This is a genomic window from Paenibacillus sp. cl141a (assembly GCF_900109305.1).
Classification (GTDB): Bacteria; Bacillota; Bacilli; order Paenibacillales; family Paenibacillaceae; genus Paenibacillus_AQ; species Paenibacillus_AQ lautus_A.
In genome coordinates, this window is sequence record NZ_FNZO01000001.1 from 979,484 (window position 1) to 1,037,154 (window position 57,671).

The following is a 57,671-nucleotide window of genomic DNA, read 5'->3' on the forward strand; positions in this document are numbered from 1 at the left end:
CACCCGTGCTGCTCTTCCATTCTAAGAGCCAGACTTCTTAATGACAGGGTTCCAAATGCCTCAGGCGATTCGTAACCATACTTTAAAGCGATGTCGCTGACCTTAGTGCCGCTCTGCTGCAGTTCAAATGCAGCGAGGGTCAGCCGCCTGCGTCTAATATACTCTGAAAGCGACACATTCGTTATGAACGGAAACATACGTTGAAAACGGTATGTTGAGCAGCAGGCAAATTTGGGGGATGGTAGCCCATGAAACCTTGCAATCCATGCACCGAAATATCATGTTCGAGATGATATGAATAAATCCTTTTTGTGGATTATGAATTCAACGATTATCTGCCTGGTTACAGTTTTTTCAGAGGATTACATTTTGCCAAACGAACGGAAGAGTGAGTATACTATAAGAATGGATTGATGCAGCAAACCAGTTATGGTTAATAAAGGTGGTCTCATATGGCTAAATCCGACCGGTATACGTATCAAAATAAAATGAAGCACATGGTCACCGACCTGCGCCAACAAATTAAACGCGGCACTTACGCTCAAGGCGAATATCTACCATCGGAGATGACCCTGATCGAGCTGTATGGACTGAGCAAAAATTCAGTCCGGCAAGCGCTGGATCAGCTGGTTCAGGAAGAATTGATCGTGAAAGTGCCCCGGGTAGGGACCCAAGTGGTTGCAGCTTCCCGGCAAACCCGGAAGATTCGTTTCGGTTTGTATCCTTCCCTATATGCGGAGGCCGAAATGGAATATGTGGTCGCCTTGTTTCAGGAGCGGCATCCTGAGGTAGCTGTGGAGATTGTGGATCTTCCCTACGAACATCCGGAAAGCATCGCCAATCTGATGAGGCTTGGCATTGTGGATGTGCTATCCGTCAACATCCAGGATATGATGCATTTTCAGGAGAACGGCAGTACCGGTCTGTTTCAGCGTCAGGAGCCGCGCGCGTCTACTTATACTTTTTTGCACGGCCCGTTCATGGATGCCGAAGGGCGGCTGGCGGCGCAGCCGTTCATTCATTCTCCCGTGCTCTTGGCCTACAATAAAGAGCATCTGCGGGAAAAGCGCCAGTTCGAGCCGGACAGCAGTTGGGGCTGGGACGATCTCCAGCGAATGCTGCGTGAGCTGAGAAGCCCCGGGCGCTACAGCGTGGCCCTGCAATTGTACTCGTTGAACCGCTGGCCGATATTCCTCATGCAGCGAAGGGGCAATGCTGATATTGATGCTTCGTGGAGCCGTGCGGTCGAGGGGCTGTCTTGGCTTCGCGGACTGATTCACGAGGACGGCATGTTCCCGCTGGCCTTGGCCCAAGGCGCTTTTGAAGCAGAGAAGCTGTTCCGCGAGCAAAAGGTCTCAGTCATTCTGACGACCTATTATCTGCTCAACCAGCTGAAGGGAGCGACCTTTGAGTATGACGTGGCGCCTCTGCCGCATTTTGATCATGGGACAACCCTGCTATTGGGCACCGGAATCGGGGTCAGCGCGTGCTCCAAGGAACGGGAGTTGGCCCAGAGCTTTGCCGATTTCCTAGTCTCTGACGAAGTGCAGGAATACATTCGCAGGCATACTTACAGCATTCCGGCCAACCGTTACATCACCGAGAACGTAGATCCGGAGATGGAAGGACGGCCGTCCCGCCTCAATCTGCACCGAGAAATTGCCCCGCTGTATAAGACCTGCAGAGATGTAGGGCTTAGCCTGGACGCGATGCTGCTGTTCCGGGAACGGCTGAAGCAATATTTCTCCTACCTTGTAGACGAAGGGGAACTGATATCCGTGCTGAGCAGGAAAACGGCAGGAACCTAAATGGCTACGAAAAGCTGCGACCGATGAGGTCGCGGCTTTTTTTTGAGTTATCGTTTTCTCTTTGAATAACCAGATAAGAACCAGTTGACAGAAATGGAGGTGTATGCTAAATTCTTTGCGAACATATGAACTACATAAATACCAGAGAAGCATGAACAACACTTCATAACGGAGGAGGGATGCCGCGATCTTTGCCAGGTAAACGCTCGAGTTGCCCTTATAGGTCGGTCCATTTGATTGATTTCGGCAGTACATTCCATACCAGAAATGAGGATGAATTGATGAACGTTACCCACAGCAAATCTCTAGCGAAGAAGGGACTCCGTCATCTATGTCTCGCCATTTGCGTCACATTGCTGACTGTGGTTTTCTTCCCGGCAAACGCCTCGGCGGAAATCGGCAAAACCTACAGCGACCCTATCGATTTGGGCTCCCCGATGCAAAGCGTTGCCATATATGACGGGGCCTTTGGCATACAGGACGGACGGGAGGTTATTTATACGACGGTGTCCGGCAAGCCGGCTATTTTTCATGTCATTGATTTGAAAACCAAAGAAGTGCTGAGCACGCATCCGTTAACGGGTTCCGAAAGCTCGTGGACCCATTTGACGACCCCGGACGGCACGGTGTATATCGGAGGCAATGGCACGCTGTACGCCTACTCTCCGGTCACGAAACAGCTGAAAAATCTGGGCGGCATCGGTGAGCAGGTTGTTTATGGCCTGTCTCACGATGAACAGGGCCGTGTCTACTTCGGTTCTTACCCGAATGCGAAAGCGGGCCGCTACGATCCAGCTACAGGGGAAATGAAGGACTATGGCATCGTAGGCACGGGTCAAAGCTACAGCCGTTCCACGGCATATCATGGCGGATATCTGTATGTCGGCATCGGAATTGAAGGCAGCATTGTAAAAGTGAACGTGGCGACTGGGGAGAAGGAAACCATCCAGCTTCCGTCCTATAACGGAGCGGTAGACCTCGGCATGGTGAACCAGCTGGACGTTGCGGGCAAATATTTGGTTGCCGGCATCGGCAAAGGGAACAGCGGGCTTCTGTTCTATGACCTGGAGCTGCAGCAATGGAGCGATACCTACCATCTGAACAATAAAGGCATCCGCCTCTCTTACGGGCCGGAGGGCAGCAATAAAATCTATTTCGTCCAGAATAACCATTTGATGGAAGTGGATTTGAATACCCTTGCTGCTGTTGACACCGGCGTCGTGTACGGAACGTACCTGCGCAATACGGCCTGGGTGGAGGTGCCGAACGATCCGGATCTACCGGGTGTTTCGCTTGCAACCGTTCAATTCGGAGGCAGCGTCGCTTACATGAATCTGACGACCAAGCAGGTCAAAGCCGTACCTTATCCGGTGAAAGGCAATCCGATTCCTGTTCAAACTATGGAGAACGGTCCGGATGGACGGCTGTTTATCAGCGGTTACCCTGGCGGTACTGGGTCCGCATATTCAATCGACACCGGAACCTTCGAAACCTTCCCGATGGGACAGTCGGAGGGCATGGTCGCCATGAACGGCAAGATGTATATGGGCGTATATCCGGGTGCGGATATTTTCGAATACAATGCGGAAAATCCGACCCAGCGCAAGAGCCTGTTCAAAATTACCGGTCAGGACCGTCCGTTCATCATGAGAGCAGTGGAAGGTAAACTGTTCATCGGCACCATTCCGGATTACGGCAAGCTGGGCGGCTCCCTGACGATCTATGATCCGGCGAACGGCAGCCAGTACACCGAATACAAAAACGTCATCAACAATCAATCGATTGTCGGCATTGCGGTAAAAGACGGCAAGGTATATGGCTCAACCACCGTTGCCGGCGGGCTGGGCATCACGCCTTCCGAACCGGCTGCCAAAATGTTTGTCTGGGATATCGCGACGGGCAAGGTGGAGAAGGAATGGGTTCCTTCTATTGAAGGTGCTTCTCCTACACCGCATATTATTAGCGGAACCAGCTTCGGTCCGGACGGACTGCTGTGGGCGGCTTACGACGGGACGCTCTTTGCCGTAGATCCGGATACCCAGGAAATCGTAAAAAGCAAAACGATTTACGAAGGCGTGGAGAAATACGGCAACTGGCGTCCGGTGTATATTCGCTGGAGCGAGGACGGCCTCATGTATCTGACGCTTGCCGGTCACGTCACCGTGGTTGACCCGAAAACGATGGAGTTTCAGACGCTGGCGGAATCCCAGCATGTGAATCTCGGACACGACGGCGATATTTATTACACGAACGATACGCAATTGATGAAGATTGAAGTGTCGGATGCTGCAGCATCGGATACGATTGGGTCACTGATGGACGATATTCAGTCCTGGAAGCAACAAGGCGATATCAGCCATTCCCTGAGCCAGCAGATCGGCAATGCGCTGAAACAAGCGGAGCTGAAGCAGAAGCAAGGGAAGCAGGAACAGGCCGTGAAACACCTGAATGATGCGCTCAAGCACCTGAATAAAGCTAAAATCGACGGGATAACCGAAGAGAAGCGTTCGGAAGTGAAGCAGCGCATTCAAGCGTTCATTGATGAATGGTCCTGATTGAATCAAGGATATGGTGGTAGATTGAAATTACCCCAACCGTAACGGAATTTTTCATGATAAAAAGTCGCCAATCTGGCGACTTTTTTGTTCCTGCGATGCTAGTGCTTACCCTTGGACGAAAAGAAGAGAGACGAACCCATCAACACAGCCGTCTTAGGTGATGGCTTATTGTTAAGCGAAGCCAATGAAGGCGATTTGTGTGTTAATATATTTACGTGTTTAGCTGAGGAGCATTCGGTCGGTGAACGTTCGATACCAGAACCTTAATAACCAGCTTAACGGCGAGAAGGAGAAGGGTACATATGGATAAGCAGACGTATGCACGGTATCTGCTCAACCTGATGGATGAAGAAGCAGATTCCGATGACGCAATGATTGAAGAAGCAGCGTTATATGGATATTTTCAAATGTATATGCCTAGCGGAAAAGGGGTGGAGGCCACCATTGAGCCGCTTGAGGATGGACATGCCTACTTGCGGCGGATCTCCCGGATTTACGAGATGCTGGACCCGGAGGATTTTACCGGAGGAACAGTGCCGGCCTATTTTAACGGCAAAGGGGATGAGGTATCCGAGGATGTATTGAGAGGCTGTGGCGAGCAGTTTATTCGGGAGTTAAAGCAGCTGCTGGATACTTTTGCGAAATGGGAACGTGCAGCGGAAGCGGTCGCCTACCTGGATGGAATCGAAAAAATCGAGTTTCTTCCTCCAGGGAAAATAGACAGTGTTCGCGAATCCTATGATCCCGATGTCTATGAGGCGCTGTCCGAAGTGATTTTGGAGCACAAAAACGAAGAGGAGCCTATAGAGATTCTGGATGAGGCTTATTATTCGATTGCCTGCGATTACTGGATCTCCTACTATTTGCAGTGGCACCGTTACGGGCTAAAAGGCGACCCGTTCGCACCGTATTTCGAGCTGCACAGGTTAGGGTATTCGGCTGTTTTCTCAGGCGAGAAGCTGTATATCGGCACATAGCATAGAAGGAGGAGAGAAGTCTTGATGACAGCGGCCGAGATGTTTTCGATGATCAGCGCAGGCAGCTTTTTTGAAAATGTCTTTGATAAAGAAGTGGATTGGAATGCCGAATTAGATGTGCGGGATACGCATGAATTTGACTCGGCATGGAATTCATGTTACGAGAAATTGCATGAACTTTGTCCCTCTGAAAGTCAGACAACCCGAGATATTCGGGAATATGCATTCAAGCAAACGTTCAGGATCACACGGAATGCTGAACTGGCGGGTTATGTATCCGATGACTGGGGCCTGATTTCCACGGCGCTGGAGAACAACATTCAGATTGAATTTATCCATAACCTATGGGACTCCTATCTCAAAGGGAATTTTCCAACATGATCCTAAAAATGAAAATGCAATGTTCATTAGCCGGGCTAGCAGACACTTGAAATAGGAAGTGGATGCCCGATTAAGAGGCTGGGCACAACTCTGGCAATCATGGTGTAGAGTCGGTTGCCAGCCTTTTCTTTTTTGAACGAAGGATGAGGTAAAGGATCACGAAGCGTTATCAATTGCCGTCGTTGTTTTACCTGAATTTTATGGGTAGAGGGCTGGAATGATTACTGGTAGACAAACGAATAACGATATAATATAGTACTTATTATAAGAGTTATAAAAACTATTTGAGGTTTGAATTATGAACTCCATTACAAACAACACCATGTTGGTTAAACAAATGAATCAGGAGAAAGTTCGACAGGCGCTCATGGCGATGAGAACGGCTACGAAGGCCATGGTTGCGCAGGCTACCAGCTTAAGCATCGCCACTTGCAATCATATTCTTAACGAGTTGCTGGATGCCGGCGAAGTGTTGGAAGTGGCTATGGATGACTCGAAGGGCGGACGTCCTGCCAAAATGTACCAGTATAACATGCATCATTCATATATTGTTGCTGCCGTTATCAAAACCGAAGCGGGTTCCCGCTCTCTTACATATGCAATCGCCAATATGGCCGGGGAGATTGTAGACCAAGGGTATGAAGAACATAATCGAATAGATCTCGCTTTAATCGATCGGGTAATCGAGAGGCTTACCTTGCAATATCCGCAAATTCGAGCGGTTGGGATCGGCGTTCCCGGTGCAGTCGATCAGGGAGTCATCAATGTCAGTGATATTCCGGAGCTGATTAACGTTCCTTTGGAAGCGTTCATTCGCAATAAGCATAAGGTTGAGGTCATTCTAGAAAATGACATGAACTTGACCGTATATGGCTTCTATCATAAACAAGGGTATGATGAGAAACAGACGGTTGCCGTTGCAACTTTCATCGATGGCAGCTTACCCGGTGCAGGCATAATGGTCGATGGGCGTATTCATCGAGGTTTTACACGATTTGCGGGCGAAATTGCTTTTTTGCCGTTAGGCATATCCCAAGAGGCTCAATTCCAACAGCTGCACGATCGGAAAACTTTTCATGTACTGGCTACGCATTCAGTGGCAAGCCTGATCGCCATATTAAATCCAGAAACGATTGCTTTGACTGGGAGCCTGGTGCAGCCGGCTGATGTGAATATCATCCGGCAGGAGTGTCTGAAGTATATTCCGGAAATGCACATGCCTCAAATGATATTACTAGAACATCCGGATCAGGACTATATGTACGGATTAATTGCCAGGACCTTGGAAAGCCTTGCTTATTCGCTTGAGCTAGTGGAGAAGGGGAAATGATATATATCAATTGACAATTGACTTCCTTCTGTGGGGCGCGTCTTATTGGCATAGAGCTATGCCGCTTTAGACATGACGTTATGACACAACTAATTTGTCGGACAGACACTTGACTTCAGGATGAGAGAGGATTGGATTATCAGGATGAAAACAGAAAAACAAAAGATGCTGGACGGAGAACTATATATCGCTTCCGACCCTGAACTAATGCGGGACCGGGCATATGCAAGGCGAATGACACGGCAGTTTAACCAGACTACGGAGATGGAAGATCAACAACGAATTCAAATATTGAAAGAATTGCTGGGGTCAACAGGCGATCACATAGGAATGGAGCCCAACATCCGTTTTGACTATGGCTACAACATACACGTAGGCGAGAACTTCTTCGCCAATTTTGATTGTACCATCCTGGATGTGTGTGAAGTGCGAATCGGCGATAACTGCATGTTCGGCCCAGGCGTTCATGTGTATACGGCAACGCATCCGGTGGACCCGTTCGAGAGAATTAAAGGGCCGGAATATGGAAAGCCGGTAACCATCGGAAACAACGTATGGGTCGGAGGACGTTCAACCATCAATCCAGGGATCATGGTAGGCAATAATGTCGTGATTGCTTCCGGGGCAGTGGTTACCAAGGACATACCGGATAACGTGGTCGTCGGGGGCAATCCAGCCAGGGTGATTAAGGAATTCGAAATCCGAATGACGGAAGCGTGAACCGGAAAATGTCCATGAAGGGGATGTAGAATGGAAGCTAATCAGAGAATCCGTTTGGCAATTGAAGAATCGATCCAATTCCTTGAATCTTCTTCGCAATGGGAGACGGCTCACGGCGAGAACAGCCGCCATAAATGGGATGGCGCTTGGTGGCATATGGCCGCTCTATATGAAATGGGAGAGGTGAAACTGATCCCGGAATCGGTTATCGCCAGGGCTAACCATCTACTCGAAACCCAGGTTTGGCGGACCTTCGTCATTACAGCCGATGACGAGCCAATCAACGATGGTGACCGGTTGAAGATGGATTGCTGCCATTGTGAACTTGCCGTATTCTATATGATTCTGAAAGCGTACGGCTGTGATGTGGACACGGAGCTGCCCTGGATTCGCGAATGGCTCTTAAAGCATCAGCTGCCCGACGGCGGATTGAACTGCGAGTCGGAAGCTTACATTCATTCAAGAAAAAGCTCTATCATTTCAACGCTTCCCCCGCTGGAAGCGATCTTATGGCATACAGACCGTGAATTCACCTAACAGGAAGCCGCTTTCTTGGATGAAGGCGCCCGGTATTTGATCGAGCATCGTCTAGTGTGTTCGAAACAGCATGGCGGCGTTCTGGATATGGATTGGCTGAAGCCTTGCTTTCCGCGTTTTTTTGAGTATGATATCCTGCGCGGGATGTCCTTCTTGGCAGAATGGTCCCGGCGCAGAAACAAAGCGCTGCCGGTCGACCTGCTTGTGGAAGGTGTGGAACGATTGAAGATTTACATCGAAGCGGATGGCTTGCGGATCGGCAGACAGGTCCATGATCCACATGGCCCTTGGGGCGGGCAAACCTTCCCCTTGTTAGAAGCATTAGCCGGACTGGGTGAGGTCTCGCCTTATTTAACCGGACAATTGGATCGAGTAATCGAACGGTTGGGATCGGCATTTGCCTATGCATAACACAGGCTTCAGTATTGCCGCACTAGTCGAATAGCATTGCACCAGGAGCACGCAGCCTTCTTTCAAATCGGGAGGAACTCAGCATGGTGCCAAATAAGTCGCGGACATCGCGGCTTTTTTTTGTTATAAGCGTTGTTCTAATGTCGCCGATTTCTTCGACTAGGGTCTAGGTCCAATTCAGCCTCAGGAAGGATTTGGAGTAAACAAACCTGAGATACAATGAGATGTATGACATCCTACATTGAATCTTCAGCATTTACTTCAAACTTTTAGCAGAAAGGTGTCCCAAGACCATGAGAAAATTGAAGAAAACATTAAAAATTACCGGTGTAACACTAATAGCGCTACTCATAACAGCCCTAATATTTCCAACATGGACATCGTCCATCAAAGGCGAAAATAGTATTAGCATATTAGAACAAGTAGAGATCAATGGAAGCAAGCAAGAAATGATGATACGCGGCAAAGACAAGGACAATCCTGTGATTCTGTTCGTACACGGTGGACCTGGAGCCCCGGAAATCACATATGCCGATACCTATCAAGACTTACTGGAAACCCGATTCACGGTTGTTCATTACGACCAAAGGGCAAGCGGAAAATCCTATCATTTTTATGAGGATTACGCTGATCTTTCATCGGAAGTACTGGTAAATGACTTATTGGCTATAACGGATTATGTTTCGGAACGTCTTGGCAAAGAAAAGGTGATCCTCATGGGACATTCATATGGTACGTACATTGCTGCACAGGCGGCCCAAAAGGCACCCGAAAAATACGAGGCTTACGTGGGGATTGGTCAGATGGGGGATACCGTAACAAGCGAGATGGACAGCTTGACCTACTTAATCAGCCAAGCTCAACAGGCCGGCAACGCGGAAGACGTCGTATATCTGAAAGGACTAACCGACAAAATCAAAAAGGGCGAAATGTTCACTCCACGAAATTATGTCATTCAATACGGAGGAGCTTCAAGACTTATTGACAGTCCCGATGGCGATAGCCTGGGGATGCTATTAAGCAGCGAGTATAACTTATTGGACGTCATTCGATATAACGTCGGGATATCTTTTTCTCAAAAGGTTTTGTTGCAGGAAGTTATAGAACATCCGCTCCCAACGCTTGTAACGAAACTTGAAATACCGTGCTATTTTATTATGGGCGATTATGACTATATGACGTCCTCCCATGCCGCAAAAGAATTTTTCGATAAGCTTGAGGCTGATCAGAAGGAGTTTATCGCGTTTGATCAATCTGCCCATTATCCGCAATTTGAAGAGAAGGAAAAGTTTTTTGAATGGGTGTCCGAGACATTTCATTAGCATGCATTCCAGAAGTACTGGTATTGGGCAATTCACTTATATAGGCAATGGCAATATAATGTAGTATTTCTTTTAAAGCAAAGGAGAGCTACTATGTACAAACTCACTTTAACTGCGGCTAAGAAGTTATTGGAAACTGCTGAACACCAAGCACGACAAATGGGTCTTCATTCTGATGTAGCGATCGTCGATGAGGGAGGGAACCTCATTGCTTTTCATCGGATGGATAACGCGAGAATAGCAGGCATCGATATTGCCATAGGCAAGGCTTGGACCAGCGTAGCGATGCAAATGCCGACGGCGAATTTAGCGCAATCTGCGCTTCCGGGCGGAGCTACATTTGGCATTAACACAACGAATCAGGGGAGAGTCGTCATACTTGGCGGGGGGATTCCGCTCGTTCACGAAGGCAGGGTTGTCGGCGGCATTGGTGTAAGCGGAGGAACTAGCGCACAAGACATCGATGTAGCCAATGCCGCTGTGCAGGCTTTCGAAAATATGAGATATCAAGAAAATCAATATTTAAGTGCACGGATCGGTACAATCCAGCAGTCATATACTTATTAATGGGTTCCGTGCATCGACGGTAAGGGCATACTGCTTCCGTGCAAGAAGGAGTCTATCTTCATCCAAGCTATGAGTATTGACTTACATCACGATTACCGGAACGGAAAATGTCGAAGAGCTAACATATGTCTACTAAAAAAACCACGATGATCGTGGTTTTTTCGTTTTTATAATAACACGAATAAACTTATAAATACTTATTGTTTATTTGTAAATGCTTATTGTTTATTTGTAAATGCTTATATATACTTATAAATATAATGTAAATGCTTAAGAAGTGGAGGGGTGAGATGTGTTCCAAGAAGAACGACTCGTAAAAATCCTGGATTATTTAAAACAACATAAAACGATGAGTGTTGGCGAGATATGCTCGTTTTTTCAAGTGTCGAGGGATACCGCACGCAGGGATATTGTCAGATTAGTTCAAGAAGGAGTGGTTGTTCGAACACACGGAGGGGTAGCCTTGCCTGATCTGCAAAAGGAACTGACTTCTTATCAGGAACGACTTATTGATGAGCCCACAGGCAAGAACGTGATCGGCAAGCATGCCGCTAAACTGATTCGGGACCACGAAACGGTATTCTTGGACGTATCTACGACCGTACAATTTGTTGCGGAGCATATTCAAGCGAAACAGATAACAGCGGTTACGCACTCCATAGATAATGTAGGGATACTTTCCAAACGAGAAGATCTGAGCATCTACGTGCTCGGCGGTTATCTGCATACCCAAAATCGATTATTGTATGGTCCTTCCGTCATAGATAAAATCAGTGAAATCCGCGCTGACAAAGCGTTCATTGGTGCGACGGCAATCCAGACTGACGGACTCTATTATCCATATGAAGACGATGTCCGGGTGAAGAGGGAGATGGCCCGGCGCTCGGATCAGGTCATACTTGTTGCGGATCATACCAAATTCACGGTGAAATCAAGGTTCAAGCTGGACTTTAATCATGTGGATATTATTGTAACCGATCAATCAATCCCCGTTGACATACAAGAAATATTAGACCAGAAAAATATTACGCTCATAGAATGTCAGACTCATAACCCACAGGACGGAGTTGAGAAATAATGAACAACAAAATCATTCAAAATGTCAAAGTCCACCTGCCTCATCAAATCCTTTCTTCTGCAACGGTTTGGATTTCGAACGAAAAGTTGAAGAGAATAGAACAAACGCAAGAAATTGAAAAAATCGAAGGCGATGATGAACGGATCGATGGAAACGGAATGTGGCTTATACCGGGGATGATTGATGTTCATATCCATGGGGCCAATGGCTATGACATGATGGATGGAACCGAGGACAGCATTCAAGAAGTGTCACGCGCTTGTGCGGCAACCGGCTGCACCTCATTTCTGGCAACTTCCGTGAGTTCAACGATAGAGGATCTGCTCAATATGATCCGCAGCGTAAAAGCTGTCATCGGACGAGAACAAGGGGCAAGGATCGCCGGCATTCATTTGGAAGGCCCTTATTTGAATCCGAAACGTAAAGGGATGCAAAACGAGAAATATCTTCGCCACCCGAATCTGGAAGAAATGAAGTTGATTATTCGGGAAGCGGGTTCGCTGATTAAAATGGTAACGATCGCTCCGGAATTGCCTGGAGGCTTGGAGCTTATATCCTTTCTGAAAGAGCAGGGTGTCGTGATTGCTGTAGCTCATTCCGATGCTACTTACGAGGAAGCAAAGCTGGCTTTTACAGCCGGAGCGAGTCATGTAACCCATTGCTTTAACGGTATGAGACCGATTCACCATCGAGATCCCGGACTGATTGTAGCCGCGTTCGAAGAACCGCATGTAAGCCTGCAAGCGATTGTCGATCAGGTCCATCTTCATCCGGCCATTGTCAGATTAATGCATCGTCTCAAAGGGCCGGAAGGCATGGTGCTTATTACGGATGCGCTTCAGGCGATGGGATTAGGTGATGGAAATTATATGTTTGGTGGTCATCACGTCACCGTTTCCGACGGGATTGCCAGGCTTGCGGATGGCACTTTAGCATCGAGCACCGTGACTATGAATGAAGCGTTGCGTCTGACCGAAGCCAACGGTATTTCGATGGAGGATGCCGTGCGCATGGCTTCAACAACGCCTGCCCATATTCTAGGTTTATCTCGCAAAGGAAAAATCGAGGTCGGATACGATGCGGATCTCGTTCTGATGGATGAAAGGTATCAAGTGAAGTGGACAATGATTGAGGGTAACATGTACCAATGAAGGACACGTAACTTCTTATTCATACACGTATTATCATACGACAGACAGGGGGCGCCCCAGGTCAATGGACCTTTTGGGGCACATAAGAGCTTGGGAGCCTATTTTGGGATCCCAAGCTTTTTTAGTATTGAAATTGCCGTCTCGTCTCCAAAATTAAGATCACATATAATCTACTAGTAACTTTTTCCTCTTATTGAGCGTTTTTATTGTCAAGTGATAAGAAACCGATACAAATGGGAGGAGACACATGCTTAATATCAATGACAAACGCTCAAGTAAAAACCTCAAGGATCAACTACGTCGGCGACTGCTTGTAAGTATTGCCGCAGGGTTACTTATTGTTCATGGCGTGTTGGCCGTACCACCTTCGCAGGCGAATGCAGAAACTGCTGATGTTTCGGTACGCAACTGGTATCCTTCATCAGTCTTCGAAGTTCCCGAAGTAAAACCTTCTTGGACGGTGATGGTGGACAACTATCTGGATATGGACGACGAGAATTATTTAGGTCGCCAGGCGATTGCTGAAGATGGGAAGGTGTTCGCATTCACCGGGAAAAAGCTAATCGCCATGGATGCGAGGACAGCCAAGCGGTTGTGGAGCTACGGAAAGGATCTGAAGCCTTATGTTGTGTTTAATAATGGCGTTATTTATGGACTGTCGGTGGATCTCAAGCCATACGCGCTGAATGCAAAGACAGGCAAATTGAAATGGCAGTCGAATACATCCATCTACATGGATACTCGGCTTCGTACGGAGGTACTGGTACCCACTGTTGATACGCTCTATGCGATAAAAGGGAGCAGAACCTTCGCGTTTGATGCAGCCACAGGAAAGTTACGGTGGGAGACGAACGAGCCGTCAGGAGAAGGACACGGCACGGATTACCTGCAGGAGGCGGATGGAGTCATACTTCGGACGTTCTATGTGCAAGGAGCACTTACGTCCACCCAGCTGACTGCCTATGATAAGAAGACGGGCAAGAAGCTATGGGATCATTTTGGTCAGGGAGAAGCGATTCAAATCAAAAACGGTCTCGTGTATTCGGTTGACTATTATTCTCCACTGCTGACTGATTATCAGTCGCTTCCGGACCGCAAATGGGTCGTAAATGTGTTTAACCTTAAGACCGGCGTAAAAAAGAGCAGCCGAGAGTTTACATGGAGAATGTCGGGGGAGCCGCCATATGAGTACAGCGGAGGCGGATTATTTATAAACCAAGGGAAGTTATACATGGATCAGGGCAATAGCGTAGCTGAATACAATTTTGACACCTATAAAAAAGGCGAGATTCCTCTGCGAACTTTTCCTCGCCCTTATGGGGACAACTGGGAGCTGATCGGACTTGTTCAGGAACGGTTGATTTTCAAAGACCGAATGACCGGTGAACTGGCAGGCATCAAGCTGGCGAGCGGTCAACAGGTCGATTGGAACGGCGATGCACCTGTTGCACAGATAAATGTGTATGGGAAAGGATTATATCGGGCGCAGCGTAACGGCACACTACTCGGGATTAACATGTTGACCTCTCGACCGCTCTTTAGAGTCAAGACGGGTGAAGATTTACACGAGTCAACACTAAAGACGAACGATATGATCATTATCCAAGCGGAGGGGAAGCTCCTCGGGGTAAAGTTGCCGGCATCATTGAAATAAAGGGAAAGTTTGCAATACTTGAATCATATTTCGTTTGAGCAATAAAAAAATCCCATCGTCTGCATCTGGATGGGATTTTTTTATTGAAGGTTTGAAGGGGCTATAGAGGGTATGTCTTCTACCTTACGGATGCTCCGTGAGACTGGATAAAGGGACGGTCATTTCCTGCTCCGAGTTGCCGATCGGATAGACCCGGACGGTTTCATCCTCATTCACATGCTGGATATAGATGGGAGTATCCTGATAAGTTACATGTTTCATAATGGCCGATTCCGAAATTTCAATCGCTCTTTGTTTATTCATGACAATTCTCCTTATTCCGAAAGGTCTTTCAATGGATCAGCCTGCCGGTTAGCGGCTTTTTTGATTTCCCGGTCCAATTTCGGGGTTCCTTGAATTTCTTCGGCAACCTCCATTTGATGATTGAGCTGCTGCTCGACTTGCCCGATCCCATGTGCTACCTGTTGTTGTTTGCTCTTTGCCAAAATGATCCCTCCATGTGATGATATATCCATTGTAAAAAGCTGCATTACTACAATGCACCAATATGTATGAACCTATGCAAATTTATATAATTTCGGGAACTTTCATCGACCGTACGGAGTCTGTTTTGGTGAGGGGGGAGAACTGCTTTGAAGGAAATGCAGATGCAGCATTCCGCGGAGCTGAAAACTTCGGACATTCGGATGCTTATGGAATCCTACGGGGAGGACGTCTGGAACTATGCTTTCGCCATAACTAGAAACACGCACACGGCGGATGATGTCGCGCAGGATGTGTTTATTAAAGCCTATCAACATTTTGCTTCCTTTCGGGGGGAGGCTTCCGTCAAGACCTGGCTTTTGAAAATCACGCGCAACACCGCGCTTTCCTATCTGAAGCGAGCGTTCCTGCGCAGAGTGGTGCTGATGGGCGAGCAATCTCCCGGCACCGGGCAGAAGGGGACCATGCGTCCCCCGATTTCGCCTTCAGCCGAAGCGGAATATTTGGAACGGGCAGAGGCCGATGAATTGTGGAAGCAGGTACTGAAGCTGCCAGCTAAATTTCGAGATCCGCTCGTGCTTAGTCTGCATCATCAGCTATCCATAGATGAAATATCCGCCATTACAGGCCTTTCGCCAGGCACGGTAAAGTCCAGAATTTACAGGGCCAAACAGAAGGTGGCCGCCGCATGGAAAGGAGCGATCGAGGATGAATGATTGGAGACCGGATTGGGATCGAAGGCTGGCTGATCCGCCATTTAAGAACCAGCGTTTCCGGATTGACATGATGGAGGCCGTGGAGGAACGTCTTCAGGTTGTTGAAAAGAAACGATTCCGCAGGGACTGGAACCGAACTATCGGTACCTGTGTTCCCGTATTGCTGCTCTTGTTCGGGGTTGGAATCTGGTTCGGTTACCAGGCTGTACCTAACGCTACTCCGGTAAGCCCAGGACCGGTTGTATCAAAGGGCGGGACGTTCCAATCCGGCTTCGTATCCGGGTCAGGAGGCGATTTCGATTGGTGGAACCTTGCGGATCGTGAAGTCTCGCAGGAGAGTGACCGTACGATCGTGACGCTGGCAACAGCGCTTTTAAAGCGGGAGATAGGCATCTGGGGCGGACCAACGCCGGACATTTGGGAGCATCCCGGTGTGAAATGGCCGCTTGAACGCTATGATGTGTCCAGTCCCTGGGTTGATGAAATATACGTAAACGAGATTACGACAAATGCTGATCAAACGGTATACAAGCTCCGTCTGCTGCTCCGGGATTCGATCCCGATGGTGTATGAGGAAACGATAGATGTTACGATTCGTAATGATACCCGCCGAATCTCGCAAATCCAACTAATAAGCACTGACGAAACGGGAACACCACGGGACGATCTCGAGGCTGGAGACGATCAAGGAACAACCGTTACTTTAAAGGAAGATGCAGCACTGGATCTGAAGATTACGGGTACTCTGTTCAAGGAGGCAGGAACCATTCGTTCGGTACATGTTCAATATGGCGACACGGAACGAACCTTTGCAGATTGGAGCAGCGTGAATAACGAATCCTATTATCCGGAAACCGCGATACTGTCCGCAGGCAGCAGCGGGAAGGAGAAGGATATATTGGCAATCGTTCTGACAACCGGTTACGGAACAGGGATGCGCGAATCCGCATTGAAACTTCTTACCGACGATCTCATCGAAGTGATGGCAACCGACCCGGTGCTTGCGGCACAATCCAGACTAAGCTACCATATGACGGCGGAAGACGGAAAAAGGATATTTCAACTTACGTTAAGCGGCGTAACCCGCAGCTTTGAATACAAAGAGGAGGACGCCGGGTTTTGGCTGGACCAGCCTGCACTTGGCAGCATTGTCAGGTATGACGTAGAAGAAAACACCCTCTATGCTTCGGTGCCAATCCAGGTATCGCCGGGCAACTTCCCGGCAGAGGTCCGGCTGCGCTATGAATACGACGGGACCGCTTTTCTTGTGGCGGAGGCAACATTAGAGGAGATGTAATAAGAGCGTGAAATGCGGGGACCATCATGATGGTCAGACTGACTGGAAAAGAGGAAACTAAAAAGCCGCTTAGAGCGGCTTTTTAGTTTTCATTATTCGCTTTCATGGATTTATTAGCTGGCGTGTCCCTTTACGACAGTCTGCCAATGTTGGTTTGACCCGGATGGGATTCGGCAGAGGGCTAACTCATTCAGTTCCGAAAAAACTCAACCTGATCGATATCTGCCCACTGGGAAGAGGAGGAGTTCGACACGTAAAACCCGATCGTTGCCTTGCCTGCCGTCACTTGAATATTCGAGATCGTGACAGGCGTCCACGCCGTCGTTACCGGGCAGCCTGTTTGGCGCATCCCGCCGCCATAGTCCTTCACTTCCATGACGCAGCTGTTCTGGCCTCCGCTGCTTCGCATGCGGGCCCGCATTGTATACGTACCGTTATCGAGACCGGTAATGGTCTGGCCGACATAGGCGGTTGCAGGCCCGCTCGTGCCCGCAAGTCCTACAAAGTAAGAGCCTTCCGCCGCGGGAAGCCCTACGCCGTCATTGGCTCCGTGAATCAGAATGCGATTCGGGTAATCGTCGCCGTACGTGGTCCAGCCAGCTACGTTCGCCGTTTCAAAGCCGGGATTGTTAACGAGATTCGTCTGCGAAGGAGTAACGGTATAGCCAAAACGCAGATAGATTCCGCTAACCGGATCAGTCGCGCTCGTCACGGCTGCGACGCGGGTCGAATCGACGGTCATCAGGGAATTCCAATTGGAAGACTTCGTATCGGATACCGGAAAAACGTTGGTTTTATGCTGCCATGTCGCGCCGTTGTCGGAACTGATCATGGTAAACATCGAAGTGTAGGGATCCCCTGTATTGGCGCTGCTCTCATCGGTTTGGAATGCGGCCATCAGACGGCCGTCCGGAAGTGTTACGACAAAAGGAGCGCCGGCTTTTTTGCCGTTGCCGACCGGCACGTACAGCGTTTGGCGTGGAACCGACCAGTTTAAGCCGTCCGGGGATATTTTATATTTAATGACAAAAGGGTGGCCTGCGACGTCCGACGCTTCGAATACGGTCATATAGCGGCCGTCTTGCATCCTCGTGATGACCGGCATGCCATCGCGAGAACTCGCGGAAACGCCGTCGCTGACCGTAATCCAGCTGCCCCAGCCGCTTCTGTTCCACGTTTTCATGTACAAATTTTGCCGCCCGGTCGTACTGACCGTCGCCGGACTGTCATCTGCATAAAGGACGGCAATCGTGCCGTTAATCATTTCCAAATGCGGCTCCCACAGACCTTTAAAACTGGAGGCGGTTGAACTTCCGATCAAGCCGCCCGGCAAATCGCTCCAAGTATAGCCGCCGTCGACGCTCCGCCGGACGTTTAGCTGGATATCATAGGTCGAGCCGCTCTGCACGACATGACGGTAGGCTAACCAAATTTCACCGCTCGGCAGCCTCAACATCTGTCCGTTCCCCACATTGCCGGCGCTGCTTGAAACGGCCGTAACCGGATTGCTCCAAGTGTAGCCGCCGTCCTGCGTACGGGAAACCACGATACGGGTGTTCCCCCCGCCGGCGTTGGTGTCAAACGATACGAGCCATTCGCTCGGCGTTAGCTTGAGCAGCCGAGGATACCATACGCCGCCTGAAGGTGGCGTATAGACAGTGATCTTCTGCGAAGCCCATGCCATACCGGATGAGGCTGCATGAGCCGGCGACAACGGAAACGACGTTAAAGCAAGCGTAAGCATCACGATAAAGGCAAGCGGTTTCTTCCAAAAGCGTTTGTTCCGTTCCATTAGCAACAATCCTTCCAATCCAGATTAGAAAGCGCTTTCTAAAATGGATTGTATCGCAGTTAGTATAAACTAAGATATACTAAATATAGATTATTTTTCTGTTTGGACAGTCGTAAAAGCGAGGTATGACATGGAGCATCCGTTATATAAACAAATACAGAACGATATACGGCGCAGTATTCAGAGCGGCGAGCTTCCGGCAGGTGCCTTGGTACCGTCGGAGAAGGAGCTGGCGAAGCGGTACGGCGTAAGCCAGATCACATCCAAGAACGCGCTCAACGGTTTGGTGGAGGAAGGGTTTCTGGTGCGTTACCGGGGAAAAGGCACCTTTGTCCGGGAGCTGGGTTCTTCGGAAATGCAGCAGCCCCGGACTGACATGAAAAAGACGATCGCGATCATATTGCCAACGATGAAAACCAAGATCGACCAACAGCTGCTGGACGGTCTGGAACGCTACTGTACGGAAAGAGAATATGACCTGTTGATCCGTATCTCACGCGAATCACAGGAGGAAGAATCACGGGCGATCGAGCAGTTTCGGGAACGGGGAGTCGACGGCTTTTTAATATTTCCGGTCGAGCAGGAAAGCTACAATAACGCAATTTTGCGTTTGTCGCTTGACCGGGTACCCCTAGTGCTGGTCGACCGTTTTTTGAAGGAGATCCGAACCTATAGCGTCAGCTCTGATAATTACGAGGGCGTACGCGAAGCCATATCCGGTTTGCTTGCGACGGGGCTCAGGCGCATTGCCTTCCTATCGCCGGAGATTACGAATTCGGTTACGGATGAAAGAGCCAAAGGCTTCGAAGCCGCATTTCTGGAGCAGGGCTTGCCGATCGACAAAAGGTTATGGTGCTTGCTGGATTTGGTTACGATACAGGAGGGGCACGGACCGCAGGAGGTCCTCCGTTTTCTGCAGGGCTGCAGTGATATAACCGCGGTCTTTTGCGTGAATGCGGAGCTGGCCCGCTATGCCCATTACGCCATGCGGGAAATTTGGCCGGCGACGGAGAGCAAACCGCAGCTCGCCGCCTTTGACGATCCGGATATTGAAGGCATTCCTTATATCCGGCAGCAACCGGATGAAGTATCCCGGCGTGCCGTCGATCTGCTGTCGGAACAGCTGGCCGGTAAGCACGAGCCTCGTAGGGAGGTCGTCCCGGTCCAATGGATTTGGCCGGAATGATCCGTTCATCAAGGATACTGGCTTGATACACAAGAGAAATATACATCGTGAAAACGGTCTGAACTTCGTTCAGCCGTTTTTTTTTCGTATATTTTGAGGCAAATCACCGCTTTGTTCAGTTTTATATTTACATTTCTAAAGTTATATTATAATAATATACTAAATATACTATTTACAATATAAAGGTTGTGATGGGCGTTGAAATCGTTGCCGCTATATAAAAAAATACAGGAAGACATCAAGCGGCTGATCGCCATCGGCAAGCTGCGGGAAGGGGACCGGGTCCCTTCCGAGAAGGAGCTTTCTGAACGTTACCGCGTCAGTCAAATTACAAGCAAAAACGCGCTGGTCGGACTCATGGAGGAAGGTTTGCTCGTCCGGATCCAGGGCAAGGGAACCTTCGTGATGAGCAGGCCGGAGAACGCCTCCGCGCTCGATCAGTTAGGCGAATGGACGGCAGGTCCGGGCAGAAGCGGGCGGATCGGGCTCGTACTGCCCACGATGAAAACGAAAGTGGACCAGCGATTTTTGGACAACATCGAGAAATATGCGACCGCCGCCGGCTTTGAGCTGATGCTGAGAATTACGCGAGAATCCCAGCTCGAGGAGTCCAAAGTCATCTCGTCATTCTTGAACCAGGGGGTGGACGGCATTATCATTTTTCCGGTTGAAAACGAGACATACAACGATTCGATTTTAAGGCTGTCGCTGGACCGCTTCCCTTTTGTCCTGATCGACCGGTTTTTGAAGGAAATCAAGACGTACAGCGTAAGCTCGGACAACATAAACGGTACTAAGGAAGCCGTAGAGTATTTAATTAATAATGGCCATTCGTCCATCGCGTTCATCTCACCGGAGATTACGAATACCGTGACGGATGAGAGAGCCCAAGGGTTCGAACAGGCGTTTCTGGAACGCGGAATGTCGATCGACAAAAGCTTATGGTGCCTAATCCCGTTAGAGGAGATCGCCTCGGGCAACTCCGTCGATAAAATCAGGGAGTTTTTAGGCGAGAATCCCGAAATTACCGGCATCGTTACAGCTAATACGGAGCTATGCCGAAGTGCATATAAAGCGGCGGTTGCAGCCCGTAAGCGCGTACCGGAGGATCTGGAGCTGATTACGTTCGATCCGCCGGATCTGCCGCACGTGCCGTTTATCCGTCAAAATGAAGAGGAAATGTGCCGCTTGACCGTAGATCTGCTGATCGAGCAAATTGAAGGAGCCTTTGAGGCAAGAAGGATTATGGTGCCGGTCATGCTGGTAAACGAATGAAAGGTTCGTCCATGAAGCCGAAGAAACCCAATAATTTTATAATAAATATAGTATATAAAATTATAATATTATAAGTTATTATGATTCCGTAAAGCGCTTACAACTAAAACCTTGTTAAAGAAGAGGGGGATCGCATGAAAACGAAGAGCAAATTTGCAGGTATGGTGATGCTGCTGCTGGTGTTTGCGTTATCCGCTTGCAGCGGGGGCAGCAACGGAACAAACGGAGGGACTGCTTCAAGCAACCCGGACGCGTCGAAGCCAAGTCAGGAAGCGTCCACTGGTTCGGACCAGAAGGAACCCGTCACGATTGAGTTTATGGGCCACGGCAATCCGAACGAAAAAAAGATTTTCGAAAAGCTGATCGCTTCCTTCGAGGAGAAGTATCCGCACGTCACGGTTAAATACACTTCGGTGCCGCCGGGCGAATACTCGCAGAAGATGACAACGCTGATCAGCTCAGGCAAAGTGCCGGACGTATTCTATGTCGGCGGTCCGGAGTTTTACCGTTTCGCCGAAGCCGGCACCCTTCTCAACATCCAGTCTTACCTGGATCAGACGTCGTTGTTTAATCCCGATAACGTATGGAAGCAGGCCATGGACCGCTACCGTTTTGACGGCAGCAAGGTCGGGGAGGGCGATTTGTACGGACTGCCGAAGGACGTAGGTCCGTGGGCTTTCGTATACAACAAGGATTTGTTTGACAATGCGGGCGTGTCGTATCCATCCGCCAAGGCTGGAGAATGGACCTGGGACGACATGCTGGAAGCTGCCCAGAAGCTGACGGTCGACAACAACGGCGACGGAAAACCTGAACAGTATGGTGTAGGCGCTTACAGTCTTGAATCGGCGGTTTGGGGCAACGGCGGCGAATACATCGATTACGCCACCGGCACGGTAAAGGTCAACGAGCCCGCATTCTACGAGGCGATGCAATTTGTCGCCGACCTGAACTTGAAGTTTAAGGTCAGCCCGAATCAGGAAGCCGAACAAGCGATGAATGCGTATACGCGCTTCATTAACGGCCAGCTAGGCATGTTTGCGATGGGTCCGTGGGATCAGCCGGCATTTTGGGAGCTGCCTTTCGAATGGGATATTGCTGCATGGCCGGCAAGCCCGAATACGGGACAAACGGCGACCTGGCTCGGCTCGATGGGATTTGCCGTATCGGCAAAATCCAAGCACCCGCAGGAAGCGTTCGATTTGGCCGCCTTCTTATCGCTGGATGAGCAAGGCCAGCGCGAAAACTACCAGCTCGGCCAGGCGGTTCCCAACCTGATCAACATGGCCGAAGGCGAATTTAAGGAAATGGACAAAGGACCGCAGACGCGTCAAGTCTTTCTGGACATTATCCAAGATTACGGACGACCTAACGTTATAGCTTTCTCCAAGGATACGCAATGGATGGATACGTTCAATCAGAACGCGAGTAAAGTATGGAACGGCGAGATGTCAGCCAAAGACTTTACGGCCCAAATTCAGCCGAAGATGCAGGAGCTGTACGACAAAGGCAATAAATAATGAAGCAGGCGGGGCGCCGGCCATGGATATCGGCGCTTCCCGCCGTATCAAGACGACCTGATCAATCGAATACTGGCGAAGGTGGAATGGAATATGGGTACCAAGCTTGGCGGGTATCGCAGAAGAGAACTGGCATGGTTGTATCTGTTCGTCGCTCCGCCGGTTCTCGGGTTTCTTTTGTTCGGCCTTGTGCCGATATTGTTCTCCATATATATCAGCTTTCACAAATGGGATATGCTATCCGATCCGCAGTGGGCGGGACTCGCCAACTATAAGGATCTTTTGGGCGACGAGAAAGTGTACAAATCGATGTACAATACGATTTATTTAATGATCGGCATTCCGATCGGCATGGTGCTTTCGATGCTGCTGGCCATCCTGATGAACCGTAAATTCACCGGCATCTCGTTCATGCGCACGATCTATTATCTTCCGGTCATTTCGCCGATCATCGCCGTATCGCTGCTGTGGCAGTGGATATTAAATCAGGATTACGGCTTGCTTAACAATTTTCTGTGGGAAACGTTCGGCATTGCCGGACCTAACTGGCTGGGGAAACCGGAGTGGGTGAAGCCTTCGTTGATCCTGATCGGGCTGTGGAGCGGCATCGGCGGAAACATGGTGCTGTACCTTGCGGGACTGCAATCCATCTCCTCGACATATTATGAAGCCGCGGAAATCGATGGCGCTGGCGCATGGCACAAGCTGACGCGGATTACCATCCCGCTGCTCACGCCTATTCATTTTTTCGTCGTGGTCATGGGCATCATCGGGGCGTTCCAGTCGTTCAGCCAAATTTATGTGCTGGCGGTAGACGGCGGGCCGGAATACAGCGGCGCCACGGTGGTCTATTATATTTTCCAGCATGCGTTCCAGTACTTTAACATGGGTTATGCAAGCGCGGTTGCCTGGGTGCTGGGCATTCTCATCTTTGTTGTCACGCTTATACAATTCAAGCTTTCCAATCGCTGGGTTTACCAAGACTAGGGGGGAATTCTGTGAAACGGGAAAAAATGACGGACCTCTGGTCGCTGCTGCTGCTGCTTTTCGGATCGATCTTTATGATCGCCCCGTTCATCTGGACCATTTCGACTTCGTTGAAGGATCGGCGAAACGTATTCGAAATTCCTCCGCAATGGATTCCCGAACCGATCACGTTCGGCAACTATGCGAAGGTTTGGCTGGAATCGCCTTTGCTGCATGGATTCATGAACAGCTTGATCATCGTGGTGATCGTCCTGACCATAGGAATGCTGGTATCCGCAATGTCGGCCTATGCATTCGGCAAATTCGAATTCCCTTACAAAGGCATGCTCTTCATGGGCTTGCTCGGAACGATGATGATTCCGTATTCGGTAGTAATGATACCGCAGTATATCGGGTTTTCCAGGCTGGATTGGGTAGACACCTTGCTGCCGCTCATCGTACCCGGCCTGTTCGGCAACATCGTCGTCATCTTTTTCATACGCCAATATTTGCAGAGCGCGATGCCGACCGAATTGATCGAAGCGGCGAAGATCGACGGCTGCAGCTTTCCGGGCATCTTCTTCAAAATCGCGCTGCCGATCATGAAGCCAGCGCTCGCCGCCCAAGCCGCCCTCGGCTTTATGGGCATCTGGAATGATTTTCTCGGACCGCTGATTTACCTGCATACGCCCGAAAAGCAAACGATTCAAGTGCTGATCGCTTCCATGCAGGCGATGTACATCGGCCAGTCGGATTATCCGATGATTATGGCCGCAGCCATCATTTCCATGGTGCCGGTGATCATCGTGTTCTTTTTCTGTCAAAGATACTTTATCGAATCGATGGCAATCAGCGGAATCAAGGGGTGAGGCGCATGCCGATAAGAATGCCGCGCCTGTCAAAAATCGCATGTTGTATCGGAGCGTTAGGTTTAGCGGCCGGATTGGCATTGTCGGGATGCGATACAAGCACGAAACCGGAGGCGGTCGATATGGAAATATACAATGAAATGTATGCCAATCCCTTTCCGTCGTTGGAGGAAGAATGGGAGGATTACGGCAACGGGGATCCGTATGTGCTGCGGCATGACGGCCGCTATTATCTATATGTGAGCACGAAGGATCATCGGACGGGAATCAAGGCTTGGGTGTCGGACAATCTGGTCGATTGGAGCTATGCTGGGCTTGTGACGGAAGATCCGGTATCGACCGGGGCCTATGCCCCCGAAGTAATTTACTCGAACGGGTGGTTCTATCTATACACTTCACCGGCGGGAAGGGGGCATTACGTGTTCCGAAGCGAATCGCCGACAGGCCCGTTCGAAAGAATCTCCGAGAATGTCGGTATGAGCATCGACGGCTCGGTCTTTATCGACGATGACGGCTCCTGGCTGTTTACCCATGCTGGTTCGTCGGGCATTGTCGGCGTTCCGATGGATGGACCTGCCGAATTCGGTGTCGGCCAGACGATTCCCGGGCCCTATCTGGGGCATTGGACGGAAGGGTCCATGATCATCAAGCGGAACGGTACCTATTACATGACATATACCGGGAATCATGTATTCAGCAAAGGCTACCGCATTCATTATGCCGTATCGCATGATTCGCCGCTCGGTCCGTACAACATTCCGGCCAACAATCCGCTCGTCATCAGCACCAAGCCGGACTTTTACGGGCTTGGCCACAGCTCGACGGTGATGGGGCCCGATCTGGATTCCTATTATCTCGTCTATCATAACTTGACGGGAAGATCCCAGGAAGGCCCGCCTGTCCGGCGCATGAACATCGACCGGCTGGTATTCAACGGAGACAAGATGGAGATTCTGGGTCCTACGAATTACGATCAGCCTATCCCGAGAGGGCCGGTCTTTGCCGATCGGCTGGACGCAGACGCCATCGATGAGAACCGGTGGGAGTCGGAGAAATCGGAAGGAGGGGCTCGAATCATCAGCAAAGCGAGCACGGATCGCATCTATACGGCGGAATATAATTTGGTGCCGTCAAAGACGCGGGTCGCCGCATTGTTTGCCTATGAGGATGCCAACCGTTTCGGGTTCGCCGAAATCGAACCGGAACTAAACCGGCTATCCTTGGGCAGGATGGAGGATGGCAACCGTAAAGTGCTCGCCACCGCGGAGCTTCCGGAAGATACGGATTGGTCGAAACTGCACACGATTCGTATCGAACGAGGGAACGAGCGGCTTCGGGTTTACCTGGACGGGGTTCTGAAGCTGGATGAATCTTCGGAAACGTTCGGACCTGGCCATATGGGGTATCGGTACGATAACGGCGTACCGGGATTGTCGTATACCGCATTCTCGAATCAAGCCGACGGCAGCAGTGATTTCGAAACGGCCAAGCCGCTTCCCGGCAGCATGGAAGCCGTGCATTATCTTAGCGGCGAAGGCAGGGGGTATGCGGTTCGTCAACCGTCGGAAGCCGCCGCATGGCGCCATTCGGACGGAACGGCGATCCGGCAGGCGGAGGATGGCAGCTATTCGGCTGCGCTTACGGAAAAAGGCGATTGGCTGCGTTATGCAGTAAACGTTTCGGAATCCGGCACCTATGCGCTGGACTTGTCGGTCAAGGCTGACGCGGGGCCGGCAGCCTTTAAGCTGCTCGTGGACGATCAAAAAGCCGGAAGCTTCAAAATCGACGGCAGCCATGACGCCAGCAGCGAACCCTGGGTAAAAATCCGGGTAGGGTCCCTAAAGCTCGAAAAGGGATTACATAGCCTTTCCATTCAATTGGACAACGGGCAGCTGGAGTGGAAAACGATGGAATTCGAGCTGGTCGATGATCAAGATTTCAAGATCGAACGTTTATTGGAACAAGCAAGTTCCGAGGATGTTCACGGCCGTTGGAACGAAACCGCCGGCATTTATGCGGGAGCAGCCGATGCCGATGCCAAGATGTACGGAGGCAGCCGCCTTTGGTCCGACTACCGCATCCGGACGACCGTAACGCTGGGCGATGATCCGTCCGGTCAAGCGGGCGTACTCTTCCGGGTGACAAACGAGTCGGATTTCAGAGATCAAGTGAGCGATTCGCTGATGGGATATTTCCTCGCGGTCACCGCCACGAAACTGGAACTGTACAAACATAATTACGATTCCGAGCTGCTTCAAAGCATCAAAGTGGAGCTGGAACGGAACAAGCCCGTCAGCTTGCGCATCGAAGCAGTTCACGGCACGATCCGCGTCTTCGTTGAGAATGGAGAAGAGCCTGTCCTGACGTATGACGATCCCCAGGCCTTCATGCAGGGGAGGGTCGGCATTCGATCGGTTCATGCTGAACAGATCGGGCTTGGCGATTTAACGGTGCAATCCATAGGAACCAAATAGAAACGATAAACTAACAGAAGATGGAGAGTGGAACATAATGTCTAGCTCGCACAAATATATAAAGGACTATCCCAGACCGCAATTGGTACGCGAGGAATGGGTAAATCTGAACGGGGAATGGGATTTTCGCTTCGACGATGCTCTGGAAGGAGAAGGCGCCAAGTGGTACGAACGCCTTCAAGCTGACCGTAAAATCACGGTGCCTTTTGCGTACGAGACGAAAGCAAGCGGCATCGCGGATGAAACATTTCATCCTTGCGTATGGTATGAACGAAGTGTAGCCGTGCCTGCGGAGGCAGAAGGCAAACGGATCATTTTGCATTTTCAAGCGGTCGATTACGCGGCGACCCTGTGGGTCAACGGCAGCAAAATCGGCATGCATGAAGGCGGATACGCAGCCTTTTCCTTCGATATTACGGAAGCGGTCGAATTTGGACGCGAGAACAGGATTACCGTTCAAGTCGTGGACGGCAACAGCTGTACGCAGCCGCGCGGCAAGCAGCGATGGATGAAAGACAACTTCGGGTGCTGGTACGTGCAGACGACCGGAATATGGCAAACCGTATGGATGGAATACGTGAGTCCGATTCACATCAGCCGGGTGAAGATAACGCCGGAACTGGAACGCGGGTCGGCGAATTTCGGCTATGACCTGGGCAATGCCGCGCACGGCTACGACGGGTTAACCCTTCAGACCATCATCCGGTTTGACGGGAAGCTGATCCGTTCGACGGAAACGAGCGTGGAACGCGGAACGGTAACGGTCGATGTGAGCGTCGTAAACGAAGCCGTGGGCGAATGGAAAGTCAAGCCGTGGCATCCGAACCATCCGAATTTATACGACGTCGAGATGATTCTGAAGCAAAACGGAAAGCCGATCGACACCGCCTATTCTTATTTCGGCATGCGGAGCATTCGGATCGCAGGGGACCAAATCATCTTGAACCATACGCCGATTTATCAGCGGCTGCTGCTGGATCAAGGATACTGGAGCGATACGCATCTGACGCCTCCGTCGGAGGAAGCGCTGCTGGAAGACATCGACAAAACGCTTGCACTCGGCTTTAACGGCGTTCGCAAGCATCAGAAGCTGGAGGATCCCCGTTATTTATATTGGTGTGACCGCAAAGGATTGTTGGTATGGTCGGAAATGCCGTCGACTTACGAATTCGGAGACGATGCGGTCGAGCGGTTCACGAAAGAGTGGATGGACGTCGTCCGGCAGCATTACAACCACCCCTCTATCATCACCTGGGTACCGTTCAACGAGTCTTGGGGAATTTCCGATATATCGACCAATCGCAAGCAGCAGCAATTTACGGAATCGATCTATCATCTGACCAAGGCTTTCGACCAGATGCGGCCAGTGATCGTGAACGACGGCTGGGAGCATACCGTTTCGGATATCATTACACTCCATGATTATGAAGAAATCGGTGCTATGCTGGAAGAGCGGTATCGGGACAAGGATGCGCTGTTAGGCAACAAAATCGCGCATAATACACACCGTTATCCATTCGCACAGGGATATGGCTATCGGGGCCAGCCTGTCATCATCAGCGAATACGGCGGCATCGCTTTTACAAGCGAAGAAGGCTGGGGCTACGGCAATCAGGTTCGGAGTGAGGACGAATTCTTGAAGCGGTACGAAGGAATCACACAAGCGATCAAGAATTTGCCTTATGTGTGCGGATTCTGTTATACGCAAATTACGGACGTGCAGCAGGAAGTGAACGGCTTGCTGACAGAAGACCGTAAACCGAAAGTAAACGTGGAAGCGATCCGAGGCATCAATCTGGCATGATCGTAGCCGGAGACGTATGCACGCTTACCCGCGCATGATTGAAAAAACTCACCCAAGGGTGAGTTTTTTTTGTTGCGAGTACAAAGAAAATACATACCCATCGTTTGGATGCCTAACCGTAAACCCGATCGATCATGCAGACATAATCCGCCGTACAAGAGAATGTTGGAACGGGACATTTTTTGCGGTTTTCCTGCAAAACAAGAAATGACCAATAAACTCCTGTTCTTACCTTGCGGCTCTGTCAGGTATAGGGGACCTCGCGCTGGATATCGCCTCATGGCGGATCGGACATATTTTTCCTAACGTGCTTATGCAAGAATTGTCCCTGTTCTGCTGCCCTCCGCTTCATTATGGTAGACATACACCACAAGCAAAGGAGGGAATGGGGATGAAATGGTGGTCAACGAACCGTCTCCGATTGATTCAAAATAATCTTCGCGAGACGGACGCCGATATGGATGTGGATCTTTTGATTCGCGAACTCAAGTCGTTCCACGCGAATGTGCTCATGATGAATGCAGGGGGCATATTTGCGTTCTATCCATCATCGCTTATGCATCAATATGTAACGCCTAATTTAACCAAGGACCTTTTGGGGGAAGCGGTAGAAAAAGCCCATGCTAATGGATTGCGATTTATTGCACGGTTCGATTTCAGTAAAGCGCATGAATCGTTGTGGATGCGGTATCCCGAATGGTTTTACCGGGACCGGGAGGGGCGGGAGGTCAATTATCACGGCATCGTTCATACGTGCCTGAATGGAGCCTATCAGCAGGTGAAGTCGCTGGAGAGTATTCAAGAAGTGCTGGAGCGTTATCCGGTGGATGGGATTTTCTTCAATATGTTCGGCTACCAGCATTGGGATTACAGCGGAAATTTCTATGGTCCTTGCTACTGCCCAAACTGCCGCTTGCGGTTTCGCGAAGTAACCGGCGAAGATTTGCTGGCGTATACCGGTCCCGAACATCCGATGCACGAGCTGTACCGGTCCTTCCAGGAACGGACGTCAAGGGAAATGCTGGAGCGCATTCACGGATTCGTGAAGTCGCTGCGGTCCGATGTGGCCATTAGCACGTATCACCCACACCGGGTCGATATCGTCCGCAAGGAATCGAATACGTCGCTGAAAAGGAGCGGCCAGCCAAGGCTGTATTCAGCCTCGGAGAATGTCGCGTCCATACAAGACAGCTGGGATGACAAGCTGGTCAGCAACTGCAGCATTAACGCCATCGACCTGACTTACCGATTCACGGGAGTATCCGAGAATGAAAATGCGATCCGTTTATATCAAAGCATCGGAAGCGGATCGGGGCTGGATTTCTGTATCATCGGGGCATTCGAAGGATACCCGGACCGGGCAAGCTTCGAAACGGTAAAGGATATTTTCCGATACCATGCGGAGCACGAGGAGCTGTTCGGACAGCTCGGCTCCATGGCTGAAGCAGTGCTCGTCAAGCCAGCGGCCCCCGAAGCAGCAGCGGAGTATCACGGTATGTTCAAAATGCTAAAGGAAGAGCACGTCCTCTTCGACGTGGTGATGGAAGAACAGCTGGTGGCCATGGAGTCCAAACTAATGCATATGCGAGCGGTTATTCTTCCCGGCGTTCAGGGATTGTCGGTGGCGGCGGCTCGAGCGCTGCATCGGGCGGCGGATGCCGGCGCGGTGCTGGTTGCAACGGGAACCGCGCTGGAGCGGCAGCCAGAGCTGCTTAAGGAATGGTTCGCGGCCTCGTTCGCCGGCGTGAAACAATCGGAGCCGGGCGCTTATCTGGACGTTTCGGACAAGTCGCATTTCCCCGGATTTGCCCATGGCCGGGACTGGATCGTCGCGGACGGCAGCTTTGCCCGCGTTGCCTTTGACCCGGATACGACCGAGTGCCGATTGCCATTCATCGAACCGTCCACGTTCGGGCCGCCGGAGCGTGCCTACGGTCACCGCATTGGAGCAGATTACGGTTTGGGGCTCCACAGGCGGGTCGGCAAGCAGGGAACGGTCCGAACCGGCGTGTATATGCCTTGGAATCCAGGCGAGCTCTACTATCGCCACGGGTTCGAGGACTACAGGCAGGTAATGGCGGACGTTCTACATGACATCGTGCCGAATCGGATTGCTGCTACGAACGCGCCCCCATGTCTAGAGTTGTTCGTTCACCGTTTGAAGGAGGGCGGATGCCTGATTCAGCTGCTGAATCTCTCCGGATATAACGGGACGACTTTTATGAATCCGCTTCCGTTATATGATGTTCAGGTGGAATTGACCATTGATCGCGTGGACGAAACCGCTGCAGCGAATGCGTCGGGGACTTGGCCGCAAAAGTGGAGGCTGCCAAGAAACGCGGAAGCGAGGGGCAGGCTGCTCCGTGCCGAATCCGATGCGCAGGTGGAAACCTCGCAAGATCGCGTGACGGTGACGCTGCCGCAAATCGGTCGTTATGAAGCGGTTTGGCTTCAGGCCGTGCCTGTCGGCGATCGAAAGGAGCTGATCTCCAGCGATGCCAAAGCCTAAATCTGTTATGCCTGCCCAAGGGGCCGGCGGGGTCATCAAGCCGGGCCTAACGCTTCGCCCGGGCAGTCTCGCGTCCCGCGTCGTCAAGCACCGCGTCATTTATTTGCTGCTGTTGCCCGGGCTGCTCTTCTTCTTGCTGTTCAAAATCGCTCCGATGTGGGGGCTGCTTCTGGCCTTCAAAGATTATAATCCGTTTCTTGGCTTTGCCGAAAGCGAATGGGCTGGATTTAAGCACTTTGCGGAACTGTTCTCGAGCTCCAACTTCTATATTATGTTGCGGAACACGTTTGCAATCAATATGATCGCGCTGATCTTCCATTTTCCGCTCCCAATCCTGCTGGCCCTGATGCTGAATGAAATCCGGCATGAGAGCTTCAAGCGCCTGAACCAGTCCATAGTTTACCTGCCTCATTTCCTGTCGTGGGTCGTCGTGGCCAGCATGACGTTCTTTCTGTTGTCGACGGACGTGGGGATCGTCAATAAACTCATTGCCGAAAGCGGCAGAGATACCGTTTCCTTTCTGTCCAATCCCAATTACTTCTGGGGACTGCTGACCGCGCAAAGCATGTGGAAGGAGGCCGGATGGGGAACGATTATCTTCCTGGCGGCCATGGCGGGCGTGGATCCCCAGCGCTACGAAGCCGCCGTCGTGGACGGGGCTGGCAGGTTCCGCCAGATCTGGCATATCACGCTTCCGGCCATCCGGCCAACGATCATCATTTTGCTTATTCTTCGGCTGGGCAGCATGGCGGACACTGGCTTTGAGCAGATTTTGCTGATGATGAATCCGCTGGTGCGCTCGGTGGCGGAGGTGTTCGATACGTACTCCTACACGCACGGCATTCTTCAAGGGAAAATCAGCGTAGGGGTGACGGTCGGCATGTTCAAGGGGCTGGTGGGGCTCGTCCTGATCGTGGCCGCCGACAAAATCGTAAAGCGGCTCGGCTATGAAGGCATTTATTAAGCCTCCAAAGGCGTCTGCCGCAACTCATTATGCTAAACGAAAGGAGGAATTCCGCGTGAGCTTCGTTCTCCGAAAAAAAGGGCTAAGCTTGTTCGATTGGGTCAACTACAGTCTAATCACCTTGTTCTCGGTCGCGTGCTTGTTTCCGTTTCTATACGTGTTCAGCGTTTCCTTTACGGATCCCGAGGTCTATGTTCCGCTTAAATTTTATCTGTTTCCCGAGCAGTGGTCCTTGGAGTCCTACAAGTACATTCTATCGACCAACAGCTTTATGAATGCGTTTAAAAGCACCGTTTTCATTACGGTCGTCGGTACCGCGCTCAACATCGTCGTTTCCTTTACGATGGCCTACGCGCTGACGAAACGGTCCATGCCCGGGAATCGCTGGGTAATGGGGCTCGTCATCTTCACACTGGTGTTCAGCCCGGGTATCGTGCCCAACTACTTGCTGGTCAAGGAACTAGGCCTGTTGAATTCCTACTGGTCCATGATCTGGCCGGGCCTGACCAACGCCTGGAGCTTGATCGTTATCAAAAGCTTCTTGGATTCGCTTCCATCCGAATTGGAGGATTCCGCGAAAATGGACGGCTGCTCGGATATGGGCGTGTTTTTGCGAATGATAATCCCGCTGTCGATGCCGGCGATCGCCACCTTCACCCTGTTCTTTGCGGTCGGGCATTGGAACGCCTATTTTAACGCCTTGATTTACTTATCGGATTCCAGCAAGTGGACGCTTCAGCTGTTGATTAAAACGCTGGTCATCGATTCCAATTCGGTGGCGGTGGCCCAGGCCGGGGCAAGCGACGAAAACGTGGTGCCGCAAGAGACCATCCGGATGGCCTCAATTGTACTAGCGATGGTACCGATCTTGGTTGTTTACCCATTTCTGCAAAAGCATTTTGCCAAAGGGGTGATGCTCGGGTCGATTAAAGGTTGAGGAAGGAAACGGCGCATCGATGCCCTGTGCATCGGATATGCAGCCGGTAGGATTGAAAGCGTTATCCAACCGCAATAAGCGGGAAGGAGATAGAACTCTGCTTCAAGAACAATACATGGATGATGAGCATCCATAAGGAGGGGTTTACATGAAAAACACATCAAAGAAGGGAAGCTCGCATAGAAGCTGGAAGCTCTGGCTCGCGGCCCTCATGGCCGTCGTCATGCTGGCAGGCTGCGGGGGACAGGCGGGCGAGAAACCGCAAAACGCCGGAGGATCGGAAGCAGAAGGCAATGACGGCAAGCCGATGACAATCAAAATGTTTGCCGGGCTCTATAACGAGATCCCCGACATGAACAATGACTATTGGAAGGAATGGGAGCGCCGCACCAACGTCAAGCTGGACGTGGAATGGGTGCCGTCGGGCGATCTGGATACGAAGCTGGATTTACTGCTGGCCTCCGGCGATCTGCCCGAAGTCGTGGCCTATCAGAACCCGATCCGCCCTACGCTGATTACGGCTATCCAGAACGGCGCGTTTTGGGATTTGACCCCGTTCCTGGGGGATCTCAGCGAATACCCGAATCTAAAAAACAACTTGGCGCCGGATGCCTTGAAATATCTGTCGGTCGAGGGTAGCATCTATGCGGTTCCGCGGTCCCGCTCGCGGATCGACGGCGGGCTGAAAATACGCGAGGACTGGCTGAAGAAGCTGAACATCAAGGTTCCGACCGATTTCGAAGAATACAAGGAAGCATTGAAGAAGATCGTTGATGCCGATCTGGACGGCAACGGGAAGAAGGATACGGTAGGTCTCCTATATATCAATAACCCGCCCGCATCATTCCAGGCCGGTTTCGGCGTATACAATCCGACCTATACCGATGATGGCGGGCTGATGAGCCCGTCCCTTACCCCTCAGTACGTCGAAATGGTGGAATGGCTGCGCGGACTGTACGCGGACGGCCTGATGTCCAAGGAATATGCGGTCATGAAGGAAAGCCAGGCGGAGGAGCTCTTTAAGACGAACCGCGCCGCTTCCTATGGCCGTCCGATCTGGTGGGATCATGAATGGGAGCAGGCGATGAAGAAGTCCGGTCAGCCTGATGCCAAAATCCTGAACGTGACCTTGAAAGGACCGAAAGGAGATTATGCGGTCGGTCTGGAAACCGGCGTAGCCGGCGGGTTCTACATCTCCAAGAAGGTGCCGGAGGAGAAGGTGAAGCAGCTGCTCAAATATTTCGACCAGACGGCGTCCCAGGAAATGACCGATTTTGCCTATTACGGCATTGAAGGCGTCCACTACACCGAACAGGACGGACAGAAGGTGCTGACGGAACAAGGGGTCAAAGAAGTCAATACGACGAGCAAGGGAGCGGGCGTTCTGGCTTATGCCAAGTGGGGCAAGGTAATCAGCGCTTCCGGCGATAAAGCCTTTAACGATGCCAAAATCAAAGAGGTGGAAAATTACGACGAGATCGGAAAAATCGACCACTATCGCGTCATCACGTCCGAGGGCTGGCGCAGCACATGGCCTAAATACAGCGACGAATATGCTTCCATGGTGACAAAGGCGATTGTCGGGCATATTCCAATGGAGGAGTTCCGCGCATACGTTGATCAGCTGAACAGTCAGCCGGACATTCAGGAAGCGTACCAACAAATGGCCGAGGCATACAAGCAGTTTAACGGGGAGTAACGGACAGTCCGCTCGGGCGGTCTCGCATTCTGGAGCGAATATGTTGGAGAACGGGAGGAGACAGCATCGTTGAAGTCTCTGTTCAAACCGGCTGTCTCCGCCTTGCGAATCGCCCGTTTGTTGCCTGTTAGAAATAAGAAGGAGGTAAGGCAATGACGAAGGTTAATGAGGAACGCGCCTGGTGGCACAAGCCGCTGCGCGTCATCCAGCCCAACATGCAGGTCAGGGATACCTCGCTCATCGACCCGCCCCGGCTTGCCGCGCAGCTGAAGGAGATGGGGGCGAATGCGATGGTCTTCAATACAGGCGGCATATATGCCTGGTATGACACGCAGGTTCCGTACCATACCGTGAACGGATATCTTCCGGAGGGGCGCGATTTGCTCGGGGAACTAATCACGGCCTGCCACCTTGAAGAGCTTCGATTTATTGCCCGGTTCGATTTCAGCAAAGCAGATGACAGCGTGTACCTCCGAAGGCCGGAATGGTTCGTCCGCAAGGAGGGCGGCCGACCGGAGATCATCGGGGCTGAACGGCCCGGACCGTGGCCGCTCTTGATGTCCACCTGCATCAACGGCGGCTACCGCAATGCGGATGTCGCCGCTCCGGTGCTCCGCGAAGCGCTGTCGCGGTATCCGATCGATGGCATTTTTTTTAATAACCCCGGTTATGTGTTCTGCCGATGCGAGCGATGCAGGCGTAAATACGCGGAACGGTACGGCAAGGACCTCCCGGACTCCCCACAGGAGCTGGAGCCGGATTTTGCTGCAGGATGCTTCGATGACAATATGGAAGCGATGCATGACCTGATCAAGCAGGAGAGGCCGGAGGTGCCCATGATTCTATACTACAACCTCCACCGCGACAATCTGTCGAAGCGCGTTCAGATCACTGATATGCTGTGTACGGAACCGCAGGACGTACTCTCGCTCGGCCATGCCCGGATCCCTGAATTCTGGAAGCCGGCTCTCAGCATCAAGGTGGGGCGGTCGGTTCCGGGCAGGCCGGCTCCATTTGGCATCGTGCATTCCTGCCCGGGCATGGACTGGCGCCATACCGGGCTTCCGGTAGCGGAATACCGCTTCTGGCTGGCTCAAATTCCGGCCAACGGCGGTCAGATCTGGCACTCCGTCACGGGCATACCCGATACGATCGAAGACAAGCGGATTTTGAAAACCGTAGCCGAGCTGAATCATCATGCCGCCAAGTTGGATGCCTATATGGACGGGGCCGTATCGGCTGCGGAAACCGCCCTGCTCTGGAACGAGCGCGGCGAGGCGCAGAGCTGGGCCGAAACGATGATCAACCGGCAAATCCCGTTTGACGTGCTGCTTCCCCAGAGCAGGAAGGATTGGGAGTTGGACCGCTACCGCGTTGTATTGATTCCCGAAGGAACTGAATATACCTCGTCCTTGATCCATGACTTGCGTTCGTACGTACATGGTGGGGGACAACTGCTAACGGAAGGGGCACTTCCTTCCGCTGCAGCCGACGCCGGCGTAAAGCTGCTCCATGATCTGCTCGGCATTTCGGATGAAGCCTTCAAAAGCGAATACCTGATTGCCTCCTATTTGCGGTTTCAGGAGCTGTCGTGCGAGATCAACCCGCTCCAGCAGGGAATGGATACGACGGCGCTGATTGCTCACCGCGGTTATGTGACTTATGCTCATCCGCGGAATGACGCGGTACGGGTGCTGGCGACGCTGGTGCCGCCGTTTTCTCCGCCGGAAAGCGTGGGAGCGCCGCCGGAACGGGCATCGCTGCCAGTATCCCGTACCGATCTGCCGCTTGCGCTGGAGCAATCGTGGGGTGCCGGACGCGCCATGTATTTCACGTTCTCGCTGGGTGCGCTGCTCCGCGAATTCAAGCTGCCCGAGCATGAGATGCTGCTGGCTAATGCGATCGACCACCTGCTTGACGGAAGGCCGCTGCTGTCCGTAACGACTTCGTATCCCGGACTGCAGGCGACCCTCTTCCGAAACGGGAGCGACCTGCTGCTTCACTTCGTGAACGGAGCCGGCCGCCGGCCGCTTGCAGCGACGCTGCCTCTGCACGACATCGAGGTCCGGCTGAGACCGGGGACTAGATGGCCTACAGAGAGCGTCTTTAAACTGGAGATGTTGATCGGCGGAGGCTGGATAGAAGGTTTCGCAGCGAACGACGAATTGAACTTCACCCTGCCGCGGCTGGAGGTTTGGGAGTGCATTCGGATCCCGCTGAATCCCACCGTTAACGCTGTTGGGGAAGGATAGAGGAAGCGGGAGGACGAAGTATAACAGGTGTAGGATCATCCGTAGAGAGTTGCGGATGGCACAGTGATCCCAGGGCAGTTCCTGCCGCGGGAACCGGAGGTGATAATTCGTGAAGTCTCTTTGGCAGCATATTCAGGCATCGTTCCTCCGCTGGTTCTCCGCGAACCGCTATCTGAAGCGTCTGATTTGGCTCGGATGTCTGTCGGCCGTAATTCCGGTGATCCTAGCCGGAAGCGCGTACTATCATTTCTCCATGAAAAAGCTGACGGTCCAGTTCCAGGAAAATAATATGGCTTCCTTGATGCAGCTGAAGGACCGCGTCGAAAATATCATAACAAGCATCGAGCATGAATCGCTTCAGCTTGCCAGCGGTCCGCTGATTCGCAGCGCGCTGGAAAATCCCGAATATGAGACGGACTACATGCAGCAATTGGATATGCTCAAGCTGTTTCAACTTCACAAAAATACTAATAACCTGATCGAAGACATCCTGTTTTACGATGTTCGGCACCGGCTGCTGCTGTCGCATACCTATGGCCTGGTCCACCTGGACGGGTATAAAGGAAAAGAAGATATTGAGCAAGCCCTGGCGAGGGAAGGGGGGGCGAGGTGGATGCACCTCCCGAAGTCGTCGGAGAACGGATACGTCTCTTACGTCCGCCATCTTCCCGTTATGGTGCAGGGCCAACCGAGAGGCACCATCCTCATACACGTGAAAGAGGAATCGCTTCGCAGCCTTTTGAACAATTACTCCCTTTCCCTGGAGGAGCAGTCGCTGGCCATTCTGGACTCCGATCACCGGGTCCTGCTGCATACGGATGGACGCAGCGAGATCGGCAAAACCGCGGATGAAGACCCCATTTTGGGATCTTTGGTAGAGAGCGGGGAAACGTCCGGCCATGATGTGATGACCGGGGAGGACGGCAAGGAACTGATCGCCTTTTACAAGACGTCTATGGGCCGTCTATACGTGTCCCGGATGCCGGAGCGGGAAATGATCGAGCAATTGAGGTGGATCCGCGTCCTGATCGTCATGTCGGTGACCGTCTTCATGCTGATCGCGGTTTTGCTCACCTGGTTCTCGTCCAAAATCGCGTACAATCCGATTCAGCAGCTCCTTCGTTACGGGGAGCATTTGCGAAGAAACGGGAGGAGCGGGGTGGAGAGCTCCGTCAAAGAGAATGAAATCGAATACATCCGCTCCTCCCTCAGCTACTTGAACGAGCAGGCGGAATCCCTGAACAGCTACATTCGAAAAATTCAACCGGATTTACGGGAACGGTTTCTGCAGCGTTTGCTGCTGTCCGGAAGCTCATGGCGGTCCGGCACACTGGAGGAGGGGTGCGCGAAGCACAAGATTCCGATGATCGAACCATATGCCACGATGGTGGTGAAAGTCGAGAATCCGGTGAAAAAACGATTCTTGCCTAACGAAGGTCCGGTCATTGTGTTTGCGGTCAAAAACGTCATGTCCGAGCTGCTGGCAAACAACCGGCAGCTGGAGGGCTACGTGGTGGACCGGGAGGATCGTGAAGCGGCAGCGATCCTGAGGCCGGGAGAGCCCGGGGCTTCCTCCCAGGAGTTCCGCAGCCTCCTCGCATGTTATGCGGAATCCGTCAGCCAGTCCCTGGCGCGCTATCTTTCTTTTTCCGCGTCCATCGGCATCGGCAATACTGGAACATTGACCCGGGCGGCAGAATCCTATAAGGAGGCGCAGCTTGCTCTGCAATATCGCCTGTTCCATGATGCGGATACCGTACTGTTTTATGAAGACATGATCCGCATCGAGCGTAATCCCGTGTTCATGTATCCGAAGGATATCGAATCGGAGATGATCGAATATTTGTGGAACGGGGATCTTCCGCAGGCGGAGGCGTCGCTTCATGAATTTTCCCGGCGTATTCGGGTGTCGGAATCGTACAACGTGACCTCCCAGAGCTATTACGTGCTGCTCTCGGCCATAGTCCAGTCGATGGAGGAGAAAGGTCCCGGCGTGCTGGAGCTGCTGGGGGGTAACCTGTTTGACCAGCTGAAGGAGAACCAGACCTCCCGCGAAATGCATGACTGGTTTATCGGCGTGCTGTTCCCGCTGTACCAGGAAATCAGCCATGACCTGCGCACCCGATCCACCCGCCTGATCGTTCAGCGGGTATGTGGCCATATCTGCCGTCATCCGGATGGTGCTCATTCATTGGCAGACTGTGCCGAGCTGGTGGGGGTGAGCCCGTCGTATCTCAGCCGGCTGTTCAAGAAGGAGATGGGCGTATCCTTTGTTGAATACGTCATGAACTTCAAAGTGCAGAAGGCGAAACAGCTGCTCAAGGATACGGATTACACGGTCACGGAGATTGCTGAAATCGTCGGTTATTCCGAACGAAACCTGAACCGGGCCTTTCAGCGATTCCTGCAGATGTCTCCACGGCAGTATCGGCTGTCGGTAAGATAGGAAAACTGCTTTTACAGACTCAGGCTTATATAGAATAAAAGGAGAGGATCACATAATGACAATCGCATCGAAACAAACGACCGTAGGGTTTATCGGCTTGGGCGTAATGGGCCACAGCATGGCAGGGCATATCCGGAAAGCCGGCTACCCGCTGCACGTTTACACGCGAACCGCCTCCAAGGCGGAGCGGCTGGTGGCGGACGGCGCCGTATGGCACGATACTCCGGCCAAGCTGGCGCAGGCCTGCGACGTAATCATTACGATGGTGGGCTACCCGAAGGATGTCGAGGAACTCTATTTGGAGCCGGACGGGCTGGTGGCGCATGCCAGGGAAGGGGCATATCTGATCGATATGACGACGTCCAGTCCGCTTCTTGCCCGCCGCATTTATGAAGCCGCCTCGTTGAAAGGGCTCCATGCCATGGATGCTCCGGTCTCCGGCGGTGACGTGGGGGCACGTGAGGCGAGGCTGTCCATCATGATCGGCGGGGAAGAGGGAGACGTCAAGGCGGTGCAGCCGCTGCTGTCGACAATGGGAAGCAATATCGTCCATCAAGGGCAAGCCGGCGCCGGACAGCATACGAAGATGTGCAACCAGATCGCCATTGCCTCTAACATGATGGGAGTCTGCGAGGCGATGGCTTATGCGGAGAGCGCCGGGCTGGATCCCGAAACCGTGCTCAAGAGCATCGAGAGCGGAGCGGCGGGCAGCTGGTCGCTTAGCAATTTGGCTCCGCGCATGATTGCCGGGAATCTGGAGCCGGGATTTTATATCAAGCATTTCATCAAGGATATGGGAATCGCACTGGAATCCGCTAAGGCGATGAACTTGGTTACGCCGGGCTTGTCCCTAGCCGAATCGCTGTACAGCCAGCTGGCCGAGAAGGGGCTTGAGAATAAAGGCACGCAGGCTTTGATTAGATATTATACGGGTGAATGAGATTCGGATTCTTTTGCATCAATAACATAACAGTCTCAATTTCCCGGAAGGACGGATTGAGGCTGTTATTTATTTCAGTACATTAGGAAACTTATCAGGATAAAGTCATGGATCCTCAAGCACTTCATTTTTGGCGATTACGATTTAAGAGAAGCCTGTCCATGATGTCCGTCGGGATGTTGATATTCGGACCGTTGATTGAAACCGGATTGTTCATGCCCGTACAACTGTTTTGATCTCCAATAAGTGAGTGGTCGAAGCCAGCTTCCGCTGCCTGGAGCCGCTGCTTCGGATACAAGGCGGAAGAGATTCAAGATTCAACCACTAGTCTGTAGATGATGCTACGATATGATGTATACTGAATGTTAATTAGAATTGGAGGTTATTCTTGCATATGAAAGACATGAATTATTACGACACCTTTATTCAAATTGCCGAAGACTGCCCTGTCAGGGAGGCCGTCATTCCAAAAGCAAAAGGCGAGTCTAAGACCATACCGGTGATTCAGTATGAGATGCTGTCGAACCACCCTTACCGATACACGCAAGAAGATGTGTTGTTCGAAGTGTTTGCCGAGCGCAATCAGATCCCGGAAACGGAAAGAGCAGCCGCTCGCGAGAAGTTTTTTTCGAAAGGGCAGCCTTGTCTCCGAACCTCGTCCTTAGGCAAGCGCTACGGCTGGGGGATTCATCATGACGCTGAAGGGAAAGTCGCAATCTACGCCGTAGAGTCAGACGAATACCTCAAACTCATGAACGATCAAAGCATTACTCAATGTAAAGCGATGCGCTCAAAGAAAGCCTAGAAGATGCACGGGAAGGATAAACTTTAACGGTAATTGAACTCAATAGGGAGGTTTGGCGGCAGTTCGGACAGGCGGATAGCATGTCAATGGCTGTAGTGACAAACCCCATCTATTTTGCTTCGAATGGAGGTACGGCGAAAATAAGTGATTGAAAAAAATACTGGAATGTTCGTTCCGAATAGTCTATACTCGTGTTGAGAAGGAGGAGGTATGAATGGGACGGACCAAAGAATTTGACCGTGAGCAGGTGCTTCGCAAAGCGATGATCGTTTTTTGGGAGAAAGGGTACGAGGGGGCAAGCATACCGGATTTATTGCAAGCGATGGAATTAAGCAGGTCCAGCATGTACGAAACATTTCAGGATAAACAAACGCTTTATTATGAGGCCATCCAGCAATACAAAAAAATGTCGCAAAAAAAACGCGATTTGATGAACCAAGCCCCTTCTGCGATCGCCGGGATCCGCCAATATTTTGAGCTGCATATCACGAACGCGTTTGCGACGCACGGTGAAGCTTACCCGAACGGATGTCTGATTACGAACGCTTCCGTGGGTCTGGATGCCATGGATGAGCCCTTGCAGAATACGATTCGCCAGAGCTTTACGGAGCTGGAGCAGCTGTTCTACGAGAAATTAAAAAAGGGTCAGGAAACGGGTGAAATTTCCCCCGAAAAAGACATAAAAATGTTATCGTTCCTGTTGCTTAATCTTAATCACAGCATCAACGTGATGGCCAGGATCCAAAGCGACAGCGATAAGGTCCGCGGCATGATGAACGCCGTTATCGAGTCGCTGTAAAGCTTTTTTTTTCATCATTCCGGAACGATCATTCCGATTGGATCCCCCTTGCTTAAGCATTGAGGGGGAACGCATCCCTATATTGGAACGAACATTCCAATATGGTTACACTATCATTTTTATAATAAAAGGAGTGCTTCTTATGAATGTTAATGGAAATGCAAAGGGAAAGTTGGAGATCTCCGCATCGCCCTGGATTATGTTGATTCTTGCCGTTGCGTGCGGCTTGATCGTTGCCAATCTTTATTATACGCAGCCATTGGTTGAGTCCATCAGTTCATCAATTGGATTATCTTCAGGAGCAGCGGGGGGCATCGTCACGCTGACCCAAATCGGCTACGGGATCGGCTTGCTGTTCATCGTTCCTTTGGGAGATCTGCTCGAAAATCGCAAACTGGTGGTTACGCTGCTGATGCTGACGGCCGTGGTTTTAATCTTTGCTGCCGCTGCCCGAAACGCCGCTCTGTTTCTAGCCGCCTCCTTGTTTATCGGTGTGGGGTCCGTTGCGGCCCAGATCCTGGTCCCTTATGCAGCGCATCTCTCCCCGGAGGAGACGAGAGGACGCAATGTCGGTAATGTCATGAGCGGGCTGCTGTTAGGAATCATGCTGGCCCGTCCGGTTTCGAGTTTGGTGGATAATTATTTCGGCTGGCACGCTATCTTTATGATGTCATCCGCCATTCTCTTCGTATTGGCTCTGGTTTTGATCAAAGTATTGCCGGCAAGAAAGCCGCAGACGTCCGATCATTATCCGGCTATCCTCTCATCCATGCTGCGGCTGCTGAAAACGACGCCGATTCTACGTCGCAGAGCTCTGTATCATGCCTTTCTGTTCGGGATGTTCAGTCTGTTCTGGACAACGGTTCCGCTTGTATTAACAAGTCCGCTGTATCATTTTTCCTCTGCAGGCGTTGCGTTGTTTGCTTTGGCGGGGGTATCAGGCGCGGCCGCTGCGCCTCTTGCCGGCCGCTTTGCGGATAAGGGCCTGATCCGGCCTGCAACCGGAATATCCATCGTGCTGGTGATCCTATCCGGACTTTTGCCGATCGTGTTTGCCGGCGGTTCTCTGCTCTCTATCGTGATCCTGGTGTTCGCCGCCATCCTGCTGGATATGGGCGTGTCCGCCAATTTGGTGTTGGGACAACGCGCGATTTTCACGTTGGGAGCCGAGGTGCGGAGCCGGCTGAACGGCTTGTATATGGCGATCTTTTTTGCCGGCGGGGCCATTGGCTCCGCAGCCGGGGGATGGGCATACGCTATGGGCGGCTGGAAAGCGGCGATGTGGCTAGGCGTTCTTTTTCCGGCCTTGGCATTGATCTACTTTCTGACGGAACGCAAGGTGGAGCACGTCAGCAAATAAGAATGAGCAATTAAAAAGAAATGTCGCCTAGCGTTAAACGTTATAATGAGTGTAATTCGCGGGAGCGAGATCATACGAAAGGGTGGGACGATGTCAGAAACCGAAGATGCTCAGAAAATCCATTGGAAAAGGAACATCATTCTCTTTTTAAGCAGCCAAACACTTTCGCTGTTCGGGTCTGCCTTGGTTCAATATGCCATTATGTGGCACATTACACTGACGACGCAGTCGGGCATCATGATGACGCTGTATATTATTTGCGGATTCATTCCGACGTTCCTGCTGTCGCCTTTTGCCGGGGTATGGGCGGACCGCTTCAACCGTAAAACGCTCATTATGATCGCGGATTCTATGATCGCGGTGGTTACGCTGATGTTGGCCATTACGTTTATGCTTGGCTATCAGGCGGTTTGGCTGCTGTTTATCATCTCCGCCGTACGCGCGCTCGGGGCCGGCATTCAGACTCCAGCGGTCGGAGCCATATTGCCTCAAATCGTGCCGCAAGATAAGCTGACGAAAGTAAACGGTATTAACGGCAGCCTACAAGCGCTGATCATGTTCGTAGCGCCCATCGTCAGCGCGGGATTGCTCACTGTAGCAACGATCGAAGCGATTTTTTTTATCGACGTCGTTACGGCTGCAATCGCGATCTTTACATTGTTTGTCTTTCTCAAAATTCCGCTGCACAAAAAGGCGTCGGACACCCAAAGCACGGGCTATCTGGACGACTTCAAAGAGGGCTTGGTCTACATTAAACAGCATGCTTTTCTCAAGTCGTTTTTTATCTTCTTCGCCTTTTTCTTCGTGCTTATGGCGCCTGCAGCCTTTCTGACCCCGCTGCAGGTTACCCGCAGCTTCGGGGACGACGTATGGCGCTTGACGGCAATCGAAATCGCGTTTTCCGTCGGCATGATGGCAGGAGGGGGAATCATTGCTTCCTGGGGCGGCTTTAATAATAAAGTGTATACGATGGCTATAGCCAGCTTCGTCATGGCCGTGTCCACGTTTGCGCTCGGCATTGTGCCTGTATTCTGGATTTACTTGGCCATCATGGCTGTATTCGGGGTAGCGATGCCCATATTTAATACGCCAACGACCGTCATGCTGCAGGAGAAGGTGGATGAAAATTATCTGGGGCGTATATTCGGTGTCTTCGGGATGATTTCGACTTCCATGATGCCCATCGGGATGCTGATATTCGGCCCGCTTGCCGACGTAGTCAAAATCGAATGGCTGCTGATCGGTACGGGGCTGTTGATGCTAATACTTACTGTTTTCTTCATGCGCAACAAGCGATTGGTTGAAGCGGGCATGCCGCTGCCGCAGGAAGAAGCCTCACCGAATTAATTTACCGGATCTCATCTCAGTAACATGAAAGCCGCATGACATATGCGGTTTTTTTGTTCTTTACGCATCATTATGCCGTTTTGTATACCAGGTAAAGTAGTATATCATAGGAATAACATAGATAAGATGAAACATGTGTGCAGGGGGGCTTATGAAAAAAGCAAACGCTAACTTAATGAAAGAAATCAATTTAAATATTGTCCGCAAAGCCTTGAAGCGAGTAGAAACGGCGACGAAGCCCCAATTGGCCTCATTGACTCAGCTGAGTGTGGTTACGGTGAATTCGTTGGTCAAGGAGCTGTACGAGCTTGGGGAATTGTTTGAAGACGATATCGTTCCGTCCAACGGCGGGAGACCCGCGCTAACCTATAGATATAATTATAATTACAGCCTGGCTCTTGTCGTTTATTTGAAGGAGAAACAGGGAGAAGAGCTGATCTCGGCAACCGTCGTGAATTTGGAAAATGATCTGTTGGCCAAAGAAGAATACACCATGCCTGTTTTCGATCGACAGCGCTTCTATGAAATCATTGAGCATTACATTGGGCTTTATCCCTCCATCAAGGTGATTGGCATCGGCATTCCGGGACAGGCCGTCAACGGAGAAATTACGGTAAGCAGTCATCGAGAATTAACCGGGTTTCGCATGATTGAAGAGATTGAATCTCAATTTGGGCTGCCCGTAATGGTCGAGAATGATGTGAATGCCGCCATTAGCGGTTATTCGATGAAGGAAGATTTGGAAGGAGACCAATGCGTGCTTGGCATGTATTTTCCTATGAAATATCCGCCTGGCCTAGCTATTTATCTCGATGGGAGGATCGTAAAAGGGAAGAACGGCATGTCGGGCGAGATCAAATTTCTGCCCATTGGCCTGGATTGGAGTCAAGAGATGACAACGGAGAAGTTTGTGCAAGCTGTGTGTAAAATCATACATACTGTTAATGCCGTCCTGGCACCTGACAAAATCGTGTTATATCAATACCGAATGGAGGCAGATGCCTGGTCTCAGGCTTGGGAAACTTATCGGCTTCAACATCCCATGCCTTCTTATCCTGAAGTGGTGTTGAAGCAGACGTTTCAAGAGGACTTTGAAGCAGGCATGCGCTGGCTTACCCTGCAAGAATTGGAACCGACCCTTGATCTTGCAGTTGACCGGAACCCTCGGAATTGATCTTCCGAGGGTTTTTGAGTTTTGAATCTTGACAAAAAAAAGATGCTGCTGCATATTAAATAAATACACTTTATAAAGAAGATTTATTTAGTGAAACGAAGATGGATTTACTTGGGGAGAAGGTGTACGCTTGGCAACCTGGTTTTTGATTATCATTTATCTGGCTTTTATTAGTTTGGGACTACCCGATTCTTTACTTGGATCCGCTTGGCCGGTGATATGGCCCGACATTGGATCTTCCGTCGGCTCTGCAGGCATCGTGTCCATGGTTATTGCAGGAGGAACCATTGTTTCGAGTCTGGCAAGCGGCTCTATGATAAAGCGGTTAGGTACAGGGAGAATCACCCTGTTCAGCTGCTTCATGACTGCAGGAGCTCTGCTTGGTTTCTCCTTGGCTCCCTCTATGGCTTGGCTTGTCGTTTTGGCCATTCCACTGGGTTTAGGAGCGGGTGCTGTGGATGCTGCTTTGAATCATTATGTTGCTGAGAATTATAAAGCGCATCATATGAACTGGTTACATTGCTTTTGGGGTGTCGGGGCAACAATGGGGCCCATTATTATGTCCTCTTACATTGCAGATCATCATTCCTGGAGAAGCGGATATACAGCTGTATCCATAATCCAGTTCTCGCTTCTAATCATTTTGCTCATTACGCTCCCTTTATGGAAACGCGTCGCAGCTATGCGGGAGATTGACCGGCCGCAAACCGAAAATATAGTCGATAATGAAAAGCGCCAACAGGAGCAGATCGTAAAAGCAGGCATATTTCGTATCAGAGGCGTTAAACCAACGCTTACGGCATTTTTATTCTATTGTGGAGTCGAAACCACGGTGGGGTTGTGGGGAGCTAGTTACCTTGTCGGTGCTAAACATATTTCAGCCGATACGGCTGCCATATGGATTTCTTTATATTACGGTGGTATTACGCTAGGCAGACTGATTACCGGCTTTATCACGCTGAAGGTTGCCAATCGTCTGTTGATCCGCTATGGACAGCTCATCACCATTCTAGGTGGGATTATCCTTGTGCTACCTCTTAGTGCCTCCTTTTCTCTGACGGGATTTATGCTGATTGGACTTGGGCTTGCGCCCATTTATCCTGGACTTCTTCATGAAACGCCGGCTCGGTTCGGAAAAGAACATTCGGCCAAGCTGATGGGTTATCAAATGGCCGTCGCCTATACGGGGACCACGCTGCTTCCCCCCATGTTTGGATTGGTCGCTTCGCAGACAAGCATTGGATTGTTCCCTTCCGTTGTGCTTGCCTTCCTCATCTTCATGTGGCTAAGCGCCGAGAAAGTGAACCGAATTTTGAGCAAGCAAGCGAAACAAGGGACGTAATGGTGGACGTCCTCCACATAATAACCACAAAGTTGGTGCTACGAGAAAAAGGAGGGAATTGATTTCAGGCGATCCTGAACTTTAAAGTTTACCCAATTAATATTATGTCAACTAATCCAAAAGACAGAAGGCTGCCGAAGAGGCAGCCTTCTGTTCATTGTCGTATGGAAAATAACTCTACGCACCATGATTCGTTAATTTCTGACGGAAAGTCAAGTTTTGTATTTGGGTTATCCAAAATATTGAGACCTCAACCTAAATATGGTGCCTATTCATCAGATTAGGAATTCGATAGAATGAAGACGTCCTCAACTGAAAGCGTTTTCCTAGAGGCGCTCATGCTGAGAGCACGTAATATGAACAAGGGAGGGTATTCATGAAGAGATCTTATGCGACGGAAAGGCGGTACTTGCAAAAGGGATTGAGTTTGTTCTTCGCGGTTGTCATGCTGGCTAGTGTCGGATTATGGCCAGTATCAAAGGTTGAGGCAGCAGATTCCACGGTTACCTCGATGGATTACTTTTCGGCGGCTGACGGACCGGTCATCTCCAAATCAGGAGTCGGACAGGCCAGCTATGGCTTTGTCATGCCCATATTCAACGGAGGCGCAGCTACTTGGAATGATGTAGCGCAAGACGTGGGCGTCAAAGTGAAAGTGGGCGGCAGCTGGGTCGATATCGATAGTGTGAGCAGCTTTATTTATAATCAGAATTGGGGACATTGGATCGACGGAGGTTTTACAGGTTATTGGTTCACGCTTTCTGCGACGACAGAGATTCAGCTGTACTCGAAAGCGAATGGGGTTACCCTGGATTACAGGCTGGAGTTTCAGAACATTAACAAAACCACGATCACGGCCATGACGCCTACCCAAGGGCCCCAGATAACGGCAAGCTTTACGGGGGGCGCCGGTTTTACCTACCCTACGTTCAATAACGATCCGGCCGTGACCTATGCAGCCGTCGCTGATGATCTGAAGGTGTTTGTGAAACCGGTTAACAGCAGCACCTGGATCGACATCGACAACAACGCTGCAAGCGGCTGGATCTATGATCATAATTTCGGACAATTCACCGATGGAGGCGGCGGGTACTGGTTTAACGTTACGGAGTCGATTCACGTCAAATTGGAATCGAAAACCTCCGGGGTTAACGTTGTGTATACCATCACTTTTAATGAAGCCGTTCGAAACTCATATGTCATTACGCCTTATGAGGGAACGACCTTTACGGCAGATGCTAACGGTTCTATCGGCATTCCGCTGCCTAAGATTGACGGGGGAGCGCCGATAGGCAAGGAGCTTGATAATTTCGTATACCAGATTAACATCAACGGGCAGTGGGTTGAGCTGGGGAATTCCGGCCAGAGCGGATTTACATACGCTGCCAATGGCTACAACAACATGTCCGATGCGAATCAGTGGGGATATTGGGCCGATTATATTTATGGCCTGTGGTTTCAGCCCATCCAGGAAGATATGCAGATCCGGATCGGCTATCCATTGAACGGGCAAAAGGGAGGCAGCGTGGGCAGCAATTACGTCAACTACACGTTGATCGGCAATCCCGATGCTCCTCGTCCGGATGTAAGCGACCAAGAGGATATTGCGATCGGGACCCCAAGCGACCCGTCCATCCAAGGCATGAATCTCATTTGGCAGGATGAATTTAATGGCACGTCATTGGACACAAGCAAATGGAACTATGAACAAGGTTATTATCTTAATGATGATCCGAACACCTGGGGCTGGGGCAACGCGGAGCTGCAGCATTATACCAATAGTGCGCAAAATGTGTTCGTGCAGGACGGGAAGCTGAACATCCGCGCATTGAACGATCCCAAGTCTTTCCCGCAGGATCCAAACCGGTATGCCCAATATTCCTCCGGTAAGATTAACACGAAGAATCATTTTACCCTGAAGTACGGACGAGTCGACTTCCGTGCCAAACTCCCGACAGGCAATGGCGTATGGCCGGCACTATGGATGCTTCCGCAAGACAGCCCTTACGGAACATGGGCAGCATCCGGCGAAATCGACGTGATGGAAGCGAGAGGGAGATTGCCAGGCTCGACGAGCGGTGCCGTGCACTTCGGTGGAACATGGCCGGCGAACCAACATATTTCTGGCGAATATCATTTCCCGGAAGGGCAGAACATCAACAATGACTATCATGTCTATTCCGTCGTATGGGAAGAGGACAACATCAAATGGTATGTGGATGGCAAGTTCTTCTTCAAGGTGACGAATGAACAATGGTACTCCTTGGCCGCACCGAACAATCCGAATGCACCTTTCGATCAGCCTTTCTACCTCATCATGAATCTGGCGCTAGGCGGAAATTTTGATGGCGGCATTGCCCCGAATCCATCCGATATTCCTGCTACGATGCAGGTTGATTATGTGCGGGTTTATAAAGAAAACGGCAGCGGAAATCCTGGAAATGTGCCAGTTACCGGCGTCACGCTGAATCCAACCACCGCACAGGTGGAAGTGGGTCAGAGTCTTCAGTTAAACGCCGGCATAGCGCCCTCCAATGCAACGAATAAGCAGGTGACTTGGACCGTTTCGGGTGCGAGTGCTGCCTCTGTGAGTCAGGAAGGCGTCGTGACGGGACTCGCTCCGGGTACGGCGACCGTTACGGCTACTAGCGTCGACGGCCAGAAAACCGCTTCTTCCACGATCACGGTGGTACCGGCGCCATCCAGCGTGATTGTCATCGGCGATGAGGTGAGGGGACTGAAAAAAATCGGCAATGACTTGCTGTTCTATATCAACGGCGCTACCTTTGCCGATCTGCATTACAAGATCAATAACGGCGGGCAGCTGAACGTAGCCATGACCCCAACGGGGAACGGCAACTATACTTACCCTGTAAACAATCTCAAGCAAGGGGACACCGTCGAGTACTTTTTCACCTATAACCCGGGACAAGGGGCCTTGGATACCCCTTGGTTCACCTATATCCAAGGCGTGACCCAGGGAACGCCGGAGTAAATCGATACTTCGGCAGATCCTGCTATTAACAGGAGATACGGTTATTTAATTCGGTTTCAGGAGTGCAATTCACACCTCTAACAGGCGGGGGCGAAGTCTTACGACTTCCCTCCGTCTTTTTCCATATTGAAGAACGGAAAGGCAAAAGCGGTTCGATTATCGACTTTAAAGGCGATTTGTAAGGCTTTGAAACGTCAGTCCGGAGATATTCTAGAATATCGAATGGACGGAGACCAGCTGGAATAAAAATGGAGCATCCTAATTAAACGCGAAAAGGCTTAGGACCCGCCATAAAAGGCTGCCCTAAGCCAAACAGTTTACACACAGAAACAACATACCCTATCATCCGCTTGAAGACCCGAACGGTGATTAAGCCCTCTGAATGATTTTTTTGTCCTCGATTACATATACGGTATCGGCCACATTCTCGATCAATCGTACATCGTGCGATATGAATATGATCGTTCCCGCATAGTGCTTCATCAATTGTTCCAGCGCTTCCACCGCAGGAAGATCCAGAAAATTGCTGGGTTCATCCACCAGCAGGATGTTGTACCGTCCTAACAGCGTTTTGGCAAGCTGCAATTTCATGATTTCTCCGCCGCTCAACACGGATAAAGCCTTTCGTACGTCCTGTTGAGAAAATCCCATCGATGCCAGAACGGCTCGGATGTCCGGCACTTCATACTCACTGTCTTCCAACATGAACTCCATAACCCCTTGATCACGGTTAAACTTGTAACCCGTTTGGGCAAAATAGCCGATTTCCGCTTTAGGGGATACGGAAATACCATGCTCACGATGGAGTATCATCTTGAAAAGCGTCGTTTTGCCGGATCCATTCGCACCGGTGATCGCGATCTTGGCATCCAATGGAAATTGGAAGGAGGTCTCCTTGAAAATTTCCTTGCCCTCAAACTGTTTGCAAATGTCTTTCCCGGTAATCGGAAACGGATGATGAAGCTCCAAGGCTTTGCTTTGCCGAAAACGGATGGATTGCATGGCTTCAGGAGGTTTCACCTCACCAAGGGCTTCGATTCGATGCTCCATATTTTTAGCGGCATTATGGAGCTTTTTCTGTTTGCTGCCCGTCGATTTTTGATGAGCCAGGCGGCCGCCGCCTTCGGAGCTGTTTTTTCGTGAAGCGCCCTTGGCCTTTTGATCCACTTTTCGCGCCTGGCTAAGCTTTTCGGTAATCGCTTTTTCCAGCCGCTCCCTTTCCGCAGTAAACTGCTTATATTTTGCAGCCTGACTATGCCGCTCCTCTTCTTTTTGGCGCAAGTAATCGGAATATCCGCCCCAGTACTCCGTGATTTTCCCCTCATTCAACTCCCAGATCTTGTCGACGACTTGGTCAAGGAAATCACAGTCGTGACTGATGATAAGCAAGGCGCCGGAATAATATTTAAGCTGGTGGATCAGAAAGTCTATGCCATCCCGATCCAGGTGACATGTCGGCTCATCGGCAAAAATTCCGTGCACCTCTCCGGAGAGGGCCGCCCCGAATATTCCACAACCATATCTTTTGCTTTTATCAAAAATCCCATATGGATTCCTCCTTCAATAATCGCAGTTTCTGTTCGCAGAATCGCCTGCGATTGAAGAAGAGAGGTTTAAATAAAGAAGAACCAGTGTAAGGACCTCATAAGATTTGCCCCTTTACGTTTTTATTGACCATACGCCTAATAGAGAAAAAAACACCTGTCCAGCCCAAATCGTAGGGATGTCGTTTCCCAGGAGGTTGGATTGTACCATGTCCGATGTCAGGCCGTTTTTTGGCAATAAAAAATACAGATCCGAGTCCACAACGGGGCTTAAATCTGCATGAGTAACGAGAGAAGATGACGAAACAAAGGCATAGCAAAAAAGCTAACCGTGTCGCAATCTATGTCTACATACGCAGGAAATAAGCAGCTCAAAAAAAGCCCACATTAGTGGTTGGAACATCCGCTTTTTTGATTGCCAGCTTATCTTATACGCATGGAATGTAACATAGATCGCGAGCCTCCTCATAAATAATACGATGAATCATAACATTGACTGCTATTACTGTCAATACAGAAGGGGCAGCCCACTATAATGAGAAGCTGAAGCGTCAAAAAAAGAATTGACCATCATGGTTAACTCTGGTTGTAAGGCTGCACAAGCCGACTTATGATATAATTCTTCGTAAATAATACATTTCCATCCTTACCCGGATATCTACGTGATTTGTGAATGAATACTGAACAAAAAAGGAAGTGGATTATCTTGGAATTCGACGTGGTTATGCAGGAACTGGAGGCACTCGGCAAGGAACGGATTAAAAAAACTTATATGAGCAACGGTGCACAGGAGCCGCTTTTTGGGGTTGCTACTGGCGCAATGAAGCCGTTAGCCAAGCAAATCAAGAAAAATCAACCTTTAGCAGAGCAGCTTTACGACACCGGCAACTATGATGCGATGTATTTTGCCGGCATTATTGCAGACCCCATGATCATGACGGAAGCCGATTTCGATCGTTGGATGGATCGAGCTTATTTTTACATGCTGTCAGATTATGTGGTTGCCGTGACTTTGGCCGAAACGGAAATTGCTCAAACAGTTGCCGATAAGTGGATCGCAAGCGGTGAAGAGCTTAAAATGTCGGCAGGCTGGAGCTGCTACTGCTGGCTTTTGGGTAACCGTGCGGACACTGCATTTGATACCATCAAGATCGAGAGCATGCTCGAACAGGTGAAAGACACGATCCACGACTCCCCTGAACGAACGAAATCCGCTATGAACAATTTTATATATACCGTAGGAGTTTCTTATTTGCCAAGCCATGATAAGGCGGTAGAAATCGCGAAGGCCGTCGGCCCAGTCGAAATCAAAAGGGACAAGAAGAAGAGCAGCATCCTGCTGGCTTCCGACAATATTCAAAAAGAGATCGAGAGAGGGAAGATCGGATTTAAACGCAAATATGTAAGGTGTTAGGAACGTCTGCAATAGGAAGAATCGAGCTCAACCGAAAAGGGACAAAATATAAGCATGCATAAGTCGCGGGAAACGCGGCTTTTTTTTGTTTATGGTATCGACAAGGTTAGCGACAAGTTATCAACGAATATCGGGAGCGCCCCATTACTTACTATAATTACCAAGATAATCTATACATGATATTTAATTTGTTAATTTTTATGTAACCGCTATCATCCTATAATTTGTTTAGAAAGGAGGTAAAAGTAAAAAACAGAGAATCATTCGACATTCGGTTGTACAGAGCAAACACTAAAGAGGAGGTAGATTATGATTAAGTTTAGTAAAAAGGTAATGACGTTGGTGCTGGCGGCTTCCATGAGTCTTGGTTTGTTTGCAACAACCTCAAACGCAGCGACGGACTACTGGCAGAATTGGACCGATGGCGGCGGAACGGTCAATGCCGTGAACGGCTCCGGAGGCAATTACAGCGTAACATGGCAAAATACCGGGAATTTCGTTGTCGGCAAAGGCTGGAATACCGGATCGCCGAACCGGACGATTAACTACAATGCCGGCGTCTGGGCGCCGTCCGGCAACGGGTATTTGACGCTTTACGGCTGGACTCGAAACTCGCTGATCGAATATTACGTCGTTGACAGCTGGGGGACTTACCGGCCTACCGGAACGCATAAAGGCACCGTGACCAGCGACGGGGGCACCTATGACATCTATACAACGATGCGATACAACGCGCCCTCGATTGACGGCACACAAACATTTGCCCAGTATTGGAGCGTTCGGCAATCGAAGAGAGCAACAGGCGTAAACTCCAGCATCACGTTCAGCAACCACGTGAACGCATGGGCAAGCAAAGGAATGAATCTGGGAAGCAGCTGGTCTTACCAGGTGTTAGCGACAGAGGGCTATCAAAGCAGCGGAAGCTCCAACGTAACGGTGTGGTAACTTCCCAACCATCCACCATAAGTAAGCCGTCATCCTAATCAATCCGTTATCCGGATGCGCGTTGCAGGCCGTTCTCTGTCTGAGCAGCGGCCTTCGACGTTGCCGGAGGCGATTTGCAGACCGGGGCATGACTTATCGGTTCTTCTATCAGCTTAAAGGAGATCTATCCATGAGAAAGCTATGCATATTTCTTTTTATAGCAGCAATGCTTGTGATCGGCGCTTGTTCGCAGGATAAACCTGATAAGAAGGAAGTGCTTGTGTTCGTAGAAGGCGGGCCTATTAAGAACAATAAGTCCAACTACGCTGGACAAAGCGCGTCGTTACCGAGCTTTTATATCGGCAAATATGAGGTCACTCAAAAAGAGTGGAAAGAAGTCATGGGGAGCAATCCCTCGGAATTCGTAGGAGATCAACTGCCGGTTGAAATGGTGAGTTGGTATGACGTTGTGGAGTACTGCAATCGAAGAAGCATACAGGAAGGATTCGAACCGTATTACAACATCCATAAGGATGAAAAAGACGCAAATAATAAGAATGATAATGATCATATCAAATGGACCGTCACGATCAATGAGGGAGCTGACGGCTATCGGCTGCCTACTGAAGCGGAGTGGGAATATGCTGCAAGCGGAGGGCAGGCGAGCAAGGGTTATGCATACAGCGGAAGCCATAATGCTGACGAGGTTGCATGGTATTGGAGAAACGCCGGAGATCAATACTTATCCGGAGATTGGAACTGGCCCGTCATCGAGAACAACCATAATCAAACCCACTCGATCGGCACCCGGAAGCCCAACGAGTTAGGCATTTACGATATGTCAGGCAACGTTAGGGAGTGGTGCTGGGACTGGTACGGCGACTCGAACAGCCAGAGCGGCACCTTTCGGGTGGTGAAGGGCGGCGGCTGGATCGGCGACGTCAGCAACAACGAGATCTCGTTCCGAGGCAAATTCGATGCCAATGGCTTTGGCCCGGATCAAGGGTTTCGGGTCGTTCGCGGTGCGTAGTCAAGGAGCCAGCCGTTCCGATATTAATCGTATTGATTCTTTACTCCCCATTCGCATAACCCTTCCAAAACGGGTAATAACGTTACCGCTTTATCCGTGAGGCTATACTCGACTTTAGGGGGGACTTGAGGGTATTCTTTCCGTTTCACGAGTCCATCCGCCTCCAATTCCTTAAGCTGCGAACTCAATGTTTTGTAAGTAATGGCGCCGATCTGTCTCTTCAGATCATTGAAGCGAACCGTTTGGTTTTCTGCAAGAAGGTAGATAATGACCATTTTCCATTTGCCGCCGATCACGGACACCGTATAACCAAAAGGCGTATCTTGAATATTCTTAACTTTACCTTTAAATTCAGCCATGCTCATATTTACACTATCCTTTCGGGTAGTACCTTTCAAATAAGTGCGTACTACTTTTTTATTTGTGCTCAGTCTATACTAACCTTACTTTGAAGTAAAGGAGACGACAGCATGACTAAAAAAACGAAAACGATACGCCTGTTAATGCCGCAATGGCAAGGGGGGAACAACCCCAACTACTCTTTTGGAGCCGAACTGCTTGCTTGGCTGGCTCCGGATAATGATCAACCCCTTATCCGTGTTCCCGTCCAATCCTATGATGGAACGCCTCTTGAAAACGAGAACGGTATGAATGGCAGAACACAGCTGCTCGAACAGTTAAAGGCGGCTCATCATCTGATCCATGCACATAAGCCGGATCGCATTGTCATGTTTGGCGGTGATTGCTTGGTCGAACAAGCTCCATTTGCCTATTTGAACGAACGATACGACGGGGAGCTAGGTTTAATCTGGATTGATGCTCACAGTGATTTGGTGAGGTATGTAGGCTATGATAACGGGCATACGGTACCGCTTGGGAATCTGTTGGGAGAAGGTGATGAGGAGTTTGCCAAACATGTGAACATCCCTCTAAAACCCGAAAACGTCTTTATTGCAGGATTAGCAACGCCTACCGAACAAGAAGCCAAGGTGATCTCGGAAGGATTCCAAAAGCTAGGCATCGGTTTTGCGGAGCAGGACACGGACATGATTCAGAGGCTGGGCATTCGAACTGCTGGCACCGAGGAGTTGAAGAACAGTACTGCGCCTATGAAAGCGTGGATTAAAGAACGCGGTATTAAGCACCTGGCGATTCACCTCGATCTGGACGTGCTTGATCCCAAGGCATTCCGGTCTTTGCTGTTCGCGAACCCTGAAGAACCCTTCAATTTATCTCCACAGGGAACCATGCAATTGCCGCAGCTGCTTCATCTGCTGAAGGAACTGTCTGAAGAGACCGAAGTCGTGGGTTTAGGGATCACGGAGCATCTGCCATGGGATTCTATCTATTTGAAGAAACTGCTGGGTGAAATGCCTATTTTAAACAACTAAAAGCCACTAACCGTTTTATCATAGATGGATCATACGGGACAGAAGTCGCAATGATCAAAAAGGAGGTTTCCTGCAGCGCTTAATAGGAAACCTTCGGTCTCGATCATTCAAACCCAATCGCCGAAAATCGCGCGGGCTTTGTTCCAATCGACGCCCAAGCTGCCTTGCCAGCCTGCCCAAGGCATCTCCATGTCGGAACGGCCTTTGGTGTTGTCCAGTTCAAACTCGGCATTGATGATTGTTGCCGTGTCCGTCCAGCGGTCCGGAGAGAGCTCCAGGATGCGGTTGGGAAGCACGCCGACCCTGGCTAGCGCCTGGAGCATGCCACGGCGAATGCCTGCGTGACCCTTCAAGATTTTTTCGCCGGTTAACCGCTTCTCATACTGCCCTGGCGTTTCGCCAGCCTCGGCCCGGTCCAAGCTCTGCAGCAGCTGTCTGAAGGCGTGCTTGTCAATGTCCGTTGCTTCAACGGGCCCTTGCTCCAGCAGTTCGGCCAACTCGGCCATATCCACGTATGCGCCGAAGCTTGATCCGCTGTAATTGTTGCCCAAATGCATCGCGTAACGTATGTAAGACAGATTGTCCCAGCCTTCATGGCTGTGGCTGAAGCCACAGACCTTGCAAGCCCGAAGCCATTCGGGTTCCTCGTAAGCGTGGGGGCGTGCATGAATCATGGCGTGATAACTGGCCAGCGTGGATATGCCTCGGGGCCAGCTTCCCCCCACCCCTGCAACAAAGGCATTGCTAATGCTGGACCAGGTCAAGCGAACGTTCGAACGCAGCTCGATCAGTCGGCTTATGATTTCGTCATGCCGAATATACTGCAAATCGTTTGCGACCCATCCGCTGGCCTCCAGCAGCTCCTGCTCTGACGCAGTAAGTGTTTCTGTATTATATACGCTTACCTCTCGCTCCCGGTCATA

At 50.7% G+C, this 57,671-nt stretch carries 45 protein-coding genes and 4 pseudogenes (1 of these 49 cut by a window edge); 42 read left to right on the plus strand and 7 right to left on the minus strand.

Translation table 11 applies throughout. From position 1 onward, the window contains the following. Positions 1 to 53: 53 nt before the first annotated feature. Positions 54 to 233, minus strand: a pseudogene (locus BMX45_RS04605) (helix-turn-helix domain-containing protein); the annotation flags it as partial. A 219-nt stretch (positions 234 to 452) separates the two neighbouring features. On the opposite strand from BMX45_RS04605, the gene BMX45_RS04610 reads away from it, so the two are divergent. The 14 genes and pseudogenes from BMX45_RS04610 (at position 453) to BMX45_RS04665 (ending at position 14,494) form a co-directional block, all read left to right on the plus strand. Then, positions 453 to 1,808, plus strand: a complete 1,356-nt coding sequence (locus tag BMX45_RS04610; RefSeq protein ID WP_090908700.1) for an extracellular solute-binding protein — start codon at positions 453 to 455, stop codon at positions 1,806 to 1,808. A gap of 281 nt (positions 1,809 to 2,089) precedes the next feature. Beyond that, positions 2,090 to 4,363: an FIMAH domain-containing protein gene (locus BMX45_RS04615; protein WP_090908701.1), complete on the plus strand. Its 2,274-nt coding sequence runs from the start codon at positions 2,090 to 2,092 to the stop codon at positions 4,361 to 4,363. Positions 4,364 to 4,668: 305 nt separating this feature from the next. Then, positions 4,669 to 5,343: a hypothetical protein gene (locus BMX45_RS04620; RefSeq protein WP_090908702.1), complete on the plus strand. Its 675-nt coding sequence runs from the start codon at positions 4,669 to 4,671 to the stop codon at positions 5,341 to 5,343. Positions 5,344 to 5,391: 48 nt separating this feature from the next. Next, entirely contained in the window at positions 5,392 to 5,724 is a 333-nt protein-coding gene (locus tag BMX45_RS04625) for a hypothetical protein (protein ID WP_254777949.1), read from the plus strand. A gap of 298 nt (positions 5,725 to 6,022) precedes the next feature. After that, positions 6,023 to 7,054 carry an ROK family protein gene (locus tag BMX45_RS04630; protein WP_090908704.1) on the plus strand — a complete coding sequence of 344 codons (1,032 nt, stop codon included), beginning with the start codon at positions 6,023 to 6,025 and terminating at the stop codon, positions 7,052 to 7,054. 144 nt (positions 7,055 to 7,198) lie between these two features. Then, positions 7,199 to 7,774 (plus strand): sugar O-acetyltransferase, encoded by a 576-nt coding sequence (locus BMX45_RS04635; RefSeq protein ID WP_139212431.1) that lies wholly within the window; start codon positions 7,199 to 7,201, stop codon positions 7,772 to 7,774. 30 nt (positions 7,775 to 7,804) lie between these two features. Then, on the plus strand, positions 7,805 to 8,311 hold the full coding sequence (locus tag BMX45_RS31690; protein ID WP_254777950.1) for a hypothetical protein: 507 nt from the start codon (positions 7,805 to 7,807) through the stop codon (positions 8,309 to 8,311). A gap of 15 nt (positions 8,312 to 8,326) precedes the next feature. Further along, positions 8,327 to 8,722: a hypothetical protein gene (locus BMX45_RS31695; protein ID WP_254777951.1), complete on the plus strand. Its 396-nt coding sequence runs from the start codon at positions 8,327 to 8,329 to the stop codon at positions 8,720 to 8,722. Positions 8,723 to 9,015: 293 nt separating this feature from the next. After that, the gene (locus tag BMX45_RS04645) at positions 9,016 to 10,044 is read left to right on the plus strand and encodes an alpha/beta fold hydrolase (RefSeq protein WP_090908705.1); all 1,029 of its coding nucleotides are present in this window, start codon (positions 9,016 to 9,018) and stop codon (positions 10,042 to 10,044) included. Between the two features lie 93 nt (positions 10,045 to 10,137). Next, entirely contained in the window at positions 10,138 to 10,611 is a 474-nt protein-coding gene (locus tag BMX45_RS04650) for a GlcG/HbpS family heme-binding protein (RefSeq protein WP_090908706.1), read from the plus strand. A gap of 292 nt (positions 10,612 to 10,903) precedes the next feature. Next, positions 10,904 to 11,071: pseudogene (locus BMX45_RS32085) on the plus strand (DeoR family transcriptional regulator); the annotation flags it as partial. Between the two features lie 3 nt (positions 11,072 to 11,074). Further along, positions 11,075 to 11,689: a DeoR/GlpR family DNA-binding transcription regulator gene (locus BMX45_RS04655; RefSeq protein ID WP_254777966.1), complete on the plus strand. Its 615-nt coding sequence runs from the start codon at positions 11,075 to 11,077 to the stop codon at positions 11,687 to 11,689. Then, entirely contained in the window at positions 11,689 to 12,840 is a 1,152-nt protein-coding gene (gene nagA / locus BMX45_RS04660) for an N-acetylglucosamine-6-phosphate deacetylase (RefSeq protein ID WP_090908708.1), read from the plus strand. The genes BMX45_RS04655 and nagA overlap by 1 nt, the downstream gene beginning before the upstream one ends. Positions 12,841 to 13,087: 247 nt before the next feature. Then, on the plus strand, positions 13,088 to 14,494 hold the full coding sequence (locus tag BMX45_RS04665; RefSeq protein ID WP_090908709.1) for an outer membrane protein assembly factor BamB family protein: 1,407 nt from the start codon (positions 13,088 to 13,090) through the stop codon (positions 14,492 to 14,494). A gap of 123 nt (positions 14,495 to 14,617) precedes the next feature. On the opposite strand, the gene BMX45_RS04670 is transcribed toward BMX45_RS04665, so the two are convergent. Continuing rightward, entirely contained in the window at positions 14,618 to 14,797 is a 180-nt protein-coding gene (locus tag BMX45_RS04670; RefSeq protein WP_090908710.1) for an H-type small acid-soluble spore protein, read from the minus strand. Between the two features lie 11 nt (positions 14,798 to 14,808). Then, entirely contained in the window at positions 14,809 to 14,979 is a 171-nt protein-coding gene (locus BMX45_RS31220; protein ID WP_175495033.1) for a hypothetical protein, read from the minus strand. A gap of 147 nt (positions 14,980 to 15,126) precedes the next feature. On the opposite strand from BMX45_RS31220, the gene BMX45_RS04675 reads away from it, so the two are divergent. Both BMX45_RS04675 and BMX45_RS04680 read left to right on the plus strand, forming a co-directional pair. Beyond that, a complete protein-coding gene (locus tag BMX45_RS04675; RefSeq protein ID WP_254777952.1) occupies positions 15,127 to 15,693 on the plus strand; it encodes an RNA polymerase sigma factor in 567 nt (188 codons plus the stop codon). Further along, positions 15,686 to 16,990, plus strand: coding sequence for a hypothetical protein (locus BMX45_RS04680; RefSeq protein ID WP_090908711.1), 1,305 nt, complete (start codon positions 15,686 to 15,688; stop codon positions 16,988 to 16,990). The genes BMX45_RS04675 and BMX45_RS04680 overlap by 8 nt, the downstream gene beginning before the upstream one ends. A gap of 190 nt (positions 16,991 to 17,180) precedes the next feature. On the opposite strand, the gene BMX45_RS04685 is transcribed toward BMX45_RS04680, so the two are convergent. Further along, positions 17,181 to 18,782, minus strand: a complete 1,602-nt coding sequence (locus BMX45_RS04685) for a hypothetical protein (RefSeq protein ID WP_090908712.1) — start codon at positions 18,780 to 18,782, stop codon at positions 17,181 to 17,183. A 130-nt stretch (positions 18,783 to 18,912) separates the two neighbouring features. On the opposite strand from BMX45_RS04685, the gene BMX45_RS04690 reads away from it, so the two are divergent. From BMX45_RS04690 to BMX45_RS04795, 22 genes and pseudogenes are all read left to right on the plus strand, one after another. Next, entirely contained in the window at positions 18,913 to 19,968 is a 1,056-nt protein-coding gene (locus BMX45_RS04690) for a GntR family transcriptional regulator (protein ID WP_090908713.1), read from the plus strand. 198 nt (positions 19,969 to 20,166) lie between these two features. Next, positions 20,167 to 21,243: a GntR family transcriptional regulator gene (locus BMX45_RS04695; protein ID WP_090908714.1), complete on the plus strand. Its 1,077-nt coding sequence runs from the start codon at positions 20,167 to 20,169 to the stop codon at positions 21,241 to 21,243. A gap of 134 nt (positions 21,244 to 21,377) precedes the next feature. Continuing rightward, positions 21,378 to 22,763 carry an ABC transporter substrate-binding protein gene (locus BMX45_RS04700; protein ID WP_090908715.1) on the plus strand — a complete coding sequence of 462 codons (1,386 nt, stop codon included), beginning with the start codon at positions 21,378 to 21,380 and terminating at the stop codon, positions 22,761 to 22,763. A gap of 93 nt (positions 22,764 to 22,856) precedes the next feature. Then, positions 22,857 to 23,750 (plus strand): carbohydrate ABC transporter permease, encoded by an 894-nt coding sequence (locus tag BMX45_RS04705; RefSeq protein ID WP_090908716.1) that lies wholly within the window; start codon positions 22,857 to 22,859, stop codon positions 23,748 to 23,750. An 11-nt stretch (positions 23,751 to 23,761) separates the two neighbouring features. Then, complete coding sequence (locus BMX45_RS04710; protein ID WP_015735774.1) at positions 23,762 to 24,598, plus strand: carbohydrate ABC transporter permease; 837 nt, start codon at positions 23,762 to 23,764, stop codon at positions 24,596 to 24,598. 5 nt (positions 24,599 to 24,603) lie between these two features. Further along, the gene (locus tag BMX45_RS04715; protein WP_254777953.1) at positions 24,604 to 27,072 is read left to right on the plus strand and encodes a family 43 glycosylhydrolase; all 2,469 of its coding nucleotides are present in this window, start codon (positions 24,604 to 24,606) and stop codon (positions 27,070 to 27,072) included. A gap of 37 nt (positions 27,073 to 27,109) precedes the next feature. Further along, positions 27,110 to 28,876, plus strand: a complete 1,767-nt coding sequence (locus BMX45_RS04720) for a glycoside hydrolase family 2 protein (RefSeq protein WP_090908718.1) — start codon at positions 27,110 to 27,112, stop codon at positions 28,874 to 28,876. A gap of 391 nt (positions 28,877 to 29,267) precedes the next feature. Next, on the plus strand, positions 29,268 to 31,385 hold the full coding sequence (locus BMX45_RS04725) for a family 10 glycosylhydrolase (RefSeq protein ID WP_254777954.1): 2,118 nt from the start codon (positions 29,268 to 29,270) through the stop codon (positions 31,383 to 31,385). Beyond that, a complete protein-coding gene (locus BMX45_RS04730) occupies positions 31,372 to 32,349 on the plus strand; it encodes an ABC transporter permease (protein WP_090908720.1) in 978 nt (325 codons plus the stop codon). Before BMX45_RS04725 ends, BMX45_RS04730 begins: the two co-directional genes overlap by 14 nt. A 55-nt stretch (positions 32,350 to 32,404) precedes the next feature. Continuing rightward, entirely contained in the window at positions 32,405 to 33,286 is an 882-nt protein-coding gene (locus BMX45_RS04735; RefSeq protein ID WP_090908721.1) for a carbohydrate ABC transporter permease, read from the plus strand. A 148-nt stretch (positions 33,287 to 33,434) separates the two neighbouring features. Further along, a complete protein-coding gene (locus BMX45_RS04740; protein WP_090908722.1) occupies positions 33,435 to 34,985 on the plus strand; it encodes an extracellular solute-binding protein in 1,551 nt (516 codons plus the stop codon). A 152-nt stretch (positions 34,986 to 35,137) separates the two neighbouring features. Continuing rightward, complete coding sequence (locus BMX45_RS04745; protein WP_090908723.1) at positions 35,138 to 37,237, plus strand: hypothetical protein; 2,100 nt, start codon at positions 35,138 to 35,140, stop codon at positions 37,235 to 37,237. Between the two features lie 109 nt (positions 37,238 to 37,346). Beyond that, positions 37,347 to 39,683, plus strand: coding sequence for a helix-turn-helix domain-containing protein (locus tag BMX45_RS04750; RefSeq protein ID WP_090908724.1), 2,337 nt, complete (start codon positions 37,347 to 37,349; stop codon positions 39,681 to 39,683). A gap of 52 nt (positions 39,684 to 39,735) precedes the next feature. Then, the gene (locus BMX45_RS04755) at positions 39,736 to 40,623 is read left to right on the plus strand and encodes an NAD(P)-dependent oxidoreductase (protein ID WP_302847865.1); all 888 of its coding nucleotides are present in this window, start codon (positions 39,736 to 39,738) and stop codon (positions 40,621 to 40,623) included. Positions 40,624 to 41,017: 394 nt separating this feature from the next. Then, the gene (locus BMX45_RS04760; protein ID WP_090908726.1) at positions 41,018 to 41,428 is read left to right on the plus strand and encodes a DUF6157 family protein; all 411 of its coding nucleotides are present in this window, start codon (positions 41,018 to 41,020) and stop codon (positions 41,426 to 41,428) included. A 214-nt stretch (positions 41,429 to 41,642) separates the two neighbouring features. Next, entirely contained in the window at positions 41,643 to 42,227 is a 585-nt protein-coding gene (locus BMX45_RS04765; RefSeq protein WP_090908727.1) for a TetR/AcrR family transcriptional regulator, read from the plus strand. A 142-nt stretch (positions 42,228 to 42,369) separates the two neighbouring features. Continuing rightward, complete coding sequence (locus BMX45_RS04770) at positions 42,370 to 43,587, plus strand: MFS transporter (RefSeq protein ID WP_090908728.1); 1,218 nt, start codon at positions 42,370 to 42,372, stop codon at positions 43,585 to 43,587. Positions 43,588 to 43,677: 90 nt separating this feature from the next. After that, positions 43,678 to 44,934, plus strand: a complete 1,257-nt coding sequence (locus tag BMX45_RS04775; RefSeq protein WP_090908729.1) for an MFS transporter — start codon at positions 43,678 to 43,680, stop codon at positions 44,932 to 44,934. Between the two features lie 151 nt (positions 44,935 to 45,085). After that, complete coding sequence (locus BMX45_RS04780) at positions 45,086 to 46,108, plus strand: ROK family protein (RefSeq protein WP_090908730.1); 1,023 nt, start codon at positions 45,086 to 45,088, stop codon at positions 46,106 to 46,108. A 130-nt stretch (positions 46,109 to 46,238) separates the two neighbouring features. Then, positions 46,239 to 47,450 carry an MFS transporter gene (locus BMX45_RS04785; RefSeq protein ID WP_090908731.1) on the plus strand — a complete coding sequence of 404 codons (1,212 nt, stop codon included), beginning with the start codon at positions 46,239 to 46,241 and terminating at the stop codon, positions 47,448 to 47,450. A 376-nt stretch (positions 47,451 to 47,826) separates the two neighbouring features. Then, positions 47,827 to 50,445 carry a family 16 glycosylhydrolase gene (locus BMX45_RS04790; RefSeq protein WP_090908732.1) on the plus strand — a complete coding sequence of 873 codons (2,619 nt, stop codon included), beginning with the start codon at positions 47,827 to 47,829 and terminating at the stop codon, positions 50,443 to 50,445. 114 nt (positions 50,446 to 50,559) lie between these two features. After that, positions 50,560 to 50,691, plus strand: a pseudogene (locus BMX45_RS04795) (helix-turn-helix domain-containing protein); the annotation flags it as partial. A 123-nt stretch (positions 50,692 to 50,814) separates the two neighbouring features. On the opposite strand, the pseudogene abc-f reads toward BMX45_RS04795, so the two are convergent. Continuing rightward, positions 50,815 to 51,942, minus strand: a pseudogene (gene abc-f / locus BMX45_RS04800) (ribosomal protection-like ABC-F family protein); the annotation flags it as partial. Between the two features lie 753 nt (positions 51,943 to 52,695). Between abc-f and BMX45_RS04805 the strand changes: the two are divergent. From BMX45_RS04805 to BMX45_RS04815, 3 genes are all read left to right on the plus strand, one after another. Further along, a complete protein-coding gene (locus BMX45_RS04805) occupies positions 52,696 to 53,403 on the plus strand; it encodes a DNA alkylation repair protein (protein ID WP_090908734.1) in 708 nt (235 codons plus the stop codon). 309 nt (positions 53,404 to 53,712) lie between these two features. After that, entirely contained in the window at positions 53,713 to 54,348 is a 636-nt protein-coding gene (locus tag BMX45_RS04810) for a glycoside hydrolase family 11 protein (RefSeq protein WP_090908735.1), read from the plus strand. A 169-nt stretch (positions 54,349 to 54,517) separates the two neighbouring features. Then, on the plus strand, positions 54,518 to 55,357 hold the full coding sequence (locus BMX45_RS04815) for a formylglycine-generating enzyme family protein (RefSeq protein ID WP_090908736.1): 840 nt from the start codon (positions 54,518 to 54,520) through the stop codon (positions 55,355 to 55,357). A gap of 23 nt (positions 55,358 to 55,380) precedes the next feature. Here BMX45_RS04815 and BMX45_RS04820 read toward each other — a convergent pair whose 3' ends face one another. Beyond that, complete coding sequence (locus BMX45_RS04820) at positions 55,381 to 55,722, minus strand: winged helix-turn-helix transcriptional regulator (protein ID WP_015735746.1); 342 nt, start codon at positions 55,720 to 55,722, stop codon at positions 55,381 to 55,383. Positions 55,723 to 55,827: 105 nt separating this feature from the next. On the opposite strand from BMX45_RS04820, the gene BMX45_RS04825 reads away from it, so the two are divergent. Then, entirely contained in the window at positions 55,828 to 56,748 is a 921-nt protein-coding gene (locus BMX45_RS04825) for an arginase family protein (RefSeq protein ID WP_090908737.1), read from the plus strand. Positions 56,749 to 56,855: 107 nt separating this feature from the next. Here BMX45_RS04825 and BMX45_RS04830 read toward each other — a convergent pair whose 3' ends face one another. Continuing rightward, positions 56,856 to 57,671: the 3' portion of a hypothetical protein gene (locus BMX45_RS04830; protein ID WP_090908738.1), read on the minus strand. It continues 57 nt past the right edge of the window; 816 of the gene's 873 nt are visible here — the last part of the coding sequence; its start codon lies off the right edge, out of view; it ends in the stop codon at positions 56,856 to 56,858.

What these genes read in the sequence shown, in the direction of transcription:
- BMX45_RS04610 (WP_090908700.1), top strand. Translation starts at nt 453, where the DNA reads ATGGCTAAATCCGACCGGTATACGTATCAAAATAAAATGAAGCACATG.
- BMX45_RS04615 (WP_090908701.1), top strand. Translation starts at nt 2,090, where the DNA reads ATGAACGTTACCCACAGCAAATCTCTAGCGAAGAAGGGACTCCGTCAT.
- BMX45_RS04620 (WP_090908702.1), top strand. Translation starts at nt 4,669, where the DNA reads ATGGATAAGCAGACGTATGCACGGTATCTGCTCAACCTGATGGATGAA.
- BMX45_RS04625 (WP_254777949.1), top strand. Translation starts at nt 5,392, where the DNA reads ATGATCAGCGCAGGCAGCTTTTTTGAAAATGTCTTTGATAAAGAAGTG.
- BMX45_RS04630 (WP_090908704.1), top strand. Translation starts at nt 6,023, where the DNA reads ATGAACTCCATTACAAACAACACCATGTTGGTTAAACAAATGAATCAG.
- BMX45_RS04635 (WP_139212431.1), top strand. Translation starts at nt 7,199, where the DNA reads ATGAAAACAGAAAAACAAAAGATGCTGGACGGAGAACTATATATCGCT.
- BMX45_RS31690 (WP_254777950.1), top strand. Translation starts at nt 7,805, where the DNA reads ATGGAAGCTAATCAGAGAATCCGTTTGGCAATTGAAGAATCGATCCAA.
- BMX45_RS04645 (WP_090908705.1), top strand. Translation starts at nt 9,016, where the DNA reads ATGAGAAAATTGAAGAAAACATTAAAAATTACCGGTGTAACACTAATA.
- BMX45_RS04650 (WP_090908706.1), top strand. Translation starts at nt 10,138, where the DNA reads ATGTACAAACTCACTTTAACTGCGGCTAAGAAGTTATTGGAAACTGCT.
- nagA (WP_090908708.1), top strand. Translation starts at nt 11,689, where the DNA reads ATGAACAACAAAATCATTCAAAATGTCAAAGTCCACCTGCCTCATCAA.
- BMX45_RS04665 (WP_090908709.1), top strand. Translation starts at nt 13,088, where the DNA reads ATGCTTAATATCAATGACAAACGCTCAAGTAAAAACCTCAAGGATCAA.
- BMX45_RS04670 (WP_090908710.1), bottom strand. Translation starts at nt 14,797, where the DNA reads ATGAATAAACAAAGAGCGATTGAAATTTCGGAATCGGCCATTATGAAA.
- BMX45_RS04680 (WP_090908711.1), top strand. Translation starts at nt 15,686, where the DNA reads ATGAATGATTGGAGACCGGATTGGGATCGAAGGCTGGCTGATCCGCCA.
- BMX45_RS04685 (WP_090908712.1), bottom strand. Translation starts at nt 18,782, where the DNA reads ATGGAACGGAACAAACGCTTTTGGAAGAAACCGCTTGCCTTTATCGTG.
- BMX45_RS04690 (WP_090908713.1), top strand. Translation starts at nt 18,913, where the DNA reads ATGGAGCATCCGTTATATAAACAAATACAGAACGATATACGGCGCAGT.
- BMX45_RS04700 (WP_090908715.1), top strand. Translation starts at nt 21,378, where the DNA reads ATGAAAACGAAGAGCAAATTTGCAGGTATGGTGATGCTGCTGCTGGTG.
- BMX45_RS04705 (WP_090908716.1), top strand. Translation starts at nt 22,857, where the DNA reads ATGGGTACCAAGCTTGGCGGGTATCGCAGAAGAGAACTGGCATGGTTG.
- BMX45_RS04715 (WP_254777953.1), top strand. Translation starts at nt 24,604, where the DNA reads ATGCCGATAAGAATGCCGCGCCTGTCAAAAATCGCATGTTGTATCGGA.
- BMX45_RS04720 (WP_090908718.1), top strand. Translation starts at nt 27,110, where the DNA reads ATGTCTAGCTCGCACAAATATATAAAGGACTATCCCAGACCGCAATTG.
- BMX45_RS04725 (WP_254777954.1), top strand. Translation starts at nt 29,268, where the DNA reads ATGAAATGGTGGTCAACGAACCGTCTCCGATTGATTCAAAATAATCTT.
- BMX45_RS04730 (WP_090908720.1), top strand. Translation starts at nt 31,372, where the DNA reads ATGCCAAAGCCTAAATCTGTTATGCCTGCCCAAGGGGCCGGCGGGGTC.
- BMX45_RS04740 (WP_090908722.1), top strand. Translation starts at nt 33,435, where the DNA reads ATGAAAAACACATCAAAGAAGGGAAGCTCGCATAGAAGCTGGAAGCTC.
- BMX45_RS04745 (WP_090908723.1), top strand. Translation starts at nt 35,138, where the DNA reads ATGACGAAGGTTAATGAGGAACGCGCCTGGTGGCACAAGCCGCTGCGC.
- BMX45_RS04760 (WP_090908726.1), top strand. Translation starts at nt 41,018, where the DNA reads ATGAAAGACATGAATTATTACGACACCTTTATTCAAATTGCCGAAGAC.
- BMX45_RS04765 (WP_090908727.1), top strand. Translation starts at nt 41,643, where the DNA reads ATGGGACGGACCAAAGAATTTGACCGTGAGCAGGTGCTTCGCAAAGCG.
- BMX45_RS04770 (WP_090908728.1), top strand. Translation starts at nt 42,370, where the DNA reads ATGAATGTTAATGGAAATGCAAAGGGAAAGTTGGAGATCTCCGCATCG.
- BMX45_RS04775 (WP_090908729.1), top strand. Translation starts at nt 43,678, where the DNA reads ATGTCAGAAACCGAAGATGCTCAGAAAATCCATTGGAAAAGGAACATC.
- BMX45_RS04780 (WP_090908730.1), top strand. Translation starts at nt 45,086, where the DNA reads ATGAAAAAAGCAAACGCTAACTTAATGAAAGAAATCAATTTAAATATT.
- BMX45_RS04790 (WP_090908732.1), top strand. Translation starts at nt 47,827, where the DNA reads ATGAAGAGATCTTATGCGACGGAAAGGCGGTACTTGCAAAAGGGATTG.
- BMX45_RS04810 (WP_090908735.1), top strand. Translation starts at nt 53,713, where the DNA reads ATGATTAAGTTTAGTAAAAAGGTAATGACGTTGGTGCTGGCGGCTTCC.
- BMX45_RS04815 (WP_090908736.1), top strand. Translation starts at nt 54,518, where the DNA reads ATGAGAAAGCTATGCATATTTCTTTTTATAGCAGCAATGCTTGTGATC.
- BMX45_RS04820 (WP_015735746.1), bottom strand. Translation starts at nt 55,722, where the DNA reads ATGAGCATGGCTGAATTTAAAGGTAAAGTTAAGAATATTCAAGATACG.
- BMX45_RS04825 (WP_090908737.1), top strand. Translation starts at nt 55,828, where the DNA reads ATGACTAAAAAAACGAAAACGATACGCCTGTTAATGCCGCAATGGCAA.